Below are 57,671 nucleotides of genomic sequence, written 5' to 3'. Positions count from 1 at the left end.
TGCCCACGTTGAGGATGTCCAGACCGCCCGAGACATCTTCCCAGACGGTTTTTTCGTTGGCCAGCACATCGCGGTGCTGATCGACAAAGGCCATGTTGACGGTCGAGCCGACCACCACCGTGCCGCTGTCGGGCTGTTCTTTGCCGGCCAGCAGCTTGAACAGCGTCGATTTACCCGCGCCGTTGGGGCCGATGATGCCGACGATGGCACCGGGCGGCACAGTGAAGCTGAGGTTGTCAATCAGCAGCCGATCGCCAAACGACTTGCTGACGTTGTGGAATTCGAATACCTGTTGGCCCAGGCGATCGGCCACAGGAATGAAAATTTCCTGCGTCTCGTTGCGCTTTTGGTATTCCATGTCGCTCAGCTCTTCAAAGCGAGCCAGGCGCGATTTGCTCTTGGCCTGGCGTGCCTTGGGGTTCTGGCGCGACCATTCCAGTTCTTTTTTCAGTGCCTTGGCGTGGGCTTCTTCGCTCTTTTGCTCTTGCGCCAGGCGATCGCCCTTTTGCTCCAGCCAGGTGCTGTAGTTGCCCTTCCATGGAATGCCACGGCCCCGGTCCATTTCCAGAATCCATTCCGCCGCGTTGTCGAGGAAGTAGCGATCGTGGGTGATGGCCACCACGGTGCCAGGAAAGCGTTGCAAAAACTGCTCCAGCCAATCCACTGACTCGGCATCCAAGTGGTTGGTGGGCTCATCGAGCAACAGCATATCGGGCTTGGACAGCAGCAGGCGGCACAGTGCCACGCGGCGCTTTTCACCGCCCGAGAGCATGCCGATCTTGGCGTCCCACGGCGGCAGGCGCAACGCGTCGGCGGCAATTTCAAGCTGGTGCTCGGAGTCAGTTCCGGCGGTAGCGATGATGGCTTCGAGCTCGGCCTGCTCGGCAGCCAGGGCATCAAAGTCAGCGTCCTCGGCACCGTAAGCGATATAGACCTCTTCCAGTCGGGCCTTGGCGGCAAACACCGCGCCCATCGATTCTTCCACCGACTCGCGCACCGTGTGCTCATCGTTGAGCTTGGGTTCTTGCTCCAGGTAACCGATGGTCAATCCGGGCATGGGCAGCGCTTCGCCCTCGAATTCCTTGTCGACACCGGCCATGATCTTGAGCAACGTGGACTTGCCCGAGCCATTGAGACCCAGCACGCCAATTTTGGCGCCCGGAAAAAACGAGAGCGAAATGTCCTTCAAGAGCTGGCGCTTGGGGGGCACCGTCTTGCTGACGCGGTTCATGGAGTAAACGTATTGGGCCATCTGTAGTAGTCACACCTGCAAAAAAAGGCAGAGGATTCTGCGAACAAACCGCGATTATCGGCTCATGCGACAATATCCGTCGTTGCGCACTCCAGTTGTGCGCAACATCAGCAGTCTGCTGGGGACGACGCAAGCAATTGCCGGCTCCCACCCTTGAACCTTATCAGCCTAACACTGGCTCGGCAGCTCTCAGGTTGCCACGACAGGCCGATACCCGGCGCCCGGATGGGCGCGTCTTTTACATCACATTTGACGATCTGAATCTGGCTCCGGCCATCATGAAGGCTGTGCGTGAGCAGGGCTACGAAACCCCTACGCCCATCCTGGCGCAGGCCATTCCTGCGGTGCTGGCCGGGCAAGACCTGCTGGCAGGCGCACAAACCGGCACCGGCAAAACGGCAGCCTTCACGCTGCCCATGCTGCACCGCCTGTCGCTGGAAGCAGCGCCCAAAAGCAAATTTGGCGGCAAAGGCGTGCGCGCCCTGGTGCTGACGCCCACGCGCGAACTGGCCGCACAGGTCGAAGAGTCCGTGCGCCAGTACGGCAAGTACCTCGACCTGAACTCCACTGTGGTGTTCGGCGGTGTGGGCATGAACCCGCAAATCGACCGCATCAAGCGCGGCGTGGACGTGCTGGTGGCCACGCCAGGCCGTCTGCTGGACTTGCAGCAACAAGGTTTTCTGGACTTGTCCACCGTGCAGATGCTGGTGCTCGATGAGGCCGACCGCATGCTGGACATGGGCTTCATCCACGACGTCAAGAAAATCCTGGCGCTGGTGCCCAAAGATAAGCAAAGTCTGCTGTTCTCGGCCACCTTCAGCGATGAAATCCGCGAACTGGCCGGCACACTGCTCAAAGACCCGCAAAGCATTCAGGTGACGCCGCGCAACACCACCGTGCAGCGCATCTCGCAGGTGATTCACCCGGTGGGCCGGGGCAAGAAAAAGCAGGCGCTGCTGCACATCATCCAGGAGCACAACTGGAGCCAGGTGCTGGTGTTCACACGCACCAAGTTCGGCGCCAACAACGTGGCCGAATTCCTGACCAAGAACGGCGTGCAGGCCATGGCACTGCACGGCAACAAGAGCCAAAGCGCACGCACGCAAGCGCTGGCGGGCTTCAAGAGCGGCGACATCCGCGCCCTGGTGGCCACCGACATTGCCGCACGCGGCATCGACATCGACGAGCTGCCCCACGTCGTCAACTACGAAATCCCCAACGTCTCCGAAGACTATGTTCACCGCATTGGCCGCACAGGCCGCGCGGGCAACAGCGGCGAAGCCGTGAGCCTGGTCTGTATGGACGAAGAAGGCTTCATGATGGACATCGAGCGCTTTACCAAGCAGCAGATTCCCGTGCAGATCATTGAAGGCTTTGGCCCCGAAGAAGGCGAAAAGGCCGAACCCATTGCCATGGGTCGCCAAACCATTTGGGGCGGCGCGGGTAAGCCCCCCAGCCGTGACGTGATGCAGGCCGCAGCCAAGGCCGCGCGCGGCGAGATGATGGAACGCATGCGCGCTGGCAAGGCACCCCAGGGCGATCGTGGCGGCAAACCCGCTGCTGGCAATGGTGGCGGTGGTGGCCAACGCAATGCAGGCGGCGGCGGTGGCCGCAGCGCCCCGCGCGGCGCGGCACCTGCTGGTGGTGCTGGCCGCGGCCCAGGTGGCCCAGGCCAGGGGCCAGCACGCGGACGCTCGGGTGGTGGTGGCGGCGGCGGACGTTTCAGTGATGCCCAACCCCCCCGCGAAAACGCCCATCTCGGAACGCATGGCGGCCACAGCATGCCATCGAGCCGGGGATCGGGCCCCTCGGGCCAGCCAGACCCCATGCGCACCAGCGTAGATAGCATGCTGGAGCGCGGTCGCCGTGGCGGCGGTGGCGGCTTCCGCAGCGGCGGTGGCGGCTATGGTGGCGGCGGCGGCGGACGCGGCGGCCCACGCGGTGGCAGCGGCGGCGCTGGCGGCGGCCCACGCGGCGGCTCGTTCAACCGCTGACAAACCACAGGCTGCGCAGCATGGCCCACCGCGCCCATGCTGTGCCAGCCCTGTACGCCAGCGCAGGCCCAGCGCGTCGGCCACAGCCAAAAATACCAAGCAAAAACGGCTTCAAAGGCGCGTGCAGCCTGCGCTATCAGCTATTCATCTAATAGCAAAAACTGCCTTCAACCGCATCGGCGGCCGCAGGCCATAGATGCTGCCAACGGGGTAACATTGCCCGCCCCACTGCCCAGCACCCTGCTGGCGGCATGTGGTGAATACAGGTTGACACACCATGACCATGTACCCGCACTCTGGCGTCTTGCCCCCCCAACACGCAAACACCCCTGGCTTGCGCAGCGCATCCCATGGCGTTTGCCGCGCACTGCCCACCCTGCTGGCCACGGCCCTGCTGGCCGCATGCAGCACCACACCGCTGCCACCCTGGCCTTCCGTCAGAAAAGTGCCGCCGCCCAAGCCGCCGCAAGCCGTGGTCGTGCCCGCCCCCCTGGGGCAGCCCCTGGCAGTGCCGCCTGCTACAGCACCCTCACCAGCCCTGCCTGCCGGACAGCCCGCAGCGCTGGGCAACGTGCTGGACAACGCCGCCGTCGCCGCCCGTTTTCCCGATCCGGCGGTGCGTTACCACACACCGGGCCTGGCAGCGCAGCGCTCTGCCTTCACCACCAACGCTGAACTGGCCCAGTGGCTGCGCGACCTGGCCGCTGGCCCCCTGCCAGCGGGCACGCAGGCGGCCTTGCTGGCGCTGGGCCCCTCGCAGGGCGCAGAACCCATCCACGCCCTGGTGCTCACGCGCGCACCCGGCACAGATCCCAACAGCCTGGCAGAAAGCCAGCGCCCCACCGTGCTGCTGATAGGCCAGCAACACGGCGACGAGCCTGCGGGCAGCGAGGCCCTGCTGGTCATGGCCCAAGAACTGCTGCGCGGGCCACTGGCGCCTTTGCTGGAGCGCATCAACGTCATTCTGGTGCCACGCGCCAACCCCGATGGCGCGCAGGCCGGTACGCGCAACACCGCCAACGGCATCGATCTGAACCGCGACCACCTGCTGCTGCGCACCCCCGAGGCCCGCGCACTGGCCGCGCTGGTGCGCGACTACCGCCCGCTGCTGGTGCTCGATGCCCATGAATACCCCGCCGCAGGCGACTACCTGGAAAAACTCAACGCCCTGCCCCGATACGACGCTCTGCTGCAATACGCCACCACGGCCAACATGCCAGAGTTCGTGACCAAAGCAGCACAAGAGTGGTACCACGAGCCGATGGTCAAGGCGCTACAGGCACAAGGGCTCAGCAGCGATTGGTACCACACCCCCGCTACCTCGCCTGCGGGGGCCCTGCGCATGGCCATGGGCAGGGCCCTGCCCGACAACGCCCGCAATGCCAATGGCCTGAAAAATGCCGTCAGCCTGGTGGTGGCCACACGCGGCATCGGCCTGGGCCATCGCCATATCCAGCGCCGCGTACACACCCACGTCACCGCGCTGGGCCACGCCCTGCGCAGCACCGCCGAACGCGCTGACAAGCTCGAACAGGTACGCGAGTTTGTCGATCGCGACACCACCGCCCTGGCCTGCCACGGCCAGGTAGTGCTTGAAGCGGGCCCCACGCCACTGGATCGCAACACCACCGCCCTGGACCCCAACACCGGCGCCGATCGCACGCTGGCCGTGCCCTGGGACTCCGCACTGCAACTGCGCACGCTGCAATCGCGCCCGCGCCCCTGCGGCTACTGGCTGGCCCCCGGCGCCACCACGGCCGTAGAGCGGCTTACGCTGCTGGGACTGCAAGTGCTGCGCGTGGCCGAGCCCGGCGGGGTGCTGGTGGACAGCTTCAGCGCCGCCGATGCCGCAGCGTCCACGCAACCCGACGCGCGAGCAGCCATCACCCTGGTGCGCAGCGCCATCGACGTGCCCGCAGGCAGCTTCTATGTGCCCCTGAACCAGCCGCTGGCCCACCTGGCCGTGGCCGCGCTGGAGCCCGGCACACCGGTCAGCTACACCAGCCACGGACTGATCGAGTCGCTCTCGGACACCGCACGCGTCATGTCCACACCATCGCTGATCTTTGAAGAGATGGAGTAAGCCCCACCCAGCGCGCCCAAGGCAGGCGCACGGAGCCGGCAAACCCGGAAATCACCCTGTTTTTGAAGCAAAAACGGCCCGCAATGCTTGCGGGCCGTGCGCTTTTAGCTACGCATTCGATAGCAAAAAAGGCCAGGGCTTTCTGGCCTGACCGTGCTTACGCTGCCACGCAATCGGCGTAGTAGCGCACCACGCCATCGGTGCCTTCCACCTCCACCAGGCCGTGGATGTCGGTTTCAAAACCGGGGCAGATTTTGGCGAAATCGCGCGCAAACTTCAGGTAATCGACAATTTTCTTGTTGAACACCTCGCCCGGAATCAACAGCGGAATGCCCGGTGGGTACGGCGTCACCAGCCCCACAGTGATGCGCCCTTCCAGGTGGTCGATTTCCACGCGCTCGGTGGTGCGGTGGGCAATGTGGGCGTAGGCGTCCGAGGGCTTCATGGCCGGCTTCAAGTCCGAGAGGTACATCTCGGTGGTCAGGCGGGCAATGTCGTGCTTGGCGTACATCTCATGGACGTGCTGGCACAGGTCGCGCAGGCCCATGCGCTCATAGACTTTGTGCTGCTGGCAGAACTCGGGAAGGATGCGCCACATGGGCTGGTTCTTCTCGTAATCGTCCTTGAACTGTTGCAGCGCCGTCAGCATGGTGTTCCAGCGGCCCTTGGTGATGCCGATGGTGAACATGATGAAGAACGAGTACAGGCCGGTTTTTTCCACCACCACGCCGTGCTCGGCCAGGTACTTGGTGACGATGCTGGCCGGAATGCCGGTCTTGTCGAACGCGCCATCCAGGTTCAGGCCCGGCGTGACGATGGTGGACTTGATCGGGTCCAGCATGTTGAAGCCATCGGCCAGCGGGCCAAAGCCATGCCACTTGCTGGCGCTCTTTTTGCCTTTGCCCTTGCCATCGCTGCGGATGATCCAGTCTTCGGCGCGGCCAATGCCCTCCTCGACCAGCTTGTCCGGGCCCCAGACCTTGAACCACCAGTCGTCCTTGCCAAACTCCTCTTCGATCTGGCGCATGGCACGGCGAAAGTCCAGCGCCTCCAGGATCGACTCTTCTACCAGCGCAGTGCCACCGGGTGGCTCCATCATGGCAGCGGCCACGTCGCAGCTGGCAATGATGCTGTACTGCGGGCTGGTCGAGGTGTGCATCAGGTACGCCTCGTTGAACAGGTGGCGGTCGAGCTTGGTGCTCTGCGAGTCTTGCACCAACACATGGCTGGCCTGGCTGATACCGGCCAGCAGCTTGTGGATGGACTGGGTGGCATAGACCACCGAATGCTGTGGCCGCGCACGCTTTTTGCCCATGGCGTGGTAGGCGCCGTAGAACGGATGGAAGGCCGCGTGCGGCAGCCAGGCCTCGTCAAAGTGCAGGTTGTCCACGTAGCCATCGAGCATCTGCTTGATGGTCTCGGTGTTGTAGAGCACGCCGTCATAGGTGGACTGCGTGAGCGTGAGCACGCGCGGCTTGACGGTGGTGGCATCCACACCCTGGAGCAAGGGGTTGGCGCGGATTTTTTCCTGGATGGTTTCGGGTTCGAACTCGCTCTGCGGAATCGGGCCAATGATGCCGAAATGGTTGCGCGTGGGCTTCAAAAACACCGGCACCGCGCCCGTCATGATGATGGCGTGCAGGATGGACTTGTGGCAGTTGCGGTCCACCACCACCACGTCGCCCGGCGCCACGGTGTGGTGCCAGACGATCTTGTTCGATGTGCTGGTGCCGTTGGTCACGAAGAAGCAGTGGTCGGCATTGAAGATGCGCGCGGCGTTGCGCTCCGATTCGCCAATGGCGCCGTTGTGGTCGAGCAGCTGGCCCAGCTCTTCGACCGCGTTGCACACGTCGGCGCGCAGCATGTTTTCGCCGTAGAACTGGTGGTACATCTGGCCCACGGGGCTTTTCAGGAAAGCCACGCCGCCCGAGTGGCCGGGGCAGTGCCAGCTGTACGAGCCGTCTTCCGCGTAGTCCAGCAGCGCCTTGAAGAACGGTGGCTGCACGCCCTCCAGGTAGCTCTTGGCCTCGCGGATGATGTGCTTGGCCACAAACTCGGGCGTGTCCTCAAACATGTGGATGAAGCCGTGCAGCTCGCGCAGGATGTCGTTGGGCAGGTGGCGGCTGGTTTTGGTTTCGCCGTAGATGTAGATGGGCACATCGGCGTTCTTGCGGCGCACCTCGCCAATGAAGCTGCGCAGGCTGTGCACGATGGGGTCTTGGCCCGCGCCCAGCGTGAATTCCTCGTCGTCAATCGACAGAATAAAAGCGCTGGCACGGCTTTGCTGCTGCGCAAACTGGCTCAGGTCGCCGTAGCTGGTAACGCCCAGCACCTCGAAGCCTTCGGCCTCAATCGCCTGCGCCAGCGCACGAATGCCCAGACCCGACGTATTCTCGGAACGATAGTCTTCATCGATGATGATGATGGGAAAGCGAAATTTCATGTGCAGCCTCTGTAAAGCCGTACCGTGCCCGGCCAAAAAACAAAATAGGCGCGAAGTGTAAGTAATAAGTATGTCGCTCTCTTGAAGCACATTCGATATGACCCAGAATGGGCGCTCTTGAGACCCATACACAGCGAGGTGCTTCTGATGGATGAATCCACTCTCTGGTGGCTGCTGACCGGCGCGACCGTCGCCGTCGAACTGCTGACCGGGACTTTTTACCTGCTCATGCTGGCCGTAGGACTGGCCGCCGGGGCGGCTGCCGCCCATGTCGGGCTGGGGCTGGCGGCGCAATTGATCGCTGCCTCCGTGGTGGGCGGCGGTGCCGTGGTGACGTGCTACTACTTTCGCAAAAAAGGCCCCGGCGCCCCTTCCGCCCGGGCCGACCGCAACGTCAACCTGGATGTGGGCGAAACCGTGTCCATAGACCAATGGAATGCCGATGGCACCGCCAGCGTCAAATACCGGGGCGCGCAGTGGACGGCCATTCACCGCCCCGGCACGGTGCCGCGCACCGGCCCGCACCGCGTGGCCGAACTGGTGGGCAGTCGGCTGCTGGTCGATCCGCTCTGACGCCAGCGTCCATACCCCATCACCCTGCCCCGGCACCTACCCGTGTCCCACCCGTTCCCCTCCCCACAGCAGAAAGGCTTGTCATGGAAGTAGCCATCGTCATCTTCGTCATTGCGGCGATCTTCATTGCGCGCTCGGTCAAGGTCGTGCCGCAACAGAACGCCTGGGTCAAAGAGCGCCTGGGCAAATACGCCGGCACCCTGACACCGGGGCTGAATTTTCTGGTGCCTTTTATCGACCGCGTGGCCTACAAGCACAGCCTGAAAGAAATTCCGCTCGATGTGCCCAGCCAGATCTGCATCACGCGCGACAACACGCAGCTGCAAGTCGATGGCATCCTGTACTTTCAGGTCACCGACCCAATGCGCGCCAGCTACGGCTCATCCAACTACATCATGGCCGTGACGCAACTGGCCCAGACCAGCCTGCGCAGCGTGATCGGCAAGCTCGAACTCGACAAAACCTTTGAAGAGCGCGACATCATCAACGCCCAGGTGGTGCAAGCCATTGACGAGGCGGCGCTGAACTGGGGCGTGAAAGTGCTGCGCTACGAAATCAAGGATTTGACGCCGCCCACCGAAATTTTGCGGGCCATGCAGGCGCAAATCACCGCCGAACGTGAAAAGCGCGCCCTGATCGCGGCCTCTGAAGGCCGCCGCCAGGAGCAGATCAACATCGCCACCGGCGAGCGCGAGGCCTTCATTGCCCGATCCGAGGGCGAAAAACAGGCCGCCATCAACAACGCCCAAGGCGAGGCCGCTGCCATCCTGACGGTGGCATCCGCCTCTGCCCAGGCCATTGAGCGCGTAGCCGCCGCCATACGCCAGCCCGGCGGAGAGCAGGCCGTGCAGCTCAAGGTGGCAGAAAAAGCCGTCGAAGCCTACGGCAAGGTGGCCCAGGATGCCACCACCACCCTGATCGTTCCCAGCAACATGACCGAGGTATCGGCGCTGATTGGCTCGGCCATGAAGATGGTGCAGACCCAGAAGCCAACGTAAGTGCGGGTTTTCATGTTTTCTTGCCGAGAGGCCGGAAAACGCCAAAGTCATGGCTATAATCGAGGGCTTCGGAGAGGTGGATGAGCGGTTTAAGTCGCACGCCTGGAAAGCGTGTGTGGGCTAATCCCCACCGCGGGTTCGAATCCCGCCCTCTCCGCCAAAACAAAACCCCTTGCAATTCATTGACTTGCAAGGGGTTTTTCCTTTTGCGAAGCGATTTCGCACACGGCTATCACCGCCCCACCCCCACACCAAGCGCGTGCCAGCAGAACTGGGGCAGGCAAACGCTGCGCTCGTCAGGGTGCCAACCAATTATTGCTATCAAATAAATAGCTGCTTACGCATATCACGTAAGGCTTGAACTCATATTTGGCTTAAATTCCGGAGAGCAGCACCCCCACGCTGGAAGAAAGCCCGGTATGCCACCCCACGATACGCGCCCGTCCACCGCCCCTGTGACCACCCCCGTGGCGGATACGACAGCCGATGCCCACCAGGGGCTGGGCAGCGCCGAAGCAGCGCGCCGCCTGGCCATCGATGGCCCCAATGCGCTGCCCGGCAGTGCCCCGCGCTCTGCGGCGGCCTTGTTGTGGGACGTGCTCACTGAGCCCATGCTGCTGATGCTGCTGGCGGCGGGCGGCATCTACCTGGCGCTGGGCGACCGGGGCGAGGCGCTGTTCTTGCTCAGTTTTGTCTTCGTAGTGATCGGCATCACGCTGGCGCAGGAGCACAAGACGCAGCGTGCGCTCGAATCCCTGCGCGACCTGTCGGCACCGCGCGCCCTGGTCATGCGCGATGGCCAGGAACAACGCATTGCCGGGCAGGATGTGGTGCGCGGCGACCTGCTGATACTGCACGAGGGCGACCGCATCGCCGCTGATGCGCAGTTGATCCAAGGCCAGCTGGAAGTGGACGAGTCGCTGCTCACCGGCGAGGCCGTGCCCGTTACCAAACTGCCCGCAGCGCAGGCCGATCAGGCAACCGCTGCCGCTGCTGCCGCCAGCACCGCACCGCCCCAATCCAAGCCAGCCCCCTCAGGGTGCAACGCAGCACACACCGTGGCCAGCGTGGGGGCCTTATTTGCCAGCACCGTGGTCACGCGTGGCGTGGGGCTGGCGCGGGTGTGCGCCACCGCCAGCCATACCGCAGTGGGCCGCCTGGGTGCCGATCTGGCGACCACTGCCGAGCCCGCCTCGGCGCTGCAACAAGGTTCGCGCACGCTGGTGCGTCGGCTGGGCGCCATCGCGGTGGTGCTGGCCAGTGCGCAGGTGGTGCTGGGCTGGTGGTGGAACGGCGGGGCGCTGCTCGACAGCCTGCTGTCTGGCATTGCGCTGGCCATGGCCATCCTGCCCGAAGAAATCCCGGTGATTCTCACGGTATTTCTGGCGCTGGGCGCGTGGCGGATTTCGCAGCAAAAGGTGCTGACGCGGCGCGTCACGGCGGTAGAAACGCTGGGCGCCATCACCGTGCTGGCGGTGGACAAAACGGGCACGCTCACCATGAACCGCATGGCCGTGGCAGAGCTGGCCACGGCCAATGAACGTTTCACGCCAGAGGACGCCCACCACCTGCCCGAAACCTTCCACCTGCTGACCGAATTTGCCATGCTGGCCACGCCGGGCGACCCGTTCGACCCGATGGAAAAAGCCATCCAGCACTTTGGCCACCAATGGCTGGCAGGCACCGAACATGTCCACGACGGGTACGAGTCGGAGTTTGAATACGCGCTCTCGGGCGATATCCTGGCCATGACGCGCGTTTTTGCCAGCGACGAACCCGACACACACCTGCTGGCCACCAAGGGCGCCCCCGAGGCTGTGGCCGACCTGTGCCACCTCGGCGCTGCGCAGCGCGAAACCATCCGCCGCCAGGTCGAGTCCATGGCCGAGCGGGGTCTGCGCGTGCTGGGCGTGGCGCGCGGGCACTGGAGGGGCCCGGCCCTGACACCCGACCAAAGCCCGCCCTGGCCGCAAAGCCAGCACGACTTCGACTTTGAATTTCTGGGCCTGCTGGCACTGGCCGACCCACCACGCCCCGAAGTGCCTGCCGCCCTGGCGCAATGCCGCCGCGCAGGTGTGCGCGTGGTCATGATGACTGGCGACCACCCGGCCACGGCCCGCGCGATTGCGCAGCAGGTGGGCCTGTCGGCGCGCCCCGAGGTGCTGACCGGCGCTGAACTCGAAGCGCTGGACGATGCCGCCCTGACCGCGCGCCTGCGCCATGTGGACTTGTGCGCGCGCCTGACACCCGCGCACAAGCTGCGTCTGGTGCAACTGCTGCGTGCCAGCGGCGAGGTGGTAGCCATGACAGGCGATGGTGTCAACGATGCCCCCGCGCTCAAGGCCGCCGATGTGGGCATCGCCATGGGCGAGCGCGGCACCGACGTGGCACGCGAGGCCGCCGCCCTGGTGCTGCTGGACGACAGCTTTGCCCGCATCGTGGCCGCCATCCGCCAAGGCAGGCGCATTGACGACAACCTGCGCAAAGCCATCCGCTTCACCTTCGCGGTTCACCTTCCGATCATTGCGCTGGCACTGATCCCCACGCTCTTGCAATGGCCAGCGCTGCTGCTGCCAGTACACATCGTGCTGCTGCAATTGCTGATAGACCCGACCTGCGCGGTGGTGCTGGAGGCCGAGCCCGAGGCCCCGGGCCTGATGGAGCGTGCGCCGCGCGCGGTCGGCGATTCGCCCTTTGCCCTGGCGGCCCTGGGCTATGCCGTGGTGCAGGGCCTGGGCATTGCAGTGCTGCTGCTGTGGGGCCATGCCTGGTTCAATGCCCAAGGGGCCAGTGCAGCACAAAGCCGGGGCGTGGTGTTTATCACGCTGGTGCTCAGCGTGATGCTGCTGATTCTGGCGCAGCGCAACGTGGCGCGGCCCGCCCTGTGGTCGGTGCGCTCGCCCACGCCCTGGCTGTGGCGGATCACGGCGGCCATGCTGTTGATGCTGGCGGCAGTCACCGGTCTGCCCTGGCTGCGCGGGTTGATGGGGCTGGCACTGCCCGGCACGGTGGGCATGGTCACCGTGGCAGCGCTGCTGGCACTGTGCCTGGCATGGCTGGAGCTGGTGCGCCTGCTGGGCCAGCACCTGGGGCTGGTACGGCGCTAGCGCGGGGCACTACACCGGCGGCGCAGCGCTGTCGCGCACCGGCACCGGCGCGTGGTCCAGGTCAGGGCGGCGCCAGGGGTCTACGTGGGTCATCAGGTTGAGCACACGGTGGCGCTGCATCACGCGCTGGCGGGCCACCACGGCAATGTCGTGGCCCGCTTCGACGCTCAGGCTGGCGTCCACTTCGATGTGGGCATCGACCACGATCATGTCGCCCATCTTGCGCGTGCGCACGTCGTGGACATCACTGACGCCGGGGGTGTCGCGCAGCGTCTGGCAAATGGCCTGCACCTCTTGCGCATCGACGGCGCGGTCCATCAGGTCATGCAGGGCATCCCAGCCAAACGTCCAGCCCATTTTGGCGACCATGAAACCGACGATCAGCGCCGCAATCGGGTCGAGGATGGGGTAGCCCGCCAGGTTGCCCGCAATGCCAATCCCCACCACCAGCGACGAGGCCGCATCCGATCGCGCGTGCCAGGCATTGGCCACCAGCATGCTGGACTTGACGCGCTTGGCCACCGCCAGCATGTAGCGAAACAGCAGCTCTTTGCCCACCAGCGCCGCGCCCGCCACCCACAGGGCCACGGCATGCACCTGGGCCACGCTGGCGGGGTTTTCAAGCTTGAGCACCGCCGACCACACCATGCCCACACCCACCGCCAGCAGCAGCAGGCCCAGTACCAGCGAGGCGGCGGTTTCAAAGCGCTGGTGGCCGTAGGGGTGGTTGGCATCAGCGTCTTTCTGGCTGTGCCGGTTGGCCAGCAGCACGACAAAATCGGCCACCAGATCCGACAGCGAATGGATGCCGTCGGCAATCAGCCCCTGCGACTTGGACAGCACGCCCACCACAATCTGCAAGGTGGACAACACCACGTTGACCCACACACTGACCCAGGTACTGCGCGAAGCGGCCGCAGCGCGCTCTTGCAGGGTGTAGGGGGTGTCTTCCGAATCGTCGGCAAAGTCTGTGCGTTTCATGGGAGGCCATTAAAGGGGGTGATCAACCAGGTGCGGGGCACGGGCCCTACTCCAGCCAGGATCGGCTGCCACTGCCGATAGAAGCAGCCAGCCGCTGCAAGGCAGGAACGTAGCGCTCCTGCAGTTCATGGGGCGCGACTGCAGCTTTGGGGAACACCATATTCAGCACCGCCAACAAGCGCTTGGCGCAATACACCGGCACGGCCACAGCGGCAAACTCGGCTTCGCGTATCCATTCGCCTTCGTTGCTGGCGTAGCCGCGCGCACGGGTTTCATCCACCAGGCGCTGCACTGCGCACTGGTCACGGGCCATCTCACCGAGCCAGTCGCTGCGCTGCGCCAGCAAAGCGATCAGGGCCTGGCGCTCGGCATCCGAGCAAGCGGCCAGATAAGCGCGCCCCAGGGCCGTGACCAACAGCGGCATTTTTTCGCCAATCATGGCGCGGTGCTGTGACAGCAGGCTCCAGCGGTGGGTGGACTCGCGCACCACCATGAAGCCCGACTCCAGCGTGCCCAGGTCGCAGGGCCACAGCAATTCGCGCACGGACGCCTTCATCAGCGGGGCGGCCACCTGGTCAATCCAGGCATCGTCTTCAAAACCTTCACTGAGGCGGCGTACCTCAAACGTCAGGTAGTACTGCCCATCGCGCTCGCCGTGGCGCACAAATCCCTCAGCGCGCAGCGTCTCCAGCAGGCGCTTGACGGTGGTGCGGTGTACGCCACAGGCCTTGGCCAAATCGGTGGTGCTGGCCTGACCGCCCGGCGCCCGGTTGAGTGCCTTGAGCACGTCCAGGCCCCGGGCCAGGCTGCGCACGTCCTTGTAAGGCGGGGCAGCCGATGCGGCAGACAGCAAAGAAGGCGGTGGTGGGGGGCGTGTGGGCACGGGGCGCTCGGTGCAAGGGAGGTTCAGCGGCGGAGTAAGGGATTTCCCTGTGCTTTATGTGCACTGGATGCACTCAGTTTACCGCTTGATCTAACGCAAACAGAATTCATTTTTCACCCCCCGTCGCAATCACTCCAAAGCTACACCCATGGACACCAACACCTCTCCCAAGGCCGCCACGGCGGACTTTGATGCCGACATCGTGATCGTCGGTGCAGGCCCGGTCGGGCTGACCATTGCCAACACCCTGGGCGTAGCTGGCGTCAAAACGCTGGTGATTGAAAAGCTCGAAGAGATCATTGACTACCCCCGCGCCATCGGTATTGACGACGAGGCCCTGCGCACCATCCAGACTGCCGGGCTGGCCGACGAGGTGGCAGCGCACATCACGCCCGACCACTGGATGCGCTTTTTTACCGCCGACGGCCAGTGCTTTGCATCGATTGAGCCGCGCACCGACGAGTTCGGCTGGTCGCGGCGCAACGCCTTCATCCAGCCGCAGGTGGACAACATCCTCTACCAGGGCCTCAAGCGCTTTGCCCATGTCGACACCCTGTTTGACCACGGCGTGACCGGCATCACCCAGGATGCCGACGGCGTGACGCTGCAACTGGAAAGCGGCAAAGGCCAGACCCGTACCGTGCGCGCCCGCTACGTGGCCGCCTGCGACGGGGGCAACAGCATCATCCGGCGCACCCTGGGCGTGGCCTACGAAGGCCGCACCAAAGCCAACCAATGGATCGTGGTGGACGTGCGCAACGACCCGCTGGGCACACCGCACATCGACATGTGCTGCGACCCCGAGCGCCCTTACGTCTCGGCTGCACTGCCCCACGGCATCCGCCGCTTTGAGTTCATGGTGATGCCGGGCGAGACGGAAGAAGAACTGTCCAAACCCGAGAACATGGCCAAGCTCATGCGCAAGGTGGTGCCTGATCCGGACAAGGTCGATTACATCCGCAAGCGTGTGTACACCCACAACGCCCGCCTGGCCGCCACCTTCCGCGTCAACCGCGTGCTGCTGGCCGGGGATGCGGCGCACATCATGCCGGTGTGGCAAGGCCAGGGCTACAACAGCGGTATGCGCGATGCCTGCAACCTGGCCTGGAAGCTGGCCATGGTGGTGCAAGGCAAGTGCGGCGAAGCCATGCTCGACAGCTACGGCCAGGAGCGCCGCGACCACGCCCGCTCCATGATCCACCTGTCGGAAGTGGCCGGTGACATCTTCGCCCCCGAAAACCCGCTGGTCGGCCAGGTGCGCGACAAGCTGATGCTGGCGCTCAACGCCGTGCCGCCAGTCAAGCAGTACTTTGCCGAGATGCGCTTCAAGCCCATGCCCCGCTACGAGCGTGGCATCGTCGTGCCGCCTGAGCGCAGCGAATCGCGCCCGCTGATGGGCGGCCTGCTGCGCCGCTCGGGCGACACCCCCATGGGCCGCCTGCTGGGCCTGATGGCCGAGAAAAAAGAATCTTTCATTGGCCGCGTGCTCAACGGGTTGGAGGCGCCCCAGCCCTCGCCCGTGGGCCGCATGTTCATCCAGCCGCGCGTGACCACCGAAGCCGGTGAAACCCTGCTGCTGGACGACGCCATCGGCCTGAACTTTGCCGTGCTGGCCTGGGGCACCGACCCCACCTTCAACATGAGCGCGCGCAGCATCGCCTTCTGGCAGCGCATGGGCGTGAAGTTCATCTGCGTCAAGCCGCAGGTGCAAATGGCCTACCGCGATGCGCTGCGCCCCGGCGTCATCACGCTGGGCGATGCGCAGGGCCGCATCAAGGACTGGTTCAGCCAGCAAAGCCAATCGGTGGTGTTTTTGCGCCCCGACCGCTTTGTGGCCGCCATCTGCGCGCCCCAGGGCGTGGATGCCACCACCGCCGCGCTGGCACGCCTGCTGGCCGCGCCGCTGGAGGCCTGAGCCATGACCGCACCCCGCGCTTTTCTGGGCATGTCGCACTCGCCGCTGCTGGGGCTCAACCCCATCAGTGCCGAGGTGGAGCAGTCGCTCAACGCCGCCGTGGCGCAAGCGCGCCAGCAGGTGCTGGCGTTTGACCCCGAGCTGATCGTGCTGGTCGGCCCCGACCACTACAACGGCTTTTTCAACGAGCTGATGCCACCGTTCTGCATCGGCAGCGCCGCCACCTCGGTGGGCGACTACCTCACGCCACCGGGCGAACTCAACGTGGCCACCGACGCCGCACTGGCCCTGGCCACGCGGCTGATGGACGATGACTTCGACATCGCCCTGTCGCGGCGCATGCAGGTGGACCACGGTTTCTCGCAGGCCCTGCAATTTTTGTGGGGCGGGCTGGACACACCACCAGTGGTGCCGATTTTTCTGAACGCCGTGGCGCAGCCCGGCATTGCACGCCTGCGCCGCTGCCGCCAACTGGGCCAGGCCATTGGCCGTTTTCTGGACGGCCTGCCGCAGCGCACGCTCTTGATTGGCTCGGGCGGCCTCTCGCACGAGCCGCCCGTGCCCACGCTGGCCCACCCCGACCCGGCCATCCGCGAGCGCATCACCATCAAGCGCGAACCCACGCAGGCCGAGCGCGCTGCCAAAACCCAGCGCGTGATGGACGCCGGCATGGCACTGGCCGCTGGCGACTCTTCCATGAAGCCGCTCAACCCCGACTGGGATAAACGCTACATGGACGCGCTGGAGCACGGCCAGCTCGACGCCCTGGTGCAGTGGACGGAAGACTCCATCGAGCAGGAAGCCGGTCTGTCGGCCCATGAATCCAAAACCTGGCTGGTGGCGCGCGCCGCCCTGCCCCAAGCCCCCCTGCGCTGCACCTTGCGCCATTACCAAGCCGTGCCCGAGCTGATTGCGGGCTACGGTGTGCTGTTCATGCAGACCGCATGATGGCGATTTTTTTCTCCAAGGAACCCCGTCCATGAGCACCCCGGAACAAATGCAGATCAACGCCTGGGCCGAACGGCTGCGCCGCGCAGAGGCCAGCGGCACGCCCATCGCCCCGCTGCGCACCGAGATCCCGAACAACGAAACCGCCTACGCCGTGCAATTGGCCAACGTGCGCCATGCCGTGGAGCAGGGTCGGCGCATCGTGGGGCGCAAGATCGGCCTGACCTCGCTGGCCGTGCAAAAGCAACTGGGCGTAGACCAGCCCGACTTTGGCACGCTGCTGTCAGACATGATTTTTGGCGATGACGAAATCATTCCGGCATCGCGCACCCTGCAACCCAAAGTGGAAGCCGAAGTGGCGCTGGTGCTGGAGCGTGACCTCGACCTGGACGACGCCACGCTGATCGACGTCATCAACGCCACCGCCTATGTGCTGCCCGCCATCGAGATCGTGGGCAGCCGCATCGCCCACTGGAACATCCAGTTCATCGACACCGTGGCCGACAACGCCTCCAGCGGCCTGGTGGTGCTGGGCGGTGTGCCCACCAAGCTCCATGGCCTCGACCTCAAGCTGGTCGAAATGACCATGACCAGCAACGGCCAGCCCGTCTCCAGCGGCAACGGCGCCGCCTGCCTGGGCCACCCGCTCAATGCCGCCGTCTGGCTGGCACGCAAGATGGCATCGCTGGGCCAGCCACTGCGTGCGGGCGATCTGGTGCTGACCGGCGCCCTCGGCCCCATGGCCCCCGTTCAGCCGGGCGACCACATCGAAGCGCGCATCAGCGGCGTGGGCACGGTGCGCGCGCGCTTTGGCTCCTGACTTTTTCTTTTCCTCCCACCCCCCTATTCACACCAGGAGACACCCATGCTGCTTCGCCGTACCGTTATTGCCGCTCTGTCCGCCACCGCTTTGGCCGGACTGGCCCACGCCCAGGCCCCCGCTTTTCCCACCCGCCCCGTGACCATGGTGGTGCCCTTCCCTGCGGGCGGCATCACCGACACCATTGCCCGCGCCCTGGCGCAAAAAATGGGTGACACCCTGGGCCAATCCGTCATCGTGGACAACAAACCCGGTGGCGGCGGCCAGATTGCAGCCACCCAGGTCAAGCAAGCCGCTGCCGACGGCCACACGGTTTTCGTGGGCGCGACAGAAATGTTCGCCATCAACCAGAACCTGTTTCGCAAGTTCTCTTACGACCCTTTGAGAGACTTCACGCCCATCAGCTCGCTGATCGCCTCGCCGCTGGTGCTGGTGGTGCCCGCCAACAGCCCGGTCAACAGCGTCAACGACCTGGTGCAGCAGGCCAAAACCCGCAAAGGCGGCATGAACTTTGCCTCGCAGGGCATTGGCTCCATCGGCCACCTGCTGGGCGAATTGTTCCGGGGCCAGACCGGCGGTGAATACAACCATGTGGCCTACAAAGGCTCGGCCCCTGCGCTGCAAGACGTGATGGCAGGCCAGGTGGACATGATGTTCGACCCCGTCATCACCACCGCGCCGCTGATCGCTGGCAAAAAGCTCAAGCCCCTGGCCATTGCCGCTGCCAAGCGCTCGCCACAATTGCCCGATGTGCCCACGCTGGCCGAGCTGGGCATCAAGGGCGTGGATGCAGGCGTGTGGTTTGGTGCCGTGGCCAAAGCCGGTACGCCCGAGCCTGTCGTGGCCAAGCTGAACGACGCCTTCTTGAAGGCGCTGAAAGACCCGGAAATCCTCAAGCGATTCTCGGAGCAAGGCATGCAGCCCTTCCCCTCGTCGCCCGCGCAATTTGGCAGCTTCATGCAATCCGAAGTGGCCCGCTGGGCACCACTGATCAAGGCCAGCGGCGCCTCTGTGGACTGAAAGTACCCCCAGCATGACCCGCAAACTCAAGGCTGCCATCATTGGCAGCGGCAACATTGGCACGGACTTGATGATCAAGATTCTGCGCCACGGCCAGCACATCGAAATGGGCGCCATGGTGGGCATCGACCCGGCTTCCGACGGCTTGGCGCGCGCCGCCCGCATGGGCGTTGCCACCACGCACGAAGGCGTGCAGGGCCTGACGCGCATGGACGTGTTCAAAGACATCGACTTCGTGTTCGACGCCACCAGCGCCAGTGCCCACGTGCAGAACGACGCCTTGCTGCGCGCACTCAAGCCCGGCATCCGCATGATCGACCTCACGCCTGCGGCCATCGGCCCGTACTGCATCCCCGTGGTCAACGGCCAGGCCCACCTGGACGCGCCCAACGTCAACATGGTCACCTGCGGCGGCCAGGCCACCATCCCCATGGTGGCAGCCGTCTCGCGCGTGGCCAAGGTGCACTACGGCGAGATCGTGGCCAGCATCTCCAGCAAAAGCGCAGGCCCCGGCACACGCGCCAACATCGACGAGTTCACCGAAACCACCTCCAAGGCCATCGAAGTGGTGGGCGGCGCTGCCAAGGGCAAAGCCATCATCGTGCTCAACCCGGCCGAGCCGCCGCTGATCATGCGCGACACGGTCTATACGCTGTCCGACCTGGCCGACGAAGCCGCCATTGCCGCCTCGGTAGAGCGCATGGCCGCCGACGTGCAGGCCTACGTGCCCGGCTACCGCCTGAAGCAAAAAGTGCAGTTCGACCGCCTGGAGGGCCTGCACATTCCTGGCGTGGGCAAGAACCTGAGCGGCCTCAAGACCTCGATCTTCCTGGAAGTCGAGGGCGCAGCCCACTACCTGCCCGCCTACGCCGGCAACCTGGACATCATGACCAGCGCGGGCCTGCGCACCGCCGAGCACATGGCCCAGCGCATGCTGGCCGCAGCCACCGCCTGAGGAGCGCACCATGGACAAGAAAATCTACATCTCCGACGTGACCCTGCGCGACGGCAGCCACGCCATCCGCCACCAGTACAGCGTGGCGCAGGCCAAGCAAATTGCCAAGGCGCTGGACGATGCCAAGGTCGACTCCATCGAAGTGGCCCACGGCGACGGCCTGCAAGGCGGCAGCTTCAACTACGGCTTTGGCGCCCACACCGACGTGGAGTGGATCGAGGCCGTGGCCAGCGTGGTCCAGCACGCCAAAATCGCCACGCTGCTGCTGCCCGGCATCGGCACCGTGCACGACCTCAAAGCCGCCTACGACGCGGGCGCGCGCATCGTGCGCGTGGCCACCCACTGCACCGAAGCCGACATCAGCCGCCAGCACATCGAATACGCCCGCCACCTGGGCATGGAAGCCGTGGGCTTTCTGATGATGAGCCACATGCAAACGCCCCAGGGCCTGGCCCAGCAGGCCAAGCTCATGGAAAGCTACGGCGCCACCGTGTGCTACGTGGTCGATTCGGGCGGCGCGCTGTCCATGAACGACGTGCGTGACCGCTTCCGTGCCTTCAAGGACGTGCTCAAGCCCGAGACGCAAACCGGCATGCACGCCCACCACAACCTGAGCCTGGGCGTGGCCAACTCCATCGTGGCCGTGGAAGAAGGCTGCGACCGCGTGGACGCCAGCCTGGCGGGCATGGGCGCGGGCGCGGGCAATGCGCCGCTGGAAGTGTTCATTGCCGCCGCCGACCGCATGGGCTGGAACCACGGCACCGACCTGTACCGGCTGATGGACGCCGCCGACGACATCGTGCGCCCGCTGCAAGACCGCCCCGTGCGCGTGGACCGCGAGACACTGGCACTGGGCTACGCCGGGGTGTACAGCAGCTTCCTGCGCCACAGCGAAGTGGCGGCCCAGAAATACGGCCTCAAAGCCGTGGACATTCTGGTGGAGCTGGGCAAGCGGCGCATGGTGGGCGGTCAGGAGGACATGATCGTGGACGTGGCCCTGGACTTGCTCAAGGCCCAGGAGCACGAGCGCATACACGCCATGCCCGTGATGAGCGAGGCAGGCTGATTGCCGGGGCTGGCGTACGCCAACGCGCACCCAGCCCTTCAGTTCAGGCCAAAATGGCCTCCAGCCCTTGCGCAGCAAGCGCTACCAGCTATTTATTTAATAGCACCATCCACCCGACACACACCATGACCGACTCCACCCCCGCCCTGACCGAAGCCGCCACCAGCCGATTTGTCCGCATCCAGGAAGGCGACCTGAACCTGCAACTGCACTACAACGACATCGGCGAAGGCGCCGAAACCGTGGTCATGCTGCACGGCTCGGGCCCCGGCGCCAGCGGCTGGGCCAACTTCAACCGCAACATCGAGCCCCTGGTGGCGGCGGGCTACCGCGTCATCCTGCTGGACTGCCCCGGCTGGAGCAAAAGCGACCCCATCGTCAACACCGGCTCGCGCTCCGACCTGAACGCCCGCGCGCTGAAGGGCCTGATGGACGCCATCGGTCTGGACAAAGTCCACATCATCGGCAACTCCATGGGCGCGCACAGCACCGTGGCCTTTGCGCTGGCCCACCCCACGCGCGTGGGCAAGCTGGTGCTGATGGGCGGCGGCACCGGCGGCCCCAGCCAGTTTGTGCCCATGCCCACCGAGGGCATCAAGCTGATTGGCGCGCTCTACCGCGACCCCAGCATCGAGAACCTCAAGCGCATGATGAATGTGTTTGTCTACGACGCCAGCAGCCTGACCGACGCGCTGTACCAAGCGCGCCTGGACAACATGCTGGCGCGCCGCGACCACCTGGAAAATTTCGTCAAAAGCAGCACGGCCAACCCCAAGCAGTTCCCCGATTACGGCCACCGCCTGGGCGAAGTCACGGCGCAGACGCTGGTCATCTGGGGCCGCGACGACCGCTTTGTGCCCCTGGACGTGGGCCTGCGCCTGGTGTGGGGCCTGCCCAACGCCGAGCTGCACGTGTTCAGCCGCTGCGGCCACTGGGCGCAGTGGGAGCACGCCGACAAGTTCAACCGCATGGTGCTGGACTTTTTGGCGCACTGAGCGCCAACGCACTGGGCGCGCTGGCCGTAATGGGTGCGCGCCCGGCCCCAGCGCCCATGCCAAAGCCAGCGGTGCGCCGGTGGGCCACCCCACCGGCTGCACCCCCACCCGCCTCGGCGGGTTTTTTTATTTATTTTGATAGCTGCTCGCGCTTTACTGGCAAGGGTCAGAGCCTGTTTTTTCTGTCAGATGCGTGGTCACTGGCGCATCCGGTACGGTGCAGGCTTTGCCGGTGCGCCGGCATTGCTCGTTGTCACGCCAATAGGCACCGTGGCTGAGGCAACCCGTCTGGCAAATCACGCTGTCTGCCGCCGCCATGCTGGCCTGCCACCGCGCCAGCGGGCCAGACAGCAGCGCAAGGTCGGCACGGACAAATGCCAGCGCCGACACCCGCACGATGGCAGCCGCCCGCAGGCGAACCACCTGCGCCTGCAAATGCGCTATTTCAGCCTGCTGCTGCGCAATCAGGCGGCTGCAACGCTCTTGCACCGCCGCATACGTGCGGCACACGGCAACGTGCTCGGCAGGCAAAGTATCGGCAAAAGGGCTGGAAGTGGACATGGGGACGGGCCATTGCAGTCAAGTTCCAGGGCAGTATAGATGAGAATTACTTTTATTTAAAACACCTATTCCTCAACGGTACAGACCCTATGGGTGCAGACTTCTCTCGGCCAGAGCGCGCAGAAAGTTGGCGCTCCCGTAGTGGATGAGAGATTGGTATGGCTACCCGTTTCAACCACTGGCATCACTTCTCAGGTCGGGTACAGCCCCACCTTTTGCTGGGTCAGGTGCTCCACCAGCAGGCGGCGCAGTTGCTGGGCATTGAGGTGCTTGAGGCTTTCCAGCAGGCTGGTGGATGGTGTTGTCATGTTTTCAAAATTGATAGCTGCAAGCGCAAGCTGCAATTGGCCTGGAGGCCAAAAAGACTGGTATTCAGCAAATTGGTCAGGCAGCCCTGACCTCATTGAGCAGGTCGGGGTGACGCTCCAATAGCTTGAGCAATTTGACCAAGGCCAGCGGCGGCTTGGTCTTGCCGTTTTCGTAGCGTGAGAAGGCGTTGACGCCACCGCCGAAAATTTCAGCTGCCTCACGCTGGCCGAGGTTGAGCTTCTTGCGCACGGCGATGATGAAGCCGGGATCCACGATCGCCGCGTTCACCTGCTTGTGAAACGCCTGCATCTCGCGCATGACGCGATCGGTTTCCGCCAGGTCGGTGATGGACTCATCGCACGCCGGGCAGAAATCGGCGGTCACCGCTGGAATCGTGGTGGTTTCGCCTTTGTAGGTGTAGGGCAGGTCGCGGGTGTCGTGAATCAATTGCGCCGCGCCATCATTACGCTGCGCAAGATCAGGCTACCCGTCAATATTATTTACGGATAAATTCTTAGCAAGTGCTTGATAAATCTTTCATCATCTCTTGGCGAAATGCTCTGACAACGGGACTGACGCTGTGACTGCCCATACGCAATATGAGTTCGCTAAATCCTAATGTGGGTAAGCAAAACTTCTGAACTAAATGGTGGTGGATGTCGCACCCCACCGGGATTTGTCCATAAGGCATGAGTCCCAAGCCCAAGCCTGCTTGGATGGCTGTGCGCACATTGTGATAACTGTACCCCGCATAGGCGATATGCCAGTTTACATTCAGGCGATCTAGATGTTCTAGCATCAGTTTGCGGTAGACACAGCCATGATGGAAAACCACCAAAGATAGCGGTTGCTCTGGTCCACGCCAGTCAAAACCTTCCGCAGCCACCCAATGTAATTGCTCGATGCACAACGCCTCCGCAGAAGGAGAGTGCTCTGGACCAACGACCTGCTTAATCAACGCAATGTCGATTTCGCCACGCAGCAATCTAGCCTCCAATCCGGCTGATAAATCAGAGACCGTTGTCAGCTCTGCGTCCGCATGAATAGCCTTGAAGTTAGCAATTAGCTCAATCAGGCCTTGAATGCGAAAGTCATCCATCACACCGATGCGAATTCGTCCTGATAGCAGCGGCTTTGTGACCGCCCTGCACGCAGATGCCAAAGAACCCAGTACCCGATGAGCGTGGGGTAACAGGTGCATACCCTGCGCTGTTAAGCCTGAGAAGTGCCCTCGGCTGCGATTGAGTAAACGCTCTCCCAAAATGTCTTCGAGGGAGCGAACCTGATGTGTCAGTGCACTTTGAGTCCGTCCCAATCGCTGCGCGGCAGCAACGAAGCTGCCGCATTCGACCACTGCAACGAATGCGCGGAAGTGCCCAAGGGTGATACGTCGATCAGTGTTCATTGTGTTTGAAAATTAATTATTTTCATATCTAATTATTTAATATTCATTTTACTAATTTTCAGGCGAGCCCCAAGATCAAGTTCATAAATTGATGGCCTGATGGCCGTGGAGGCAATTCTTGGAACGTATTCGAATTTTCCTGATGGGTAGCTTATTCAGCCTGCTCTGGGCTTCCGCCTTCATTGCGGGTAAGGCAGCGCTAGAGCATAGCGACCCCATTTCCTTACTTTGTGCGCGTTTTGCGGCAGCCGGAGGCTTGATGTTGGCTTGGGTGCTCATCAGTGGACAAGCCCACCAACTGCGCAACCGGGCGCTGTGGCTGGACGGTCTGGTTTTGGGCATTCTCAACAATGCGCTGTATTTGGGTCTGTCATTTCAGGGGTTACGCACCGTCTCATCCGAAGCCACTGTGCTCATCGTCTCGACGGCCCCTTTTTTCACTATTGTCTTTTCAATCTTGAGCGGTGGGCCACGTTCATTACGTCAACTGGCGGGTATGGCGGTAGGTTTTTTTGGGGTCTATACAGTACTGAGCGCCCGAATGCAGGGAAGCGACGACCCTCAGGGAATGGTATTAGTGCTATTAGGCACCGTGGCTTTTGCGCTCGGAACCGTTTGGTACCGGCATCGGGCTGCACAACATAATCCATTAGTGCTAAACGGCGTGCAAAACTTTGTGGGTGCTATCGTACTAATGCCATTCGCTCAACGATTGCCAGAAGCATTTATCGCATTGCAACATTTTGACTATTTTGTAGCATTTGCGCACTTAGTACTGATGGTCTCCATTATCGATTTTTTGATCTGGCTGGCATTATTGCGCCGCATTGGTACAGCACAAGCATCAAGTTTTCATCTTCTGAATCCTATTTTTGGAATTTTTCTTTCTGCATTGGTATTTAGTACTGCTGTGTTAGGCACAGATATGTTGGGGTCTCTTATCGTTATTGCAGGATTGGTGATAGTGAGTTGGTCTGGAGGGATGGGATACTTTCGCAACCAACAACGCGCATCGAATAAATAAATTAATCAAAAGGGAGTATTTATATGTTTGAACTATTTAATGAAAAGCATCAGAAAATTAGCAATGATATTTTTGAGTATGCAAAAACTAATTTTTTGTCAGTACGAGATAAAATCGAATCAGAAGAAATAATTCCTCCGGCCATCTACCGGAATATGGCTAATCTTGGATGGTACGGCATCGCCATTCCAGAAATTCACCAAGGAATGGGGGCTAGTCATCTTTCACGGTTTCTTGCTATTGAGCAGGTCTCTCGGATATCAGGTGCCATTGGAGGAGCCCTCCAATCTGCAATTCTCGGAACTGCTATGGTTCAGTACTATGGATCGAATACACAACAGAAAAAATGGCTTCCACGTTTCGCAACAGGAGATGACGTAATTTCCATCTGTATAACTGAACCTGATTCTGGTTCGCACATACTTGGCATGAACACCATTGCTCAAAGAGATGGCGATGATTATGTGTTAAATGGCTTGAAATGCTGGATTGCCAATTCGCACATTGCCACTGTACATGGAGTGATTGCTCGCACTAGCGAAGGGTCAAACGGACTCTCCGCATTTTTAGTTGAGAAAGATCGCGTTGGCGTTCGACCAGGACGTGCAAATGACAATACTGGTTTACGTGGATTCAATCTGGGTGAAGTGATCTTCGAAAACTGTCGCGTACCTGTGATAAATCGTATTGGAGTCGAAGGCATGGGGTTAGAAATCGCACACAAATCAATCACCTGCTACGGTAAAACCAATCTCGCTGCTGTCGCACTGGGTATACATCAAGCAATCCTAGATGCTGCACTGGTGTATGTTCGCGAACGGTCTATTTATGGGAGGCCCCTCTCCGAACTTGAAAGTGTTCGATTAAAGTTAGGAGCGGTATATAAAAACGTCAGTTTGGCACGGCAAACTGCATATTTAGCCATGAATGAACTCGATAGAACAGGAAGTGCTGATGAGTCCATCATTCTCGCGAAGCTAGTAGGTACCGAGTTGGCTTTTGAGTCGGCAAAAATTACAATGGACATTTTTGCGGCGAGGGGGACAAGTCGTTCAATCCCGATTGAGCGCTACTTGCGTGACTTATTGATGGTGTTTCCTCCAGCAGGAACGTCGGATATACATCAAAAGCGATTGGCAGAAATTGCTCTTGGCAATTATGTGAAAAAAAATACAAGCCCTAAATTTTTACGGCAGATCGCTGAGATGGCTTGATATGCTAGATATTCTTCGTGTTGGGTCTTTGGAATTGCTTGAGATGGTGGTAAAGCGAGAGCATACGGTTCCATTTTTATATCCAGAATCGCCTGAGTTTCAGGCGATCCCTGAAGTGTTTGCTACCGGATATATGGTCGGCTTGATGGAGTGGTGCTGTATTCGTAGCCTAATACCAGCACTAGAATCTGGAGAGGGAAGTCTTGGTACAAAAATAAATATAAATCATATAGCCGCAACTCCTGCTGGATGCTGTGTAAAGGTGGAGGCAACTATAAAATCCATTGTCGGACGTCAAATTCTATGGGACGTTGTGGTACGCGATGAGTTGAATTTGATCGGCCAAGGTGAAATTGGAAGATCGATTGTTCAATGGAATAAATTCAATAATAAGCTAAATGAAAAAAATTACAATCTTGCATTGCTTAAGAAAATTATTAATTAATTTATGGCTTCAATAAATTTAATTAAAATTAATAATAAAATTCAAGTGCAATTAATTTTGTTGTATAAAATATAGTCAATTTTTAATGACAAATTAAGCTATTATTGGAATAATTGAGGAGCTCAAAGAGTTAAAAATTTACTCCTGTTTGAGTATCAAACCCCACAAGAACACTCGGGCCCTATAGTGCGGCCCCTAAATTGCCCGTAGCACAAAGGAATCGAGCGCATACCCCAACCCATCAGCTATTGATCTGCGCCCACAGCTTGTCCAGCCGCTTGACGCTGACCGGCTGCGGCGTGCGCAGCTCTTGGGCGAAGAAGCTGACGCGCAGTTCTTCCAGTAGCCAGCGCAGTTCTTGCATCCGGGCATCGACTTGGCCTTTGCGCTCGGCCACCAGGCGCCAGTAGCGCTGCTCTTGCGGGCGCAGTTCGGCCAGCTTTGCGGCGTCGCGGGCGGGGTCGGCGCGCAGTTTGTCCAGCCGCGCGGTGATGGCTTTCAGGTAGCGGGCAAAGTGCGCCAGCTGCGGCCAGGGGGCGGCGGTGAGGAAGTTTTTCGGCACCAGGCGCTGCAACTGCGCCAGCGCGTCTGCCGTGGCGTCGGGGGCGCTTTTGGTGTCTTTGATCTTGCGCGCGGCCACGGCGTATTCGGTCAAGATGGTGGCGGCCAGGCGCGCCACCTCGTTGGCGATCAGCGTCAGGCGGCCGCGCCCTTCCTGCACACGGCGCTCGAAGTCTTGTGCGTTGGTCGGCAGCGGGTCGAGCAAAAAGGCGCGGTCCATGGCCACGTCCAGAATCTGCTGGCGCAGTTCTTCCTGGGTGCCCAGCGGCATGTAGGCCACGGCCATTTTTTGCAGGTCGGGGATGTTTTTTTCCAGGTACTTGAGCGCATCCTTGATGTGCAGCGCGCACAGGCGGCGCAGGCCCGCGCGGTGTTTGGCGGCAGCCACGTCGGGCTCGTCGAACACTTCGATGGTGACGGCATCGCCCGCGTCAATCAGCGCCGGAAAGCCAATCAGCGTCTGAGCGCCTTTGCCGATTTCCATCAGCTCGGGCAGCTCGCCAAACGTCCAGGCGGTGTAGCGCTGGTCGGCGGGCATGGCGGCGGTGGCAGTGGGCGGCGGCGTTTTTGCTCCTGATTTAGTAGCTGCTGGCGCACGTCCTGCGGGCGCTGGAGGCTGATTTGGCTTTGAATGGTCAGCCGCGTCGGGCGCAGCGGTGGCCTGCTGCGCCGCCTGCACGTTGGCGCCCAGTTTCAGCCCCGCCAGCGCCTGGAAGGCCCCGCGCGCCTTGGCGCCCAGTTCGGCCTTGAGCGCGCCCAGGTTGCGCCCGTGGCCCAGCTGGCGCCCGTGCTCGTCCACCACGCGGAAGTTCATGAACAAATGCGGCGGCACCATGTCCAGCTTGAAATCGGCGCGCTTGACGTCCAGCGAGGTTTCATCGCGCACCTGCTTGAGCAGCGCATCGACCAACCCGGTGTGGCCAATGCGGTCGGGCGTGCCCAGCAACGCGGCCAGGCGGGCGGCGCTGTCGGGCAGGGGCACAAAGCGGCTGCGCGGGCGCTGGTGCAGGCTTTTGAGCAGGGCCTGGATTTTGTCTTTCAGCATGCCCGGCACCAGCCATTCGCAGCGCTCTTCCTGCACCTGATTCAGCACGAACAGCGGCACCGTCACCGTCAGGCCGTCGCGCGGGTCGCCGGGCTGGTGCAGGTAGCTGGCCGCGCAGTCCACGCCCCCGAGGCGCACCATGCGTGGAAACGCGCTGGTGGTGATGCCAGCGGCCTCGTGGCGCATCAGCTCATCGCGCGTGAGCTTGAGCAAGTCCGGGCGCGCCTTGCTCTCGGTGCGGTACCACTGCTCAAAATGGCGGCCATTGCAAATGTCTTGCGGCACCTGCTGGTCGTAGAAGGCAAAAATCAGTTCTTCGTCCACCAGCACGTCCTGGCGGCGCGATTTGTGCTCCAGCTCTTCGACCTTGGCGATGAGCTTTTCGTTGGCCGCCAGAAACGGCAGGCGCTGGTGCCAATCAGGCAGCACATCGCCCGCCACCAGCGCCTGGCGGATGAACATCTCGCGCGCGGCGTGCGGATCGACCTTGTCGTAGCCCATGCGCCGCCCGCTGTACACCACCAGGCCGTACAGCGTGGCGCGCTCCAGGGCCACCACCTCGGCGGCTTTTTTCTCCCAGTGCGGATCGAGCAGTTGCTTCTTCAACAGGTGCGCGCCGACTTCTTCCAGGAACGTAGGCTCGATGGCGGCCATGCCCCGGCCAAACAGGCGCGTGGTTTCCACCAGCTCGGCACAGACAATCCAGCGCCCCGGTTTTTTGCGCAGGTGCGCGCCCGGGTGGCGGTGGAACTTGATGCCGCGCGCGCCCAGGTACACGTCTTCCTCTTCGGGCTTGAAGCCGATGTTGCCCAGCAGCCCGGCCAGCATGGACAGGTGCAGTTGCTCATAGCTGGCGGGCTGCGGGTTGAGCGCCCAGCCGTGCTCGGCCACCACCGTCAGGAGCTGGCTGTGAACGTCGCGCCACTCGCGCACGCGGCGCACGTTGATGAAGTTTTGCCGCAGCAGTTGCTCGTACTGGCGGTTGCTGAGTTTGTGCGTGGGCACGGCTGCCGCGCTGGCCACGGCAGCCACAGCGGAAACGGGCGGGCGCCCCGGCGCGACCTGGCCAGCGGCGCCGGCCTGGCCCGCAGGCGTTTTGGCTGTGGCCGGTGCAGGCTGCACCGCCGCCGCCACCGAGCGCTGCGCCACCGGCAAAAACGCCTGCTGCGCGGCCCCGCCCTTGCGCCGCGCCTGGGCTTGCTGCTGCTGCACGCGCGCCGAGGCCAGGGTGGGCATGGCACCGCCGCGCGCCTCTTGCAGCCATTTCCACAGCGTCAGGTAGCCGCTGAACTCGCTCTTGTCGTCGTCGAACTTGGCGTGCTGCTGGTCGGCCTGCTGCTGCGCGTCCATGGGGCGGTCGCGCACATCTTGCAGGCTCAGGGCGCTGGCAATCACCAGCACCTCGTTCAGGGCGCCGCGCGCGCGCGCTTCCAGAATCATGCGGCCCACGCGCGGGTCCAGCGGCAGCTTGGACAGCTCCCGGCCCATGGGCGTCAGCTCGTTCTTGTCGTCCACCGCGCCCAGCTCGTTGAGCAGTTGGTAGCCGTCGGCAATGGCGCGGCCCGAGGGCGCGTCGATGAACGGAAAGTCTTCCACCACGCCCAGGTGCAGCGACTTCATGCGCAGGATGACCCCGGCCAGCGAGCTGCGCAAAATTTCCGGGTCGGTAAAGCGCGGGCGACCCGCAAAATCCTGCTCGTCGTACAGCCGAATGCAGATGCCGTTGGCCACGCGGCCACAACGCCCGGCGCGCTGGTTGGCCGCCGCCTGGCTGATGGGCTCAACCAGCAGCTGCTCTACTTTGCTACGTAAACTGTAGCGCTTGACGCGCGCTGTGCCTGCGTCAATGACGTATCGGATGCCTGGCACAGTGAGCGAGGTTTCGGCCACGTTGGTGGCCAAAATGATGCGCCGCCCGGTATGGCCGTCAAAAATGCGGTCTTGCTCGGCCTGGCTCAGGCGCGCAAACAGCGGCAGCACCTCGGCGCTGCGGGTGACGGCGTGGTGGGCCAGGTGCTTGCGCAGGTGGTCGGCGGCTTCGCGGATTTCGCGCTCGCCGGGCAGGAAAATCAGGATGTCGCCGCTGGCGTTGCCCTGCCACAGTTCGTCCACGCCATCGGCAATGGCGTCGTTCAGGCCGTAATCGCGGCTTTCTTCAAAGGGGCGCCAGCGCTGCTCCACCGGAAAAGTGCGCCCCGACACCATGATGACCGGCGCGGGCACCAGTTCATGGCCGGGTGCCTCGCCCTGGGCCCCGGCGCGGGCTGGCGCCGGGCGCAGGCTGGCAAAGTGGCGGGCAAAGCGGTCGGCATCGATGGTGGCCGAGGTGACGATGACTTTCAGATCGGGCCGGCGCGGCAGGATTTGCCGGATATAGCCCAGCAAAAAGTCGATGTTCAGGCTGCGCTCGTGGGCCTCGTCAATGATGATGGTGTCGTAGGCTTTCAGCAGCGGGTCGGTCTGCGTCTCGGCCAGCAAAATGCCGTCGGTCATCAGCTTGACCGAGGCATCGCGACTCAGGCGGTCTTGGAAGCGCACCTTGTAGCCCACCACATCACCCAGCGGCGTGTTCAGCTCTTCGGCGATGCGCTTGGCCACGCTGCTGGCGGCAATGCGCCGGGGCTGGGTGTGGCCGATGAGCTGGCCTTTCTGGCCCGGCTTGGCGTTGCACTTGCCCCGGCCCAGGGCCAGGGCAATTTTGGGCAGCTGCGTGGTCTTGCCCGAGCCGGTTTCACCGCAGACGATGATGACCTGGTGCTGGGTGATGGCCTCCATGATCTCCTGGCGCCTGCCCGACACGGGCAAGGACTCTGGAAACTGGATGCGCAGGGGCGCGGGCGGCGGGGCGGGTGTCGGTGTGGGCGCGCGGGAGGAATCGGGCAAACGCGAATCTGAAGAAGGCATAGGCCCGCATTATCCGTAGCGCCGCCCTGGCCTACGGGCTGCCGGGATGCTTTGCATTGCTGCCATCCTGCACCGCCAAGGCAGGGATTCCCCACACAATCACTGCATGTTCCACCTCCTTCCGACGCAAACCCATGGCCAGCGGCTTTGTTGAAGGCCCCGAAGGGCTGCGCTACGCGGAGCACATTTCAGTGGCCATGCGGCTTTTTGCAGGGGTGCTGGGCCTGGGCATGTTTCTGATCCCGGTGCCGTTTGTGCTGCACGCCAGCCTGGATACGCCCTGGTGGCACCTGCTGCTGGCGGCGGCGTGTGTGCTGGCGGGCAGCGCCATGGGGCTGCTGTTCATGGCATTGGCACTGGGGCGGGTGCTGGTACTGCAATTCGACACCAGGCGGCGCCGGGTACTGCGCACGTCACGCTGGCCCTGGGGCGCACGCCAGACGCCCATCGACTTTGGCCGTTTTGCACCACCAGACGTTCTGGAGCGGGCCTCTGAAGACGGTCCCTACTACGTGGTGCGCCTGGCCGTGCAGGGCGAGCGCCCCATGCACCTGTCCGGTTTTGACCGCAGGGAGGACGCAGAGCACTGGCGTGACCGCATCGCAGCGCAATTGCAACCCAACACGCCATGAAAACCTGTGTGCGGACACGGTTCTGAGGGCACTTATCATTCGCTCCTCACGTTATTTGCCCCACCGCCCCACGCCCTGCCCTGCCCCATGTCTGCTGTCTTCAACTTCACCTTCGTCCCCTGGTTCCGCTCTGTGGCGCCTTACATCCACAAGTTTCGCAACCAGACGTTTGTGATTGGCCTCACGGGCGAAGGCATCGCGGCGGGCAAGCTGCAAAACATCGCCCAAGACCTGGCGCTGATCCAGGCCATGGGGGTGCGCATCGTGCTGGTGCATGGTTTTCGCCCGCAGGTGAACGAGCAGCTGGCTGCCAAAGGGCATGCCGCCAAATACTCGCACGGCATCCGCGTCACCGACTCGGTGGCGCTCGATTGCGCGCAAGAGGCCGCAGGCCAGCTGCGCTACGAGATTGAGGCCGCGTTCAGCCAGGGCCTGCCCAACACCCCCATGGCGGGTGCCACGGTGCGCGTGATCTCGGGCAACTTCCTCACCGCACGGCCCGTGGGCATCGTCGATGGCGTGGACTTCCAGCATTCGGGTCTGGTGCGCAAGGTCGATGTGGCGGGCATCCAGCGCACGCTGGACATGGGTGCGCTGGTGCTGCTGTCGCCGCTGGGTTTCTCTCCTACGGGCGAAGCCTTCAACCTGACCATGGAAGAGGTGGCCACCTCGGTGGCGATGGCGCTCAAGGCCGACAAGCTGATTTTTCTGACCGAGGTGCCCGGCATCCGCGTGCAGCCCGGTGAGCCCGCCAGCGAAGACAACCCCATCGACACCGAGCTGCCCCTGGCCAGCGCCGAGGCCCTGCTGGCCCAGCTGCCCACCGCGCAACACCCCACCGACACGGGTTTTTATTTGCAGCACTGCGTCAAGGCTTGCAAGGCGGGCGTAGAGCGCAGCCACATCATCCCGTTTGCGCTGGACGGCTCGCTGCTGCTGGAGGTGTATGTGCACGACGGCATCGGCACCATGGTGATCGACGAGAAGCTCGAAGAACTGCGCGAGGCCACCATCGACGATGTGGGCGGCATCCTGCAACTGATTGAGCCGTTTGAAAAAGACGGCACGCTGGTCAAACGCGACCGCACCGAAATCGAGCGCGACATCGAGAGCTACACCATCATCGAGCACGACGGCGTGATCTTTGGCTGCGCCGCGCTTTACCCCTACCCCGAAGCCAAAACCGCCGAGATGGCCGCCGTCACCGTATCGCCGCAAAGCCAGGGCACCGGCGATGGAGAAAAGCTGCTCAAACGCATCGAGCAGCGCGCCCGCACCCTGGGGCTGAGCAGCATTTTTGTGCTGACCACGCGCACCATGCACTGGTTTATCAAGCGCGGCTTCCAGCCTGTGGACCCCGACTGGCTGCCCGAGGCACGCAAGCGCAAATACAACTGGGACCGGCGCAGCCAGGTGCTGGTGAAGAAGCTGTAATTTCTGTCACCGCGCGGGCCAAAGCCAGCAAAGCCCAGCCCAAGCCAGCCACAACCGTCACAACCTGGCAAAGGCCAACAACGCAACCACCCCACCATGCGCAGTGCCCTGCCCGTTCTGTATTCGTTTCGCCGCTGCCCCTATGCCATGCGGGCGCGCTTGGCGCTGGCCGCCAGCGGTCAGGAGTGCGAACTGCGCGAGGTGGTGCTGCGGAACAAGCCACCCAGCTTGCTACAGGCATCGCCCCAAGGCACGGTGCCCGTGCTGGTGCTGCCGCCCACGCCCGATGGCGCCCCCGGCCAGGTGCTGGAGCACAGCCTGGACATCATGCTCTGGACATTGGCACGGCACGACCCCGAAGCCTGGCTGGCCCCCACCGAAGGCACGCTGGCCGACATGCTGGCGCTGATTTCCCAGTGCGATGGCCCCTTCAAGCACGCGCTGGACCGCTGCAAATACCCCAACCGCTACCCCGATACCAACCCCGCACTGGCCCGCGCACAGGCCATGGCCTGGCTACAGGTGCTGGAAGAACGACTGACCAGGCAGCCGTTTTTGTTTGGCACACATACGGCGCTGGCAGATATGGCCATCGCACCCTTCGTGCGGCAGTTTGCGGGCATAGATGCGGGCTGGTGGGAAGGCCAGCCCTGGCCCCACCTGCAAGCCTGGCTGGCGCAGTGGCAATCCAGCCCACTGTTCCACAGCGTGATGCACAAGCTGCCCGCCTGGGTGGAGGGCACGGTGGGAGTGCCGTTTCCGCACCCTGAAGGGGTTTGAAAAAAACAAGGCGCTCCGTGGGCGCCTTGATCGTGGGTGAATAGCCAGAAATTCAGGACATGCTCAGCCCACCGCGCTGCCCGCGCGCGCCACGCACCAGCAGCCACAGCAGACCGATGGCAAACGCAGCAAACCAGACGAACGACCAGTTGGCAATCGAGCCGCCCAGAAACGTCCAGTCAATGGCGGTGCAGTCGCCCGAGCCTTTGAAAATCATGGGGATGGCGCGGCGGATGGGGTAGTTTTCGATCATGCCGAAGAAGTCGCGGCCACACATCGATACTTCGGGCGGAAACCATTGCAGCCAACTTTGGCGCGCGGCGGTGAAGGCACCAAATCCGCTGAACAACACGGCCAACCCTGTCCATGACATCCACCAGCCTTTTTGGCCTCTAAGGCTTGCCAGTCCTGCGCATACAGCTACCAAAATAAGAGCATACCGCTGCACGATACACATGGGGCAAGGCTCCAGGCCCTGGAAATGCTGCAAATACAGCCCAAAAGCCAACATGCCCACGCAAGTTACGCTCACCAAAGCCAGCACGCGGCGCGGTGCGCTGGCCACACGATCCATCCATCCCATATGTGTCTTTCAAGGCCACCGGCGGCTGCGCAGACACCCAAGGATGGATGGCGTCAGATACCAGCGGCGTGGTCTAAAAATACCCGGGCGCGGCGCGGCGTGACCACCAAGGTTTCGCCTTCGCGCAAATCCATTTCCTTGAATTGCTGCGCGGGTATCTGCGCTTCAATCAAGGCCTCGGGCGCCGAATTGTCGGCTGGTTTGGGGTCATCCACCGGAATTAGTTCCAGCCGCGCAATCGGCCCGACCACAATGGCCCGGCTCAGCTGCGCCACGATACCGCGCGGGCGCCCGGCAGCATCCAGCGCCGCGCCAGTGGAGTAGCGCTGCACATCCAGGTCGTGCGGGCGCACGTAGGCAAAGGCTTTGGCGTTTTGTGCGGCACTGTGCTCGGGCGAATCCAGCTCCATGCCCTCCAAATGCACCAACCCCTCGTGGGCACGGCCATGGAACAGGTTCACATCGCCCAAAAAGCCATACACAAACGGGCTGGCGGGGTGCTCCCAGACCTCTTGCGGTGAGCCGCTTTGTTCGATCTTGCCCTGGTTGATCACCACCACCCGGTCGGCCACCTCCAGCGCCTCTTCCTGGTCGTGGGTGACAAAAATCGAGGTCACGTGCAGCTCATCGTGCAGGCGGCGCAGCCAGCGGCGCAGTTCTTTGCGCACTTTGGCGTCCAGCGCGCCGAAGGGCTCGTCCAGCAGCAACACCTTGGGCTCCACGGCCAGCGCGCGCGCCAGGGCAATGCGCTGGCGCTGGCCACCCGAGAGCTGCGAGGGAAAGCGGTCGGCAATCCAGTCCAGCTGCACCAGTTTGAGCAGGTCGGTCACTTTTTGCTTGATCTGCGCCTCGCTGGGGCGCTCGCTGCGGGGCTTGACGCGCAGGCCAAAGGCCACGTTCTCAAACACCGTCATGTGCCGGAACAGCGCGTAGTGCTGGAAGACAAAGCCCACGCCGCGCTCACGCACATGCACGTCGGTGGTGTCCTCGCCGCTGAAGTGGATGGTGCCCACATCGGGCGTCTCCAGCCCGGCAATGATGCGCAGCAGCGTGGTCTTGCCGCAGCCCGAGGGCCCCAGCAGCGCGATGAGTTCGCCCGATGCGATGTCCAGGCTCACGTCGCGCAGCGCCTGAAACGTGCCGAACTGCTTGCTGATGTTGCGGATTTCAATGCTCATGATTTGATAGCTTTCAACGCTTGCCAGATGCGGGCTGGAGGGTCATTTCGCTTGAAACCGGTCGCTCCGGCGGCAGCTCGGCAGCGGCTTTCAGGGCCTGCTCGTTGCGCCATTCGGCCACCGACTTGATGACCAGAGTGACCAGCGCCAGCAGCGCCAGCAGCGAGGCCGCTGCAAACGCCGCCACCGACTGGTACTCGTTGTACAAAATCTCGACGTGCAGGGGCAGCGTGTTGGTCTGGCCCCGGATATGGCCCGACACCACCGACACGGCACCAAACTCGCCCATGGCCCGGGCGTTGCACAAAATCACGCCGTACAACAGGCCCCATTTGATGTTGGGCAGCGTCACATGCCAGAAGGTTTGCCAGCCGGTGGCGCCCAGCACGATGGCGGCCTGCTCTTCGTCGTTGCCCTGGGCCTGCATCAGCGGAATCAGCTCGCGGGCAATGAACGGAAAGGTGACAAACACGGTGGCCAGCACAATGCCCGGCACGGCAAAAATGACCTTGATGTCGTTGGCTTGCAGCCAGGGGCCCAACCAGCCTTGGGCGCCAAACACCAGCACATACATCAGCCCCGCCACCACCGGAGAGATGGAAAACGGCAGGTCGATCAGCGTGGTCAAAAACGCTTTGCCCTTGAACTCGTATTTGGCAATGCACCAGGCCGCTGCCACGCCAAACACCAGGTTCAGCGGCACGGCAATGGCGGCGGCGATCAAGGTCAGGCGAATGGCCGACCAGGCATCGGGCTCGCGCAGGCCCTCCAGATAGGCGCCCAGCCCTTTGCGCAGCGCCTCGGTAAACACCGCCGCCAGCGGCAGCACCAGAAACAGCAGCACAAAGGCCAGCGCCACGCCAATGAGCGTGTAGCGCACCCAGGCCGCTTCGGTGGTGCCCGCCTTGGCGCGCAAAACTTTGGTGGGGGCACTCATGCGGGGGCTCCTGCGTGGCGGCGCTGCCAGGCTTGCAAAGCATTGATGACCAGCAGCAGCACGAACGAAATCACCAGCATCACCACGGCCACCGCCGTGGCGCCGGCGTAGTCGTACTGCTCCAGCTTGCCGATGATGATGAGCGGCGTGATCTCGGAAATCATGGGCATGTTGCCCGCGATGAAGATGACCGAGCCGTACTCACCCACCGCACGGGCAAAGGCCATGGCAAAGCCGGTCATGAGTGCGGGCGTGATGCTGGGCAGAATCACCTTGTAAAAAATCTGCCAGCGGCTGGCGCCCAGGCTGGTGGCGGCTTCTTCGAGTTCTTTTTCGGTGTCTTCCAGCACGGGCTGCACGGTGCGCACCACAAACGGCAGGCCGATAAAAATCAGCGCAATCACAATGCCCGCTGGCTTGAAGGCCAGCTGTATGCCCAGCGGCTCCAGGTACTGGCCCACCCAGCCGTTGCCCGCCAGCAGCGCCGTCAGCGAGATACCGGCCACCGCCGTGGGAAGCGCAAAAGGCAAATCCACCAGCGCATCGACGATTTTCTTGCCCGGAAACTGGTAGCGCACCAGCACCCAGGCAATCAACAGGCCAAACACCAGGTTGACCAGCGCCGCCAGCAGCGAGGCGCCAAACGTGAGCTGGTACGACGCCACCACGCGCGGCGAGCTGATGGCCTCCCAGAACTGCGGCCAGGTCAGCGTGAAGGTTTTGAACAGCAGCGCCGACAGCGGAATCAGCACGATGATGCTCAGGTAAAAGAGCGTGTAACCCAGCGTCAGCCCAAAACCGGGCAGCACCCGTTTGGCTTTGCCAGACACACGGCGCGGCGCAGCAGCACCCGCCGCCGCCAGCGGCGTGGAAGACGTGGCAGCGTGCATGGCTTACTTGGCGCCCGGCGTGTAGAGCTTGTCGAACTGGCCGCCGTCGTTGAAGTGGGCCTTTTGGGCCTCACCCAGCGAGCCGAAATACTTGGCCACGGTGAACTGCTTGAGTGGCTTGAAGAGGGCGGCATGCTTTTTCAGCACCGCTTCGGAACGGGGGCGCAGCGCGTGTTTGGCGGCAATTTCCTGCGCTTCGTCGGAATACAGGTAGTCAAGGTATGCCTTGGCCAACTCGCCGGTGCCCTTCTTGGCCACGGTGCGCTCGACCACGGCCACCGGGTTCTCGGCCACGATGCTGGTAGATGGATAGACCGCATCCACCTTGCCCTGGCCAAACTCGCGGTCAATCGACAGCACTTCGGATTCAAAGGTGATGAGCACATCGCCAATGTTGCGTTGCAGGAAGATGGCCGTGGCGTCACGCCCGCCCTTGCCCAGCACGGGCACATTTTTGTAGAGCTTGCCGACAAACTCGGCCGCCTGGGCATCGGTGCCGCCTTTTTCGCGCACGCTGCCCCAGGCAGCCAGATAGGCGTAGCGGCCATTGCCGCCGGTTTTGGGGTTGACCACGATCACCTGCACGCCGGGCTTGACCAGGTCATCCCAGTCCTTGATGTTTTTCGGGTTGCCGTTGCGCACCAGGAACAGCATGGTCGAGGTGGTGGGCGAGGCATCGTGCGGAAACTTCTTCGCCCAGTCTTTGGCGACCACGCCGTTGGCGGCCAGAAATTCAATGTCGGTGGTGGTGTTCATCGTGACCACATCGGCGGCCAGGCCATCGTTCACCGCGCGGGCCTGGGCGCTGGAGCCGCCATGGGCCTGGTCAATCTTCACATCCTTGCCGGTGGTCTTTTTGTAGTGCGCCACAAACGCCGGGTTGTAGTCTTTGTAAAACTCGCGCGCCACGTCGTACGAGGCGTTGAGCAGCGTCGTTTGTGCCGACACCACACCACTGACCGCCAGCGCCGCAGTCAACAAAAGGGATTTGAGTTTCAGGGAGGTCATACGAGGGTGGCCCAAAAAGCGTGAGATGGTGCCGATTGTGGGCACCGCTCTTTAAAACTCAAAAGAATATATTTTTCTTAATTTATTAATTAAAAAGAATATAGAAGTACCGCTACCGGCACTTCGGTGGCTGCATTTTTCGCACTTGGTTCCTTGAAAAGCTTCGTTGGGCAAGCCAGGCGTGCTGGCAATACTGCACCGGCAGACAGCGCAGTTTGCAGGTCTTGCCACCGGGCGCGCTGTGCTGCGTTGCCCTCGTTTTGCACCACTTTGCCCAAGGAGCCTCCTCCATGTCCGCCCCCGATGCCGCCGCCCATACCGCACTGCCCGTGCTGAACCTCACCGACTTCACCCAGGGCGATGCCCAGCACCGGGCCACCTTTGTGCAGCGCCTGCGCGATGTGGCCCACGGTGTCGGTTTCTTCTACCTCAGCGGCTACGGCGCCGCCCCCGGCCAGGTGGACGCCGTGTTCAACGCCACGCGGGACTTCTTTGCCCTGCCAGCGGCACAAAAAGAGGCGCTGCGCATGGTGAACTCGCCCCACTTTCGGGGCTACACCCGGGCCGGAGACGAAATCACCCGGGGCGAGCGCGACTGGCGTGAGCAAATCGATATTGGTGCCGAGCGCGAAGCCATTGCCCCAACGCCGGGCCGGCCTTCGTGGCTGCGCCTGCAAGGCCCCAACCAGTGGCCTGACAGCCTGCCGCAGTTCAAAACCACCTTGCTGCAATGGCAAGACACGCTGACCCATGCCGGGCGCGACCTGCTGCGCGCTCTGGCACTGGCCCTGGGGCAGCCAGAAAACTGCTTCGACGCGGCCTTTGCCCACGCACCCGTGCAGCACCTGAAGGTGATCCGCTACCCTGGCCGCAGCCAGGACACCTCCCAGCAAGGCGTAGGCGCGCACAAAGACGGCGGCTGCCTGACTTTGCTGCTACAGCATGAGCGCGCGGGCCTGCAAGTGCTCGATCGCAACGCTGCGCACGAGCGCTGGATCGACGTACCGCCCCTGCCGGGCACGCTGGTCATCAACCTGGGCGAGGTGCTGGAAGTGCAGTCGGGTGGCTACCTGCGCGCCAATATCCACCGCGTGGTCAGCCCGCCCCAGGATGCCGATCGCCTGTCGGTGGCGTTTTTTCTCAGCCCGCGACTCGATGCCGAGCTGCCCCTGTTGCCCCTGCCACCCGCGCTGGCAGCCCAGGCGCACGGCATAGACCGCGACCCGCAAAACCCCCTGATCTCCCACACCGGCCGCAACCTGCTCAAGGGGCGGCTGCGCTCACACCCCGACGTGGCCCTGCGCCACCACGCAGATGTTCTGACTGCGCACGGCATCGCCCCGAATGCCGCCCCCGCCGCTTACGCCTGACAGCCATTGCCCCTCCGCCCCTTCCTCAATCACGAAAGCCCTCCCTATGACCACCCCCTCCTCTTCCACACGCCGCTGGTTCATGGCCCTGACCGCTCTGGCCCCTCTGGCACTGGCCACGCCGGGCGCGCTGGCCCAATCGGCGCCACAGACCGTCTCGATTGGCGCAGAAGCCGTGCCGCACGCGGAGATTCTGGAATTCATCAAACCCCAACTGGCACGCGAAGGCATTGAGCTGAAAGTGCGCGTCTTCACCAACGGCCACCAGGAAAACCAGGCCGTGGCCCAGAAAGACATCGACGCCAACTACTTCCAGCACCAGCCCTATCTGGACAGTTTCAACAAGAGCAACGGCACCCGGCTGGTCGCCATTGCAGCCATCCACGTCGAGCCTTTTGGGGCTTACTCGCGCAAGCACCAGCGCATCGCGGATTTGCCCGAAGGCGCCACCGTGGCCATTCCGGGCGACCCGTCCAACGGTGCGCGGGCGCTGCTGCTGTTGCACCGCCATGGCCTGGTCACGCTGAAGAACCCCGACAACATCCTGGCCACAGCACGCGACATCGTGGCCAACCCGAAAAAGCTGCAATTCAGGGAGCTGGACGGTGCGCTGCTGCCCCGGGTGCTGGGCGACGTGGACTTGGCACTGATCAACACCAACTACGCACTGCAAGCCAATCTCAAGCCGGGGCGTGACGCGCTGCTGATTGAAGGCAGCCAGTCGCCCTACGCCAACATCGTGGTGGCCCGCGAAGACAACCGCAACCACCCGGCACTGGCCAAAGTGCTGCAAGCCTTGAAGACCCCAGAGGTCAAACGCTTCATTGAAGAGCGCTTCCAGGGCGCTGTGGTGCCGGTTTTTTAAGCGCCCCCGGGCATACGACAGGCCCTGTTGCCGTGCTGGGGCACGGGCCTGTTCCAGGCGCTGGGCGTGCGCACCGCCCAGCCCCGGCGCAGGCCAGAATGCCGGGCACCGCATCCAATTGATGAATAAATATGGCTCTAGCGCCCGTGCAATAGGCGCTAGCAGCTATCAAAAAATGAGTAATTACCCCGCAGACAGGGCCGTCTGGGCAGGCGCCTGCCCTGCCCAGTCCATCTCGTGCGTGAGCGACTGCAACAACGCCAGGCCCAGCGGCCACTCGCCGTGGCCCGACTCGATGTTGATGTGGCCCGCGTTTTGCAGGCGCACAAACTCACTGCCCCAGGCACGGGCATAGGCACCGGCCAGGCGGATGGGGCAATACGGATCGTTGCTGCTGGCCACCACGATACTGCGGTAAGGCAGCGCCGCGTGGGGCACCGGAGCAAAGTCGCTCAGGATGGCGCGGCGCTCGGGGTCGGCGGGCGCCACCAACAAGGCGCCACGCACGCGCGCAGCCGCCTCGGGCCCCATGTGTGTACAGGCAATGCACCCCAGGCTGTGCGCTACCAGCACCACGGGACAGGGCGCGGCCAGCACCGTTTTTTCAAGCTGCCCCACCCAGGCGGTGCGCGTGGGCGTGATCCAGTCGTCCTGCACCACGCGGGTGGCCTGTGCCAGTCGCTCGGCCCACAGACTTTGCCAATGGCCCGGGCCCGAGTCGCGCCAGCCGGGCACGATGATGAAAGAAGTGCCCGTCATGTGAGTCTGGATGGAACTGGGGGGCGCCATGCAGCCACTCCTTGGTTGTGATGACGGGATTTTGCGATCCAGCCTTTAAAACCCAAACGAATATATCGTTGTTACTTCATCACAAAATCATCTTTGAAAAACCACTGCCGCGCTGCCGACCAGCCAGTGCGTGGGTGCGGCACCGATCGCAGGCCCGATGCCCCCCAAAGCCACTCATCTACCGCCTGTGCGTGCAGGCGGCTAAGGCGCCGAGGGCGCATGATCGACGACACTTGTACGTAAGCAAATGAAAAAACGGCAAACACTGCGCCATGGCAGGCCAGTGGGTGTGCCGACACCGGCTGCGCGCCACTCTGGGTACACGATTTCAAAGGACAGTCTATTTATGAACACATGGAAAATCAGCCACCGCCTGATGGCCGGCTTTGGCTTGGTCATCGCCATTTTGTTGGGGATGTCCATCTTCAGCGTCTATATCGCCCAGGGGATTGACGCAGCCTTGAGCGCCAACTCCACGCAAAACGCTGTGATCCAGCGCGCGGCCATCAACTTCCGGGGCTCGGCGCACGACCGCTCCATTGCCGTGCGCGATGCCGTATTGGCGCCCACCCCGCAGCTGCGCGACAAAGAGGTGCAAGCCATTGTCCGGCTGGCCGATTTTTATGCCGAGTCCGGCAAACAAATGCAAAAGGCCCTGAGCACCTCTGGTGCCGTTCCGGCAGAGGTGGCTCCGATGGTCAAGGCCATTCAGGAGATCGAAGCGCGCACCGTGGACACCACGCAAAAAGTGCTGGCGCTGGTGCAGGCAGGCGACCGCACAGGCGCCGAGGCACTGCTCTGGGCCCAGGCCAAGCCCCAGTACGAGCAGTGGCTGGCCGCCATCAACCAGCTGATCGACTTTGAAGAAAAACGCATCATCGCCAACAACTCCACAGCCAACCACGAGGCCAAACAATTCAGCAGCGTGATGCTGGTCATCACACTGCTGGCCGTGCTGATAGGCATGGCCACCACCACCATGGTCACGCGCAGCATTGGCAGCGAGCTGGGCGCTGAACCCAGTGAAGTGCGCGCCGTAGTGCAAGCCATGCAGCAAGGCGACCTGACCGTTGCCATCCGCACCCAGCCTGGCGACACCACCAGCGTGATGGCAGCAGTGCGCGATATGCAGCAGCGCTTTCATACGCTGGTTTGCGCGGTGCGCAACAGCATTGCGCAGTTGCACGATACCGGTGGTGACATTGCCAACGGCAACCAGCACCTGGGCGCCCGCACCGAGCAAACCGCCAGCAGCCTGGAGCAAACCGCCTCCAGCATGGAAGAACTGACGGCCACCGTGCGCCAAAGCGCCGACGCCGCACGCCAGGCCAGCCAGTTGTCCACCGATGCGGCCAGCACCGCCACCAAGGGCGGCGAAGTGATGCAGCAAGTGGTCAGCACCATGCAGGAGATACACCAGCGCAGCGCCAAAATCGCCGACATCATCGGCGTGATTGATGGCATTGCCTTCCAGACCAACATCCTGGCGCTCAACGCCGCTGTCGAGGCCGCCCGTGCGGGCGAACAAGGCCGGGGCTTTGCCGTGGTGGCCACCGAAGTGCGCAGCCTGGCCGGGCGCAGCGCCGAAGCAGCCAAAGAGATCAAAGGACTGATCCAGGCCAGCGTGGAAAAGGTGAACTCCGGCAGCCAACTGGTGGCCAATGCGGGCACGACGATGGACGAGATCGTGCAAGGTGTGCAGCGCGTCAGCAGCATCATTGGCGAGATCAGCACTGCCGCTGCCGAGCAAAGCGACGGCATCTCGCAAATCAATGTGGCCGTGGCGCAGCTCGATCAGATGACGCAACAAAACGGCGCCTTGGTCGGAGAAAGCGCTACAGCGGTTGTCAACTTGCAAGCGCAGGCACGCCAGCTGTCCGATCTGGTGCAGGCATTCACTGTAGAGACGCGCCGCGCTTTACCCGCATAACGACTGCGCCAGCCAGGCGCAAAAAAAGGGAGGTGCTGCGCGCACCTCCCTTTTTTTATCACCGCCTTGGTGGCCCGCAGGCCACCGCAGCCCCCTACCGCTTGGGGGACGTGTTGAGCAAGGCAGCCTTCTGCTTGGAAGCCTTGCCGCGCGCAGAACGCTTTTCTTGCTGCGGCGGTGCCGATTTCTCACGGACCATCGGCAGCTTGGTTTTCTCGGGTGCGGGGCGCTTGTCCTTGGATTTTCCCTCCGCACGAGCGCCCTTGTGCTCTTTTTGCTGCGATCGGGAGGGCTGCAACGCGCCTTCAGTGAGCAGCGCAAAGTCGATGCGGCGCCCGTCCAGATCCACCCGGCTCACCTGCACCTGTACCCGCGTACCAATCGAATAGCGGATGCCGCTGCGCTCACCGCGCAGCTCCTGGCGTGCCTCGTCGAACTTGAAGTACTCGCCGCCCAGCTCGGTGATGTGTACCAGCCCTTCGACATACATGGCGTCCAGCGTGACGAACAGACCAAAGCTGGTCACAGCGCTGACCACGCCGGAATACTCCTCGCCCAGATGGTCGCGCATGTATTTGCACTTGAGCCAGGCTTCCACGTCGCGGCTGGCCTCGTCGGCGCGGCGCTCGTTGGCACTGCAATGCAGACCGGCGGCTTCCCAGGACTGGGTTTCCTTCAGGGCAGCGCCAGTTTCTTTTTTGCGGGGTTTCTCGCCCGGCGCGGCAGGGGGCGCCACCCGGGCGGCCAGGCGCTTGGCCAGCTTGGCATGTGCCTCGCCGGGCACCGGCAAGGCGGGCAGCTGGTACTTGGTTTTGCCCAGAATCGCCTTGATGACGCGGTGTACCAGCAAATCCGGATAGCGGCGGATGGGGCTGGTGAAGTGCGTGTAAGCCTCAAACGCCAAGCCGAAGTGGCCGCTGTTGGCTGGCGTGTAAATCGCCTGCTGCATGGAGCGCAGCAGCATGGTGTGGATTTGCTGCGCGTCAGGACGGTCTTTGGTGGCCTCGGCAATGGCCTGGAATTCGGACGGCTGGGGATTCTCGCTGATGGACATGCCCACGGCCATGGCCTTGAGATAGCTGCGCAATATCTCCTGTTTTTCTGGTGTGGGGCCTTCGTGCACACGGTACAGGCCATGCTGTTTGCCCTGCGCAATAAAGTCGGCGCTGCACACGTTGGCCGCCAGCATGGCCTCTTCGATCAGCTTGTGCGCGTCGTTGCGGGTGCGCGGCACGATCTTTTCGATGCGCCCGTTGTCGTCGCAAACGATCTGGGTCTCGGTGGTTTCAAAATCCACCGCACCACGCGCACGCCGCTCCAGCAGCAGCGCACGGTACACGTCATGCAAATTCAGCAGCTCGGGCAGGCGCTCTTTGCGCTTGGCAGCCTCGGGGCCCCGGGTGTTGGCCAAAATCGCTGCCACTTCGGTGTAGGTCAGGCGCGCATGGCTGCGCATCACGGCGGGGTAAAACTGGTAGGCATGCACCACGCCCTTGGCGGTGACCAGCATGTCGCAGACCATGCACAGGCGCTCGACTTCCGGGTTGAGCGAGCACAAGCCGTTGCTGAGCTTTTCCGGCAGCATGGGGATGACGCGGCGCGGAAAATACACGCTGGTGGCGCGGTCGTAGGCGTCAATATCGATGGCGCTGCCGGTTTGCACATAGTGGCTGACATCGGCGATGGCCACCAGCAAGCGCCAGCCCTTGCCGCGCCCGACCTTGGCAGGCTCGCAATACACCGCATCGTCAAAGTCACGGGCGTCTTCGCCGTCGATGGTGACCAGGGGCACATCGGTCAAATCCACGCGCTGCTTTTTGTCTTGCGCGCGCACATGGTCGGGCAACGTCTTGGTCAGGGCCAGGCAGGCCTCGGAGAACTCGTGCGGCACACCGTACTTGCGCACCGCGATTTCAATTTCCATACCGGGGTCGTCTACCTCACCCAGCACCTCGGTGATGCGGCCCACGGGCTGGCCAAACAACGCAGGCGGCTCGGTCAGCTGCACCACGACCACCTGCCCCGGCTTGGCCACACCCAGCGCACTGGCGGGGATGAGCACATCCTGGCCATAGCGCTTGTCTTCAGGAGCCACCAGCCAGACGCCACTTTCTTGCAGCAAACGGCCAATCAGGGGCTGTACCGGGCGCTCGATGATTTCCACCACGCGCCCTTCTGGCCGACCGCGCCGATCCTGGCGCACGATGCGCACGCGCACACGGTCTTTGTGCAGCACAGCACGCATTTCGTTGGGGGGCAAAAAGATATCGCCTTGGCCATCGTCACGGATGACAAAACCATGCCCATCGCGGTGGCCTTGTACGGTGCCTTCTATTTCATCTGCAAAATGTGCAGGACTTGTTTTGGAACTCATTTTTTTAATATACAATCTTATTCTTTCCTGAAATGCCCAGGTGGCGGAATTGGTAGACGCACTAGTTTCAGGTACTAGCGAGTAACATCGTGGAGGTTCGAGTCCTCTCCTGGGCACCAAGTTTAACGAGAAGCCGCTGCACCACAGCGGCTTTTTTGTTTTCAATTCAATAAACTCTTCCAAAAGAGTGCTTTTATTGCTGTATAATTCAAATCTTTCCTGAGATGCCCAGATGGCGGAATTGGTAGACGCACTAGTTTCAGGTACTAGCGAGTAACATCGTGGAGGTTCGAGTCCTCTTCTGGGCACCAAAATTTAAAAGGCCGTTGCACACGCAACGGCCTTTTTGTTTTGCTCTGCCAAAACAAGCGCAACAAGCCACCCTGTACCAATCCAGCGGTGGCCCATCGCACTTTGGCGGCATACACCACCAAAGTGCCCCGCCGGGGGAATACCCCCCGGTCTTGTCTTGCTTACTGCTTGCGCAACAACGCTTTCAGCGCATTTTGCAGACGCCGGGCGCTGGCCGCATCGCTGGCACCTGCCAGCACGGTGGCCGTATCTTGCCCCCAGGTTTGCGCAGGCGCAGGATCGTTGCGGCGCGTGAGCAGTTGCAGTTGCAGCATCCGGCGTGCAGACAATTCATCCGCAGGCGTGGGCACTTCGGCGGCGATTTCCAAACGCAACAATGCCTGTGCAATATCCCCCGAAGGCGCTTTGCCCAGCGCTTGCGTCCAGGCGGTGCGCACCGCAGGCGTCACGCGGCCACCCAGTTCTTGGGCCGATGGCAGCAGGGCCGCATCGCGCTTTTCCCAGGCAGTGAGCAAATGGGTCAGGGCCTCGCCGTGGGCTTGTGCAGCCAGCTTTTTCAGGGCCTGCTGGGCATGCTCCATGGCCTCGCGCTGGGCACGGAAAGCCGCATCGCCCAAACGCGGGCCACGGTCTTCGTAGGCAGGGCGATCGCCAAAACGTCCACCGCTGCGTGCATCGTCACGGGAGCCACGCGCATCGGGGCGACCTGCATCGCGGCCCGGGCGGGCGTCGCGCCGGTCGCCGGGCTTGCCAGGGCGGCCCGGGGCAGCAGGGGCTTCTTTTTTCATGCCGGGGCGATCATCACCGCGCACCGCCACCACCGGGCGGGCTGTGGGCTTGGGTGCCGCAGCCGGCTGGTCTTGCGCTGGCGCATCCTGGCCAGATTCAGTTGCCGGGGCCGCAGAATCCGCTCCTGCTTCTGTAGCTGCTTGCGCACTGTCTACGGGCGCTACAGCCTGATTTGACTGATTTTTTGCCGCAGCCTCTGCCTCGGCGCGCTCCTGTGCCTGGCCGCGCAGTGCCGCCTCCAGAGCGGCCATCGCCGCGCGAATTTGCTGCGCATCGCCCGTGGCGTTGGCCGCGTCCAGTGCCTTGGCGGCATCGAGTACCGCACGGTCGCGTTCGCTGAGGGCAGCAGCGCCCTTTTCGCGCTCGGCGCTCTTGCGGTTGAAGGCTTCGTCAATGGGCTTGCGGAAAGCGTCCCACAGCTTTTGCTCGTGCTTGCGCTCCAGCGGCACGCTTTGCGCCTCAGCCTGCCAGCGCTGTTGCAGCGACTTGATGGCGTCAATGCGCAAGGTGGGCGCTGCGCCCAGCACGTTGGCCTCTTCGATCATGGCGTGGCGGCGGGCCAGGCTGTCTTTTTGCGCGCTCTCAAAAGGGGCGGCGGCAGCGGCAATGGCCTGCTTCCACAGCGGCTGCAGTTCAGCGAAGATTTTTTCACCGACGTGGCCACCGGCGCGCCAGCGGTCGCCAAACTGGTGCAGGGCGCGGTTCACGGCCTTCCAGTCAGCGGAGGCGGCTGGGGTCTGCGCCCAGGCCTTGACTTCTTCAATCAGCGCCAGACGCTGCGCCTTGTGCTCGGCCGCTTCGGTGCGCACTTTGTCGATCCAGGCCTCAACCACCTTGTGGGCGGCGTTGCAGGCTTCGTCAAACTTTTTCCACAGGCCATGGTTGGGGGCGCCGCCTTGGTCGGCCTGCTTCCACTGTTCACGCAACTGGCGCAGGGTTTCCTGCATTTTGCGGCCACCCAGGGCCTGGCCTTCGGGGCGCTGCAACAGCGCTTCGGCTTTGGCCAGCAGGTCTTCGCGCACCTGGTCGGCGCTCCAGCGCTGCCAGCCTTCCAGTTCACCGGCAGCGACCAGTGCGGTGTGAACTTGTTGTTCCAGGGCCGCATCCAGGTGCTTGCCATGGTCTTTGAGCACAGCGCGCAGCGCGGCGGCGGCACCGGCGCTGGCTTTGCCATGGCCTTGGGCGGTTTCCTGTTCCAGCCTGGCCAGTGCTTCGCGCACGGTGTGTTCGGCCTTGGCAATGACTTCTGGCGCGACTTTGGCTTTGGGCGCGCGGGCGGTGCGCTCGGCCACCACGGCCTCAGCGGGCACGCCCCGGGCAATGCGCAGTTCATCGGCCCACACGGGCACGGGCGGCAGCGCGGCGCTGGCATCTTCTGCGGCAGCCACGGCCTGGGCCACTGCGGGCTGGAAAGCATCCCACACCACCAGCAGTTGCGTGCGCGAGGAGTCCAGCAGCGGCGGAAAGCGCGCCTCGACGCTGGCCCAGCTGTCATCGCCCGCCAGCGCCTGGGCCTGGTCTTGCCAATGCTGCACATCGGCGCGCAGGATTTCCAGGGCGGCCTGGGCATCGCGCCAGGACTTGGTGGACAGCACCTCGATGCGCTGCGCCAGCAGCACAGCGGCCTCGCGCTGCACCTGCACGCGGTGCTGCAGGTCTTCAATCACCTTGACGCGCTCGGCCAATTGCACCTTGAGCAGCGACAGCGGCTCGCGCGACAGTGGCGCGCCCGCCTTGGCGGCGTCGCGCTGCCAAGCCAGGGCGTCAGCGATGTTGAGTTTGGCCGCCGACAGCAGCGCCGTGGCTTTGTCGGCCCACTCGGCGGCGATGGCCTCCTGGTTTTTGGCGCGGCGCAGTTCATCCATGCGCTCGCGCACGGCACGGGCTGCACCCTTGTCGCGGCCACTGAGTTCTTTGAAGACTTCCTGCAACTGTTCGGGCGCAGGTTGGGTGGTCAACCACTCGCGGATGCGCGATGCGCGCTCGCCTGCCGTGGCAGCCGAGAAAGCGCCACCGGTCAGCGCGTCCAGGGGGTGCGCTTCGGGGGTTTTGGCCGGGGCCGGATGGGTTTCAGGTGCGTCGGACATTTTGTTGCGGGAAGAAAAAGGAAACATGGATTCTGTAGAAAACGCGCCCCCGGGAGTCATTCCGGGGACAAAGAAGCAGTCACACTGCGGGCCGCCGCGCTGGCGCGTGCAGGCGAAACCGCTATTTTCACCGGGATTTGGCCATGGGCCTACAGCCCGATTCAACGCGTGGCCAGCACCAGCTGTGCGTGGGGCTTCCAGTCGGGCTCTGCGCCCACGCTCTTGGCCGCGCCCAGAAACAGGCGCTCCAGCGGCAAGCCACGCGCAGCCAGGTGGTCGCGCACGGCCACGGCGCGTGCCAGAGCCAGGTCTTGCATGGCATTTTCTGGCACGGCAGTGTGGGCCAGCAACAGCGCTTCCATCTCGGCCTGGGGCACGTCTTTGGCCATGCCCACCAGGTTGCGCCGTTTGGTGACATCGGCGCGGCGGTACACCTCTTTGAGCAGTGGCACATACTCTTGCGGCTCTATGGCCACGATGCCTTCTGCCGATTGGCCAGCGCGCAAAGCCAGTCGGCGTTTTTGTGCCAGCAGCGCCTCTTGCAGGCGCTCGCGGCGCCAGGCATCGCTCTCGGTATCGGCGCTGGCCTGGCCCACCACGGTCATCTTCAGCGCAGGCCGCTCAAGCATGGCCTGGGCAATTTTCTCCAGCCCCTGGCGCGCGCCCTCATCAAGCTGCGCACTGCCCGGCGCAAAAGCCACCGAGTCCAGCGCATCGCTGCCACCCAAAGCCGACGCCAGCAAAGAAAACGGCGCAGTCACGGCTTTGAGGATCAGGTTGCCAATGACTTTGAAGATCACCGTACCGAGACGGAACTCCGGATCGTTCAGGGAGCCGCTGATGGGCAAGTCCACATCGATCACACCGTTGCGGTCGGCCAGCAAGGCCACGGCCAGGCGCACCGGCAGGCTGGCAGGCGCGCCCGGCACAGGCTCGCCAAAGGTGAGCTGGTTCAGCACCAGTTTGTTGCTGGCCGTGAGCTGCCCATCGGGCTGCACGCGGTACGACACGTCCATGCTGAGTTTGCCGCGCTCTACGCCGTGGCCAGCATATTTGATGGTGTAGGGCGACAGCGGCGGCAGCTCCAGATCGCGCATACGGCCCCGAATGTCCAGCGCCAGCGGCTGCACCAAGGGGTTGAGCTTGCCGGTGATTTCCAGCGAGGCCGTGCCCTCGGCGCGCCCGCGCAGCTCCAGATCGGCCATGTCGGGGGCGCCCCCGCCAGCCGGTGGCAGCGAGGAAAACGCACTGAGCCGCCCTGCCAGCTCGCTCAAGTTGGCCGAATAGTTGGGGCGGATGAAGTGGTCGGTGAAATACACCTTGCCCCCCGTCAGGCTGACAGGGCCAACGCGAATGACGGGCGCCAGCGGGTCTGGCACCGGTGCAGCCTGGGCCACAGGGGCGACGCCAGCCACTGCACCCGCAGTTTCAGTGGCTATGGCGGTAGTCTGCGGCGTCGGCTTGCCTGTGGCCACAGCGCTGGCAGCACCGGCGGCTGTGGGCGCAGCGCCCTTCACCAGGTCTTGCAGGTTGAGGCGACCACTCTCCTGAATGATGATGCGGGCAAAAAAGTCGCTCAAGGTGGTTTCTTGTACGTCCACCGTGGGCGGTTTGCCCGGCGCCAGCGCCACCTGCAAACCGCGCAGCGACAGCGACTTCCAGTTCAACAAATCGTTCTGGGCACCCGCGCCGCGCCCCCCACCCAGCGCAATGCTGGGCGCATCGGACGGAGCGCGAAGCATACGCACACGTACATCGTCCAGTGCGGCATCGCCCTGCACTTTCAGCTCGGGGCCTGCGCTGGCGGCGGCATAACGCACCTCGCCTTTGAAGCTGCCATCGGCACGGCGGATATCCACATTCAGCGCATCGGCCACGTAAGGCTCGAAAGCGTGCAGTGGCACCTGGCTGGCCAGCACCCTGCCTTGCGCTGCCAACGGTGCCAGGCCCAGCGTGCCGTCGTATTCCAGCCGCCCGGGATCGGTGCGCCCGGCGCCAATGCGCGCCGACACACTCAGGGCAGAAGGCTTGGCGGACGCAGCCAAAGGGGCAAAGTCTTGCAGCCGCAGTTGCAGCGATGACAGCAAGAACGCCACTGGCTGCGCCTGCGCACCGTCACGGAAAGCCACGGTGCCAGCATCGACAGCCACCTCGGCCAGTTGCACCGACCAAGGCGGTGCCGGTGTGGGCACAGCAACAGGCGTGTGCGCTGCGGGCCGGGATGTGCTGGCGGTGCTGGTCGTACCCGGCTGCTGGGGCTCGCCCACCGCCTGGGCGGTGCCGGGCGGCACAGGGGCCAGCCAGCGCTCGTACATCCAGTGGCCATCGGCGGTGCGCTCAACCAGCACGCGCGGCTGGGTCAGGGCGATGCGGCCCACCGTGGCGCTGCGCTGGGTCAGGTGGATTTGCGCGTTGTCGATCTGCAATTTTTTCAGTTCGGCCAGGCTGCTCTTGCCGCGCAGGGGCAAGCTGGCGGCCTCGGTGGGGGTGCAATCGGTGGCGGGCGCACAAGCCAGCTCGATGCCATCGAGCGTGAGGCGTGCCACCTGCGCGACCAGAGCGGGCGCGTTCCAGGCCAGGCCCAGATCGGCGTTGAGCGTGCCCGCCAGCCGGGGCGCCACCCACTGCACACCATAGGGGGCAGCCAGCGCCAGGGGCACGTCATGCAGTTCCAGCGCCACCTGGGCCCGCTGCGGCGTGGCATGGCCCTCAAACACCAGCCGGGCGGGCGCGGGTGCCGCCTCCACGCCAGCGCCCGACACCTGAGTGCGGCCCGCAAAGCGCAGCGGCTGGGTCAGCGGCAGCGCAATGGCCGACGCGTCCAGCGCCAGATCGCGCAGCCCCAGACGCGCCGGTGCGGGCAGGCTCTCGTCCAGCCAATCGACCTGGGCACCGCGCACGGCCACGCGCTCCACGGCCACCTGCCAATCCGCAGGAGCTTCTTTTTTGATAGCTGCAGGCGCACGTCCAACGGGCTCTGGAGCCGTTTTTTTCTTCAAATCGGGAGGGCCGGACAACGCCAGATTCAGCCGCCCATCGCGGGCGCGGTGCGCGCTCAGGCGGGGCGATTGCAATTGCACTGCGCTCAGGCGCATGCGGCGCTCCAGGGGCTGCAAATCAGCCACATCCACCTGCAACGTGTCCCAGGACAGCAGCGCGCGCTGCGCGGTGTCCAGCACTTTGACCTCCTTGGCCTGTACGCGGCCTTGCAACTTGAGCGCCGCCACCGGCGCCTGCACAAACGACACCTGCACATCGGCGTCCAGCACCGCCGATTGCAGCCGCACCGGCAAACTCTCGGGCAAATAGCCCAGGTAGGGCGAAAGATCAAAGTCGGCCAGGTGGATGCTGGCGTTGGCCTGCGGCGTGGCGGCAAAAGGCGTGGCCTCGGCCTGCGACTCGAACACATCGCCATTGAGCTGGAACGCCAGGTGCGGCAGCACCTTGATGTCGCGCTGCGATGGCAGACTGCTGACAAAAGGCAGCTTCAAAGACAGCGCGCGCAGCGTGTGGCTGCGGCCCACGGCATCGTCCTGAAAGTCCATCGCACCGCCCTGCACCGCGATGTTGTACAGGGCAAAACCGGCGGGCCCGCCCTGTGGCGCAGGTTCGGTGGTGGTCAACCGGGCCAGCACATCGTCAATGTCATAACTGCCCGAGGCCAGGCGCTTCAGCCGCACCACGGGCGCATCGACTTGCAGCGCATCCACCACAGGGGCCAGGCGCCATAAAGATTGCAACGCTGCATTCATATAGATACGCTGGATCTGGACTTGGGGCACATCGCCGCTGGCAGAGGCCATCGCCAGGTCATGGATGGTCAGCTCCAGGCTCCAGGGACGAAAGTCCACCTTGCCGATAGAGACCTGGCGGCCCAGCTTTTGCGTGGCCCATTTTTCGCCCACGCTGCGCACCAACGGCGCGGCCACCAGCCAGCCCAGGGCCCACAGCACGAGCACGCCCACAAGCAGCCAGACAAGGCGCCGCAGCCAGCGGTTTTGACGGAAAGACGAGAGATTCATAAAGGGGTTTTTCGGGATACATCGATACACAGCAAGCCCACATTGGAACAAAAACCCGGGGCTGGCCTGCAAGCAGTCGAAACAGGCGGCAAGCCCCCTGTGCGCAGCGCAAAACGCTTTACCGGCCCACATTTCGACTTTTTGATGAAAAAACTTTGAGCGCCTTTTTGATCGCGAAAAAAACACAAAAACTGTATTTTTAGACAGTATCTTGATAATTTTATTGTCTAAAAAATTGCATCGTTAGTGTTGACTTGCTATTAAATGAGCTTCTAGAATCCGCCAGCCTCAAAACAGGCTAGTACAAACCCTCAACCCGCTGCCGAATCCGGCTAAGTCAATTCGATGTTTGCAGGCGCTGCGCGCCAGGCACGAATTTGATGGCGTACCAATCCAGGCGAGACCTCCTGACGCTGCGAAGCCCCACAAGGGCGACCGATGTTCAGGCCTCTGCCACAGAAAGGAAAGCTATGACAGCGTCAGGAAAAATGGTTTCCGGCTTACGCACTTTTGCTGCCGACGTAACCGAAGGATTTCTTGAAATTACCCACAACAGCTTCGCCCTTTTGGGCCTGGCTGTGGCTTTTGTGGCCATCACCCTGGTGGCACGCCCTGACCTGAGGCAGGCGGGCGAAGAGCAACTCATAGGCTGGTTGCAAGCGCGCCAGGTTGCACTGATGGGCGAGCCAGAACCTGAGCCCGAACCCAGCGACCGTGCCATGGCCGCCAACCCCAAAGACCTGCCCAAGGAGCAGGCCAAGGTGGCCTACTGGCTGAGCAAAAAATACAGCGTTGCACCCGAACCCGTGAGCCTGCTGGTGGCTGAGGCTTATGAAACCGGCGCCCGCGTCAAGCTCGACCCGACCCTGATCCTGGCCGTCATGGCCATTGAATCGCGCTTCAACCCCTTTGCCCAAAGCGCTGTAGGCGCACAGGGCCTGATGCAGGTCATGACCCGCGTCCACACCGACAAATACGAGAACGTGGGCGGCAAGCTGGCCGCGTTCGATCCGGTGACCAACCTGCGCGTGGGCGTGAAGGTACTGCAAGAGTGCATCGCCCGCGCCGGTTCGGTTGAAGGCGGCTTGCGCTACTACGTGGGCGCAGCCAACCTGCCCGATGACGGCGGCTACGCAGCCAAGGTGCTGGCAGAGCACTCGCGCTTGCGCCAAGTCGCTGGCACCAAGGCCCTGCCCGCATCGCCCTACCCCCTGCTGGCCGCACGCGAAACCACCGACCCAGCGGGCCCGGTACAGGTACAGGCACCCGCCACCGTGCAGCCCGCTGCCGCACAGGCCACCGATGGCCCCGCAGCCATCGAAAAAGTAGCGATGCTGTCGGCCCTGTGAGCAGCCCCACCGGACTGCGCCCGCGCCCGCCCATCAACACGCTACACTTGCCCCGTACGCGACTGGCGATAGGCGCTGCACCCTTCCAGGGTAGCTGGCGCTGACGTGGATCCCCCGGTGGCCCTGAAGGGCTGCCACCAAACCACTAGGAAGCGTACCGCTACAAGCCCCTGGGCTTGCAGCGATCGAGCCGTTCGCCTGGGCAGCCCTTGCTTCAAGGGACTCTAGTTCACAGGACTGCCACACCATGTACCAACGCAATATTCTTGTCGAGCAAACCGACCCCGAACTGTTCGCCGCCATCCAATCCGAGAACGCGCGCCAAGAGCACCACATCGAGCTGATCGCCAGCGAAAACTACGCCTCGCCCGCCGTCATGTGGGCCCAGGGCACCCAGCTGACCAACAAGTACGCCGAAGGCTACCCAGGCCGCCGCTACTACGGCGGCTGCGAATACGTCGATGTGGCCGAGCAGCTGGCCATTGACCGCGTCAAGCAAATCTTTGGCGCCGACGCGGCCAACGTGCAGCCGCACTGCGGTGCATCGGCCAACGAGGCCGTGTTCCTGGCCTTCTTGAAGCCTGGCGACACCATCATGGGCATGAGCCTGGCCGAAGGCGGTCACCTGACGCACGGCATGCCGCTGAACATGTCGGGCAAGTGGTTCAACGTGGTCTCTTACGGCCTGGATGCCAACGAAGCCATCGACTACGACGCCATGGAAGCCAAGGCCCGTGAGCACCGCCCCAAGCTTATCGTCGCGGGTGCCTCGGCCTACAGCCTGCACATCGATTTTGAGCGCTTTGCAAAGATCGCCAAGGAAATCGGCGCCATCTTCATGGTGGACATGGCCCACTACGCCGGCCTGATCGCTGCGGGCGTGTACCCTAACCCCGTGCCCTACGCCGATGTGGTGACTTCGACCACGCACAAGAGCCTGCGCGGCCCACGCGGCGGCATCATCCTGATGAAGGCCGAGCACGAGAAGGCCATCAACAGCGCCATCTTCCCCGGCCTGCAAGGCGGCCCGCTGATGCACGTGATTGCTGCCAAGGCCGTGGCCTTCAAGGAAGCGCTGCAGCCCGAGTTCAAGCTGTACCAGCAGCAGGTGCTGAAAAACGCGCAAATCATGGCCGAAACCCTGACCGAGCGCGGCCTGCGCATCGTCAGCGGCCGCACCGAAAGCCACGTCATGCTGGTGGACCTGCGCGCCAAGGGCATCACCGGCAAGGAAGCCGAGGCCGTGCTGGGCGCCGCCCACATGACCATCAACAAGAACGCCATCCCCAACGACCCTGAAAAGCCGATGGTGACCAGCGGCGTGCGCATTGGCACCCCCGCCATGACCACGCGCGGCTTCAAGGACGAAGAAGCACGCATCACCGCCCACCTGGTGGCCGATGTGCTGGACAACCCGCGCGATGAAGCCCACATCGCTGCCGTGCGCGCCAAGGTCAACGCGCTGACGGCGCGCTTTCCGGTCTACGGTTAAGCCGGTTTGATGCCATGAAGTGCCCCTTTTGCAGCCACCAAGAGACGCAAGTCGTTGAAACCCGGGTGTCTGAGGAAGGGGACTTCATTCGCCGCAGGCGCCGCTGCAGCGCCTGCGAGAAGCGCTTTACCACCTACGAGCGCCCCGAGGTAAATTTTCCGGTGGTGGTCAAAAAAGATGGCCGCCGCACCGAATACACCCGCACCAAGCTGCTGGGCTCATTCAGCATTGCGCTGCGCAAGCGCCCCGTGAGCACCGCGCAGATCGACGCTGCCATCGAGTGCATCGAAGAAACCCTGCTCAACCTGGGCGTGCGCGAGGTGCCCTCCAGCCGCATTGGCGAGCTGGTGATGCGCGCCCTGCAAAAGCTCGACAAGGTGGCCTACATCCGCTATGCCAGCGTGTACCGCAGCTTTGAAGACATCAACGACTTCAAGACGCTGGTGGACGAAGTGCGGCAGTAGCACCGCACAGCCCCTTGCATTTTTTCAGTGTTTTTGGCCTCCAGCCCCCGAGTGGCGGGCGCTATCAGCTATCACTTCAATAGCACATTCAACGACCAGCAGCCTCTGGCGTGGCCAGAGTGGTGGACGCTGGCAGGCGCGTGATGCGGTCGGTGGCCGGTGCGGGCACCGGGCTTTGGCTGCGGAAGTAGCCCTCCAGCGCATCCACATCCAGCATGCCGCCTTGCACATCGCGGCCCTGGGCCAGCACGCTGTAATCACTGCCGCCGGTGGCCAGAAAACTGCTGATGCTGACGCGGTAATCCTGCCCGTCTTGCAGCGGCTGGCCATGCAGCGTGATAGCTTGTACGCGCGCGCCGGGCGGCTGCGACAGGTCGTAGCGGTAGCTGAAGCCGCGCGATACCGAGAGCACGCGCGTGCGCTCCGAGGGGCTGGTGGCGCGGTCAAACTGCTGCTCCAGCAGCGCCCTGATTTGCGCCCCGGTGTAGGTCTTGACCACCAGCGTGTTGCCAAACGGCTGCACGGCAAACAGCTGGCCGTAGCGCACCAGGCCCTGGTCATCGGGCATCAAATCGGCGCGGATACCGCCTGCGTGCATGAACGACAGCTGCGCCCCACCCGCCTGCGCAGCGCTGGTGGCCCACAGCTGGGCATCGGCAATCAGGTTGCCCAGGGCGCTCTCGCCGGAAGGGGCCGTCTGGCGCGTGGCCGCGTGGGCCATTTGGCCCACGGGCTTGTTGGCCAGCGGCGCCACTGCGGCCTGGTAGCGCGCTATCAGGCTTTGCACCTGGGCATCGGGCGCGAAAGACGGGTACAGGGCGCTGGGCGCCACCCAGCCTGCGCTGGTCTGGTAGCCCGCGTTCTGCACCACCACGTTGCGCGCGC

At 63.1% G+C, this 57,671-nt stretch carries 43 protein-coding genes, 3 tRNA genes and 1 riboswitch (1 of these 47 running past the window's edge); of the genes, 28 read left to right on the top strand and 18 right to left on the bottom strand.

From position 1 onward, the window contains the following. Positions 1-1,252, bottom strand: the 5' portion of a protein-coding gene (ettA, locus tag PHX69_RS00225) for an energy-dependent translational throttle protein EttA (protein WP_288041778.1). It extends 410 nt beyond the left edge of the window; only the first 1,252 of its 1,662 coding nucleotides appear in the window; its start codon is at positions 1,250-1,252; the stop codon falls past the left edge of the window. A 242-nt stretch (positions 1,253-1,494) separates the two neighbouring features. Between ettA and PHX69_RS00220 the strand changes: the two genes are divergently transcribed. Together PHX69_RS00220 and PHX69_RS00215 are read left to right on the top strand one after the other, a co-directional pair. Then, positions 1,495-3,246: a DEAD/DEAH box helicase gene (locus PHX69_RS00220; RefSeq protein ID WP_288041792.1), complete on the top strand. Its 1,752-nt coding sequence runs from the start codon at positions 1,495-1,497 to the stop codon at positions 3,244-3,246. Between the two features lie 283 nt (positions 3,247-3,529). Beyond that, the gene (locus PHX69_RS00215) at positions 3,530-5,329 is read left to right on the top strand and encodes a M14 family zinc carboxypeptidase (RefSeq protein WP_502958443.1); all 1,800 of its coding nucleotides are present in this window, start codon (positions 3,530-3,532) and stop codon (positions 5,327-5,329) included. A 157-nt stretch (positions 5,330-5,486) separates the two neighbouring features. On the opposite strand, the gene PHX69_RS00210 is transcribed toward PHX69_RS00215, so the two are convergent. Next, entirely contained in the window at positions 5,487-7,772 is a 2,286-nt protein-coding gene (locus PHX69_RS00210; RefSeq protein ID WP_119013430.1) for an arginine/lysine/ornithine decarboxylase, read from the bottom strand. A gap of 147 nt (positions 7,773-7,919) precedes the next feature. On the opposite strand from PHX69_RS00210, the gene PHX69_RS00205 reads away from it, so the two are divergent. The 4 genes from PHX69_RS00205 to PHX69_RS00190 all read left to right on the top strand — a co-directional run bounded on the left by PHX69_RS00205 (position 7,920) and on the right by PHX69_RS00190 (position 12,450). Then, complete coding sequence (locus PHX69_RS00205; RefSeq protein ID WP_288041776.1) at positions 7,920-8,345, top strand: NfeD family protein; 426 nt, start codon at positions 7,920-7,922, stop codon at positions 8,343-8,345. Between the two features lie 83 nt (positions 8,346-8,428). Further along, positions 8,429-9,343 carry an SPFH domain-containing protein gene (locus tag PHX69_RS00200; protein ID WP_288041774.1) on the top strand — a complete coding sequence of 305 codons (915 nt, stop codon included), beginning with the start codon at positions 8,429-8,431 and terminating at the stop codon, positions 9,341-9,343. Positions 9,344-9,413: 70 nt separating this feature from the next. Next, positions 9,414-9,503: transfer RNA gene (locus tag PHX69_RS00195), tRNA-Ser, on the top strand. A gap of 259 nt (positions 9,504-9,762) precedes the next feature. After that, positions 9,763-12,450, top strand: coding sequence for a cation-translocating P-type ATPase (locus PHX69_RS00190; protein WP_288041773.1), 2,688 nt, complete (start codon positions 9,763-9,765; stop codon positions 12,448-12,450). 9 nt (positions 12,451-12,459) lie between these two features. Here the strand turns inward: PHX69_RS00190 and PHX69_RS00185 are convergent, their stop codons facing one another. Further along, on the bottom strand, positions 12,460-13,431 hold the full coding sequence (locus PHX69_RS00185) for a cation diffusion facilitator family transporter (protein WP_288041772.1): 972 nt from the start codon (positions 13,429-13,431) through the stop codon (positions 12,460-12,462). A gap of 46 nt (positions 13,432-13,477) precedes the next feature. Beyond that, complete coding sequence (locus PHX69_RS00180; RefSeq protein ID WP_288041771.1) at positions 13,478-14,314, bottom strand: DNA-binding transcriptional regulator; 837 nt, start codon at positions 14,312-14,314, stop codon at positions 13,478-13,480. A 148-nt stretch (positions 14,315-14,462) separates the two neighbouring features. Between PHX69_RS00180 and mhpA the strand changes: the two genes are divergently transcribed. The 7 genes from mhpA (at position 14,463) to PHX69_RS00145 (ending at position 22,033) form a co-directional block, all read left to right on the top strand. Then, complete coding sequence (gene mhpA, locus PHX69_RS00175; protein WP_119012461.1) at positions 14,463-16,229, top strand: bifunctional 3-(3-hydroxy-phenyl)propionate/3-hydroxycinnamic acid hydroxylase MhpA; 1,767 nt, start codon at positions 14,463-14,465, stop codon at positions 16,227-16,229. Positions 16,230-16,232: 3 nt separating this feature from the next. After that, complete coding sequence (locus PHX69_RS00170) at positions 16,233-17,177, top strand: 3-carboxyethylcatechol 2,3-dioxygenase (protein ID WP_288041770.1); 945 nt, start codon at positions 16,233-16,235, stop codon at positions 17,175-17,177. Positions 17,178-17,208: 31 nt separating this feature from the next. Continuing rightward, positions 17,209-17,997, top strand: coding sequence for a 2-keto-4-pentenoate hydratase (gene mhpD, locus PHX69_RS00165; RefSeq protein ID WP_119012462.1), 789 nt, complete (start codon positions 17,209-17,211; stop codon positions 17,995-17,997). A gap of 45 nt (positions 17,998-18,042) precedes the next feature. Continuing rightward, on the top strand, positions 18,043-19,017 hold the full coding sequence (locus PHX69_RS00160) for a Bug family tripartite tricarboxylate transporter substrate binding protein (RefSeq protein WP_288041768.1): 975 nt from the start codon (positions 18,043-18,045) through the stop codon (positions 19,015-19,017). Positions 19,018-19,030: 13 nt separating this feature from the next. Beyond that, on the top strand, positions 19,031-19,972 hold the full coding sequence (locus PHX69_RS00155) for an acetaldehyde dehydrogenase (acetylating) (RefSeq protein ID WP_119012464.1): 942 nt from the start codon (positions 19,031-19,033) through the stop codon (positions 19,970-19,972). Between the two features lie 10 nt (positions 19,973-19,982). Further along, positions 19,983-21,038, top strand: a complete 1,056-nt coding sequence (gene dmpG / locus PHX69_RS00150; RefSeq protein WP_119012465.1) for a 4-hydroxy-2-oxovalerate aldolase — start codon at positions 19,983-19,985, stop codon at positions 21,036-21,038. Between the two features lie 125 nt (positions 21,039-21,163). Further along, on the top strand, positions 21,164-22,033 hold the full coding sequence (locus tag PHX69_RS00145) for an alpha/beta fold hydrolase (protein ID WP_288041767.1): 870 nt from the start codon (positions 21,164-21,166) through the stop codon (positions 22,031-22,033). A gap of 153 nt (positions 22,034-22,186) precedes the next feature. On the opposite strand, the gene PHX69_RS00140 is transcribed toward PHX69_RS00145, so the two are convergent. From PHX69_RS00140 to PHX69_RS00130, 3 genes are all read right to left on the bottom strand, one after another. Next, positions 22,187-22,594 (bottom strand): hypothetical protein, encoded by a 408-nt coding sequence (locus PHX69_RS00140; protein WP_288041766.1) that lies wholly within the window; start codon positions 22,592-22,594, stop codon positions 22,187-22,189. A 384-nt stretch (positions 22,595-22,978) separates the two neighbouring features. Continuing rightward, positions 22,979-23,350: a type II TA system antitoxin MqsA family protein gene (locus tag PHX69_RS00135; RefSeq protein ID WP_288041765.1), complete on the bottom strand. Its 372-nt coding sequence runs from the start codon at positions 23,348-23,350 to the stop codon at positions 22,979-22,981. 67 nt (positions 23,351-23,417) lie between these two features. Further along, a complete protein-coding gene (locus PHX69_RS00130) occupies positions 23,418-24,308 on the bottom strand; it encodes a LysR family transcriptional regulator (RefSeq protein ID WP_288041764.1) in 891 nt (296 codons plus the stop codon). Positions 24,309-24,426: 118 nt separating this feature from the next. Between PHX69_RS00130 and PHX69_RS00125 the strand changes: the two genes are divergently transcribed. The 3 genes from PHX69_RS00125 to PHX69_RS00115 are packed head-to-tail and all read left to right on the top strand — an operon-like array spanning position 24,427 to position 26,991. Further along, on the top strand, positions 24,427-25,332 hold the full coding sequence (locus PHX69_RS00125) for a DMT family transporter (RefSeq protein WP_288041763.1): 906 nt from the start codon (positions 24,427-24,429) through the stop codon (positions 25,330-25,332). A 23-nt stretch (positions 25,333-25,355) separates the two neighbouring features. Continuing rightward, complete coding sequence (locus PHX69_RS00120; RefSeq protein WP_288041762.1) at positions 25,356-26,546, top strand: acyl-CoA dehydrogenase family protein; 1,191 nt, start codon at positions 25,356-25,358, stop codon at positions 26,544-26,546. A 1-nt stretch (position 26,547) separates the two neighbouring features. Next, positions 26,548-26,991 (top strand): thioesterase family protein, encoded by a 444-nt coding sequence (locus tag PHX69_RS00115; protein ID WP_288041761.1) that lies wholly within the window; start codon positions 26,548-26,550, stop codon positions 26,989-26,991. 241 nt (positions 26,992-27,232) lie between these two features. Here the strand turns inward: PHX69_RS00115 and hrpA are convergent, their stop codons facing one another. Next, positions 27,233-31,501 carry an ATP-dependent RNA helicase HrpA gene (hrpA, locus tag PHX69_RS00110; RefSeq protein WP_288041760.1) on the bottom strand — a complete coding sequence of 1,423 codons (4,269 nt, stop codon included), beginning with the start codon at positions 31,499-31,501 and terminating at the stop codon, positions 27,233-27,235. Between the two features lie 134 nt (positions 31,502-31,635). On the opposite strand from hrpA, the gene PHX69_RS00105 reads away from it, so the two are divergent. The 3 genes from PHX69_RS00105 to PHX69_RS00095 all read left to right on the top strand — a co-directional run bounded on the left by PHX69_RS00105 (position 31,636) and on the right by PHX69_RS00095 (position 34,347). Next, entirely contained in the window at positions 31,636-32,133 is a 498-nt protein-coding gene (locus PHX69_RS00105; RefSeq protein ID WP_288041759.1) for a hypothetical protein, read from the top strand. 87 nt (positions 32,134-32,220) lie between these two features. Next, positions 32,221-33,567: an amino-acid N-acetyltransferase gene (gene argA / locus PHX69_RS00100; protein WP_119012470.1), complete on the top strand. Its 1,347-nt coding sequence runs from the start codon at positions 32,221-32,223 to the stop codon at positions 33,565-33,567. Positions 33,568-33,663: 96 nt separating this feature from the next. After that, positions 33,664-34,347 (top strand): glutathione S-transferase, encoded by a 684-nt coding sequence (locus tag PHX69_RS00095; protein ID WP_288041756.1) that lies wholly within the window; start codon positions 33,664-33,666, stop codon positions 34,345-34,347. A 52-nt stretch (positions 34,348-34,399) separates the two neighbouring features. Here PHX69_RS00095 and PHX69_RS00090 read toward each other — a convergent pair whose 3' ends face one another. From PHX69_RS00090 to PHX69_RS00070, 5 genes are all read right to left on the bottom strand, one after another. Further along, positions 34,400-34,921: a disulfide bond formation protein B gene (locus tag PHX69_RS00090; RefSeq protein WP_502958442.1), complete on the bottom strand. Its 522-nt coding sequence runs from the start codon at positions 34,919-34,921 to the stop codon at positions 34,400-34,402. Positions 34,922-34,983: 62 nt separating this feature from the next. Continuing rightward, positions 34,984-36,108, bottom strand: coding sequence for a sulfate/molybdate ABC transporter ATP-binding protein (locus PHX69_RS00085; protein WP_288041754.1), 1,125 nt, complete (start codon positions 36,106-36,108; stop codon positions 34,984-34,986). Positions 36,109-36,121: 13 nt separating this feature from the next. Further along, positions 36,122-37,045, bottom strand: a complete 924-nt coding sequence (gene cysW / locus PHX69_RS00080) for a sulfate ABC transporter permease subunit CysW (RefSeq protein ID WP_119012474.1) — start codon at positions 37,043-37,045, stop codon at positions 36,122-36,124. Then, on the bottom strand, positions 37,042-37,935 hold the full coding sequence (cysT, locus tag PHX69_RS00075) for a sulfate ABC transporter permease subunit CysT (RefSeq protein ID WP_288041753.1): 894 nt from the start codon (positions 37,933-37,935) through the stop codon (positions 37,042-37,044). The genes cysW and cysT overlap by 4 nt, the downstream gene beginning before the upstream one ends. Positions 37,936-37,938: 3 nt before the next feature. Then, on the bottom strand, positions 37,939-38,943 hold the full coding sequence (locus PHX69_RS00070; protein ID WP_288041752.1) for a sulfate ABC transporter substrate-binding protein: 1,005 nt from the start codon (positions 38,941-38,943) through the stop codon (positions 37,939-37,941). A gap of 290 nt (positions 38,944-39,233) precedes the next feature. On the opposite strand from PHX69_RS00070, the gene PHX69_RS00065 reads away from it, so the two are divergent. Beyond that, the gene (locus tag PHX69_RS00065) at positions 39,234-40,313 is read left to right on the top strand and encodes an isopenicillin N synthase family dioxygenase (protein ID WP_288041750.1); all 1,080 of its coding nucleotides are present in this window, start codon (positions 39,234-39,236) and stop codon (positions 40,311-40,313) included. An 82-nt stretch (positions 40,314-40,395) separates the two neighbouring features. Next, entirely contained in the window at positions 40,396-41,178 is a 783-nt protein-coding gene (locus PHX69_RS00060; RefSeq protein ID WP_119012534.1) for a MetQ/NlpA family ABC transporter substrate-binding protein, read from the top strand. Between the two features lie 183 nt (positions 41,179-41,361). On the opposite strand, the gene PHX69_RS00055 is transcribed toward PHX69_RS00060, so the two are convergent. After that, a complete protein-coding gene (locus PHX69_RS00055) occupies positions 41,362-41,937 on the bottom strand; it encodes an RBBP9/YdeN family alpha/beta hydrolase (RefSeq protein ID WP_288041749.1) in 576 nt (191 codons plus the stop codon). A 376-nt stretch (positions 41,938-42,313) separates the two neighbouring features. Here PHX69_RS00055 and PHX69_RS00050 point away from each other — a divergent pair, with 376 nt between their 5' ends. Further along, positions 42,314-43,897 (top strand): methyl-accepting chemotaxis protein, encoded by a 1,584-nt coding sequence (locus PHX69_RS00050; RefSeq protein WP_119012480.1) that lies wholly within the window; start codon positions 42,314-42,316, stop codon positions 43,895-43,897. Positions 43,898-43,991: 94 nt separating this feature from the next. Here PHX69_RS00050 and rnr read toward each other — a convergent pair whose 3' ends face one another. Further along, a complete protein-coding gene (rnr, locus tag PHX69_RS00045) occupies positions 43,992-46,271 on the bottom strand; it encodes a ribonuclease R (protein ID WP_288041748.1) in 2,280 nt (759 codons plus the stop codon). A 34-nt stretch (positions 46,272-46,305) separates the two neighbouring features. Here rnr and PHX69_RS00040 point away from each other — a divergent pair. Further along, positions 46,306-46,390 (top strand) — tRNA-Leu (locus tag PHX69_RS00040). A 107-nt stretch (positions 46,391-46,497) separates the two neighbouring features. Beyond that, a tRNA-Leu gene (locus tag PHX69_RS00035) sits at positions 46,498-46,582 on the top strand. A gap of 162 nt (positions 46,583-46,744) precedes the next feature. Here the strand turns inward: PHX69_RS00035 and PHX69_RS00030 are convergent. Continuing rightward, positions 46,745-49,486, bottom strand: coding sequence for a DUF349 domain-containing protein (locus tag PHX69_RS00030; RefSeq protein WP_288041747.1), 2,742 nt, complete (start codon positions 49,484-49,486; stop codon positions 46,745-46,747). A gap of 134 nt (positions 49,487-49,620) precedes the next feature. Continuing rightward, on the bottom strand, positions 49,621-53,481 hold the full coding sequence (locus PHX69_RS00025; RefSeq protein ID WP_288041745.1) for a DUF748 domain-containing protein: 3,861 nt from the start codon (positions 53,479-53,481) through the stop codon (positions 49,621-49,623). Positions 53,482-53,951: 470 nt separating this feature from the next. Between PHX69_RS00025 and PHX69_RS00020 the strand changes: the two genes are divergently transcribed. From PHX69_RS00020 to PHX69_RS16125, 4 genes are all read left to right on the top strand, one after another. Continuing rightward, entirely contained in the window at positions 53,952-54,830 is an 879-nt protein-coding gene (locus PHX69_RS00020) for a lytic transglycosylase domain-containing protein (protein WP_119012484.1), read from the top strand. A gap of 48 nt (positions 54,831-54,878) precedes the next feature. Next, positions 54,879-55,041: riboswitch (ZMP/ZTP riboswitch) on the top strand. Between the two features lie 36 nt (positions 55,042-55,077). After that, positions 55,078-56,322 (top strand): serine hydroxymethyltransferase, encoded by a 1,245-nt coding sequence (gene glyA, locus PHX69_RS00015; RefSeq protein WP_119012485.1) that lies wholly within the window; start codon positions 55,078-55,080, stop codon positions 56,320-56,322. Between the two features lie 14 nt (positions 56,323-56,336). Further along, positions 56,337-56,786 (top strand): transcriptional regulator NrdR, encoded by a 450-nt coding sequence (nrdR, locus tag PHX69_RS00010; protein WP_288041741.1) that lies wholly within the window; start codon positions 56,337-56,339, stop codon positions 56,784-56,786. Between the two features lie 27 nt (positions 56,787-56,813). Beyond that, on the top strand, positions 56,814-56,930 hold the full coding sequence (locus tag PHX69_RS16125) for a DUF1010 domain-containing protein (protein ID WP_353852397.1): 117 nt from the start codon (positions 56,814-56,816) through the stop codon (positions 56,928-56,930). Here the strand turns inward: PHX69_RS16125 and PHX69_RS00005 are convergent. Beyond that, positions 56,875-57,671: bifunctional metallophosphatase/5'-nucleotidase (locus PHX69_RS00005; protein WP_288041740.1), on the bottom strand; the 797-nt coding region annotated here is incomplete at its 5' end. The genes PHX69_RS16125 and PHX69_RS00005 overlap by 56 nt on opposite strands.

Source organism: Simplicispira sp., from assembly GCF_028687295.1.
Lineage (GTDB): Bacteria > Pseudomonadota > Gammaproteobacteria > Burkholderiales > Burkholderiaceae_C > Simplicispira > Simplicispira metamorpha.
Note: the sequence above shows the minus strand (reverse complement) of the source record. Positions and strands in the feature narration are given on the sequence as shown.

Bases quoted from the DNA above. Each gene is read 5' to 3' on its own strand.
- mhpA (WP_119012461.1), top strand. From the start codon at position 14,463: ATGGACACCAACACCTCTCCCAAGGCCGCCACGGCGGACTTTGATGCC.
- PHX69_RS00130 (WP_288041764.1), bottom strand. From the start codon at position 24,308: ATGAACACTGATCGACGTATCACCCTTGGGCACTTCCGCGCATTCGTT.
- mhpD (WP_119012462.1), top strand. From the start codon at position 17,209: ATGAGCACCCCGGAACAAATGCAGATCAACGCCTGGGCCGAACGGCTG.
- PHX69_RS00190 (WP_288041773.1), top strand. From the start codon at position 9,763: ATGCCACCCCACGATACGCGCCCGTCCACCGCCCCTGTGACCACCCCC.
- PHX69_RS00020 (WP_119012484.1), top strand. From the start codon at position 53,952: ATGACAGCGTCAGGAAAAATGGTTTCCGGCTTACGCACTTTTGCTGCC.
- PHX69_RS00060 (WP_119012534.1), top strand. From the start codon at position 40,396: ATGGCCCTGACCGCTCTGGCCCCTCTGGCACTGGCCACGCCGGGCGCG.
- PHX69_RS00210 (WP_119013430.1), bottom strand. From the start codon at position 7,772: ATGAAATTTCGCTTTCCCATCATCATCATCGATGAAGACTATCGTTCC.
- cysW (WP_119012474.1), bottom strand. From the start codon at position 37,045: ATGAGTGCCCCCACCAAAGTTTTGCGCGCCAAGGCGGGCACCACCGAA.
- PHX69_RS00085 (WP_288041754.1), bottom strand. From the start codon at position 36,108: ATGAGCATTGAAATCCGCAACATCAGCAAGCAGTTCGGCACGTTTCAG.
- PHX69_RS00025 (WP_288041745.1), bottom strand. From the start codon at position 53,481: ATGAATCTCTCGTCTTTCCGTCAAAACCGCTGGCTGCGGCGCCTTGTC.
- PHX69_RS00205 (WP_288041776.1), top strand. From the start codon at position 7,920: ATGGATGAATCCACTCTCTGGTGGCTGCTGACCGGCGCGACCGTCGCC.
- PHX69_RS00055 (WP_288041749.1), bottom strand. From the start codon at position 41,937: ATGACGGGCACTTCTTTCATCATCGTGCCCGGCTGGCGCGACTCGGGC.
- PHX69_RS00070 (WP_288041752.1), bottom strand. From the start codon at position 38,943: ATGACCTCCCTGAAACTCAAATCCCTTTTGTTGACTGCGGCGCTGGCG.
- PHX69_RS00215 (WP_502958443.1), top strand. From the start codon at position 3,530: ATGTACCCGCACTCTGGCGTCTTGCCCCCCCAACACGCAAACACCCCT.
- PHX69_RS00140 (WP_288041766.1), bottom strand. From the start codon at position 22,594: ATGTCCACTTCCAGCCCTTTTGCCGATACTTTGCCTGCCGAGCACGTT.
- PHX69_RS00185 (WP_288041772.1), bottom strand. From the start codon at position 13,431: ATGAAACGCACAGACTTTGCCGACGATTCGGAAGACACCCCCTACACC.
- PHX69_RS00050 (WP_119012480.1), top strand. From the start codon at position 42,314: ATGAACACATGGAAAATCAGCCACCGCCTGATGGCCGGCTTTGGCTTG.
- PHX69_RS00030 (WP_288041747.1), bottom strand. From the start codon at position 49,486: ATGTTTCCTTTTTCTTCCCGCAACAAAATGTCCGACGCACCTGAAACC.
- hrpA (WP_288041760.1), bottom strand. From the start codon at position 31,501: ATGCCTTCTTCAGATTCGCGTTTGCCCGATTCCTCCCGCGCGCCCACA.
- PHX69_RS00065 (WP_288041750.1), top strand. From the start codon at position 39,234: ATGTCCGCCCCCGATGCCGCCGCCCATACCGCACTGCCCGTGCTGAAC.
- PHX69_RS00090 (WP_502958442.1), bottom strand. From the start codon at position 34,921: ATGGATCGTGTGGCCAGCGCACCGCGCCGCGTGCTGGCTTTGGTGAGC.
- PHX69_RS00155 (WP_119012464.1), top strand. From the start codon at position 19,031: ATGACCCGCAAACTCAAGGCTGCCATCATTGGCAGCGGCAACATTGGC.
- glyA (WP_119012485.1), top strand. From the start codon at position 55,078: ATGTACCAACGCAATATTCTTGTCGAGCAAACCGACCCCGAACTGTTC.
- PHX69_RS00145 (WP_288041767.1), top strand. From the start codon at position 21,164: ATGACCGACTCCACCCCCGCCCTGACCGAAGCCGCCACCAGCCGATTT.
- PHX69_RS00170 (WP_288041770.1), top strand. From the start codon at position 16,233: ATGACCGCACCCCGCGCTTTTCTGGGCATGTCGCACTCGCCGCTGCTG.
- PHX69_RS00120 (WP_288041762.1), top strand. From the start codon at position 25,356: ATGTTTGAACTATTTAATGAAAAGCATCAGAAAATTAGCAATGATATT.
- nrdR (WP_288041741.1), top strand. From the start codon at position 56,337: ATGAAGTGCCCCTTTTGCAGCCACCAAGAGACGCAAGTCGTTGAAACC.
- PHX69_RS00200 (WP_288041774.1), top strand. From the start codon at position 8,429: ATGGAAGTAGCCATCGTCATCTTCGTCATTGCGGCGATCTTCATTGCG.
- PHX69_RS00095 (WP_288041756.1), top strand. From the start codon at position 33,664: ATGCGCAGTGCCCTGCCCGTTCTGTATTCGTTTCGCCGCTGCCCCTAT.
- PHX69_RS00115 (WP_288041761.1), top strand. From the start codon at position 26,548: ATGCTAGATATTCTTCGTGTTGGGTCTTTGGAATTGCTTGAGATGGTG.
- dmpG (WP_119012465.1), top strand. From the start codon at position 19,983: ATGGACAAGAAAATCTACATCTCCGACGTGACCCTGCGCGACGGCAGC.
- PHX69_RS00160 (WP_288041768.1), top strand. From the start codon at position 18,043: ATGCTGCTTCGCCGTACCGTTATTGCCGCTCTGTCCGCCACCGCTTTG.
- argA (WP_119012470.1), top strand. From the start codon at position 32,221: ATGTCTGCTGTCTTCAACTTCACCTTCGTCCCCTGGTTCCGCTCTGTG.
- PHX69_RS00105 (WP_288041759.1), top strand. From the start codon at position 31,636: ATGGCCAGCGGCTTTGTTGAAGGCCCCGAAGGGCTGCGCTACGCGGAG.
- cysT (WP_288041753.1), bottom strand. From the start codon at position 37,935: ATGCACGCTGCCACGTCTTCCACGCCGCTGGCGGCGGCGGGTGCTGCT.
- rnr (WP_288041748.1), bottom strand. From the start codon at position 46,271: ATGAGTTCCAAAACAAGTCCTGCACATTTTGCAGATGAAATAGAAGGC.